Annotated in this window: 39 protein-coding genes, 2 tRNA genes, 1 other RNA gene and 1 CRISPR repeat array (2 of these 43 only partly in view); of the genes, 20 read left to right on the forward strand and 22 right to left on the reverse strand. The window is 56.8% G+C overall.

What is annotated here, in order from left to right; genetic code table 11:
- Window positions 1-1,887 carry the 5' portion of a HEAT repeat domain-containing protein gene (locus tag NE637_RS00250; RefSeq protein ID WP_227118497.1) on the reverse strand. Its footprint begins 45 nt before the window's first position, so 1,887 of the gene's 1,932 nt are visible here — the first part of the coding sequence; the start codon lies at window positions 1,885-1,887; its stop codon lies off the left edge, out of view.
- A gap of 23 nt (window positions 1,888-1,910) precedes the next feature.
- Complete coding sequence (locus NE637_RS00255; RefSeq protein ID WP_192111585.1) at window positions 1,911-2,975, reverse strand: protein-glutamate methylesterase/protein-glutamine glutaminase; 1,065 nt, start codon at window positions 2,973-2,975, stop codon at window positions 1,911-1,913.
- 126 nt (window positions 2,976-3,101) lie between these two features.
- Here NE637_RS00255 and NE637_RS00260 point away from each other — a divergent pair.
- Window positions 3,102-3,179 (forward strand) — tRNA-Pro (locus NE637_RS00260).
- Window positions 3,180-4,032: 853 nt separating this feature from the next.
- Here NE637_RS00260 and NE637_RS00265 read toward each other — a convergent pair.
- From NE637_RS00265 to NE637_RS00290, 6 genes are all read right to left on the reverse strand, one after another.
- Entirely contained in the window at window positions 4,033-5,259 is a 1,227-nt protein-coding gene (locus tag NE637_RS00265) for an LL-diaminopimelate aminotransferase (RefSeq protein WP_227118498.1), read from the reverse strand.
- A 14-nt stretch (window positions 5,260-5,273) separates the two neighbouring features.
- The gene (gene dapF / locus NE637_RS00270; RefSeq protein WP_215648118.1) at window positions 5,274-6,131 is read right to left on the reverse strand and encodes a diaminopimelate epimerase; all 858 of its coding nucleotides are present in this window, start codon (window positions 6,129-6,131) and stop codon (window positions 5,274-5,276) included.
- A 325-nt stretch (window positions 6,132-6,456) separates the two neighbouring features.
- On the reverse strand, window positions 6,457-8,649 hold the full coding sequence (locus NE637_RS00275) for a glutamine synthetase III family protein (protein ID WP_192111587.1): 2,193 nt from the start codon (window positions 8,647-8,649) through the stop codon (window positions 6,457-6,459).
- A gap of 48 nt (window positions 8,650-8,697) precedes the next feature.
- Window positions 8,698-9,036: a P-II family nitrogen regulator gene (locus NE637_RS00280; protein WP_192111588.1), complete on the reverse strand. Its 339-nt coding sequence runs from the start codon at window positions 9,034-9,036 to the stop codon at window positions 8,698-8,700.
- Window positions 9,037-9,065: 29 nt separating this feature from the next.
- The gene (locus NE637_RS00285; protein ID WP_022658690.1) at window positions 9,066-10,274 is read right to left on the reverse strand and encodes an ammonium transporter; all 1,209 of its coding nucleotides are present in this window, start codon (window positions 10,272-10,274) and stop codon (window positions 9,066-9,068) included.
- Between the two features lie 542 nt (window positions 10,275-10,816).
- A complete protein-coding gene (locus tag NE637_RS00290) occupies window positions 10,817-12,424 on the reverse strand; it encodes a sigma-54 interaction domain-containing protein (protein WP_192111589.1) in 1,608 nt (535 codons plus the stop codon).
- Window positions 12,425-12,810: 386 nt separating this feature from the next.
- On the opposite strand from NE637_RS00290, the gene NE637_RS00295 reads away from it, so the two are divergent.
- From NE637_RS00295 to NE637_RS00360, 14 genes are all read left to right on the forward strand, one after another.
- Window positions 12,811-12,887: transfer RNA gene (locus NE637_RS00295), tRNA-Glu, on the forward strand.
- A gap of 210 nt (window positions 12,888-13,097) precedes the next feature.
- Window positions 13,098-15,569, forward strand: coding sequence for a CRISPR-associated helicase Cas3' (cas3, locus tag NE637_RS00300; RefSeq protein ID WP_227118499.1), 2,472 nt, complete (start codon window positions 13,098-13,100; stop codon window positions 15,567-15,569).
- 12 nt (window positions 15,570-15,581) lie between these two features.
- On the forward strand, window positions 15,582-16,373 hold the full coding sequence (gene cas5c / locus NE637_RS00305) for a type I-C CRISPR-associated protein Cas5c (RefSeq protein ID WP_227118500.1): 792 nt from the start codon (window positions 15,582-15,584) through the stop codon (window positions 16,371-16,373).
- A 5-nt stretch (window positions 16,374-16,378) separates the two neighbouring features.
- Window positions 16,379-18,397, forward strand: a complete 2,019-nt coding sequence (gene cas8c / locus NE637_RS00310) for a type I-C CRISPR-associated protein Cas8c/Csd1 (RefSeq protein WP_227118518.1) — start codon at window positions 16,379-16,381, stop codon at window positions 18,395-18,397.
- Window position 18,398: 1 nt separating this feature from the next.
- Window positions 18,399-19,250: a type I-C CRISPR-associated protein Cas7/Csd2 gene (cas7c, locus tag NE637_RS00315; RefSeq protein WP_227118501.1), complete on the forward strand. Its 852-nt coding sequence runs from the start codon at window positions 18,399-18,401 to the stop codon at window positions 19,248-19,250.
- The gene (gene cas4 / locus NE637_RS00320; RefSeq protein ID WP_227118502.1) at window positions 19,250-19,885 is read left to right on the forward strand and encodes a CRISPR-associated protein Cas4; all 636 of its coding nucleotides are present in this window, start codon (window positions 19,250-19,252) and stop codon (window positions 19,883-19,885) included. The genes cas7c and cas4 overlap by 1 nt, the downstream gene beginning before the upstream one ends.
- Complete coding sequence (gene cas1c / locus NE637_RS00325) at window positions 19,882-20,901, forward strand: type I-C CRISPR-associated endonuclease Cas1c (protein WP_227118503.1); 1,020 nt, start codon at window positions 19,882-19,884, stop codon at window positions 20,899-20,901. The genes cas4 and cas1c overlap by 4 nt, the downstream gene beginning before the upstream one ends.
- Before the next feature lie 4 nt (window positions 20,902-20,905).
- Window positions 20,906-21,196: a CRISPR-associated endonuclease Cas2 gene (gene cas2, locus NE637_RS00330; RefSeq protein ID WP_192111642.1), complete on the forward strand. Its 291-nt coding sequence runs from the start codon at window positions 20,906-20,908 to the stop codon at window positions 21,194-21,196.
- A 267-nt stretch (window positions 21,197-21,463) separates the two neighbouring features.
- A CRISPR array of direct repeats spans window positions 21,464-25,278; the repeat unit is 32 nt; unit sequence GTCGCTCCCCGTGCGGGAGCGTGGATTGAAGC.
- A 453-nt stretch (window positions 25,279-25,731) separates the two neighbouring features.
- Window positions 25,732-27,837 (forward strand): methyl-accepting chemotaxis protein, encoded by a 2,106-nt coding sequence (locus NE637_RS00335; RefSeq protein WP_227118504.1) that lies wholly within the window; start codon window positions 25,732-25,734, stop codon window positions 27,835-27,837.
- Between the two features lie 310 nt (window positions 27,838-28,147).
- A complete protein-coding gene (locus NE637_RS00340) occupies window positions 28,148-29,527 on the forward strand; it encodes an FAD-binding oxidoreductase (RefSeq protein ID WP_192111644.1) in 1,380 nt (459 codons plus the stop codon).
- Between the two features lies 1 nt (window position 29,528).
- Window positions 29,529-30,680 carry a (Fe-S)-binding protein gene (locus NE637_RS00345; protein WP_227118505.1) on the forward strand — a complete coding sequence of 384 codons (1,152 nt, stop codon included), beginning with the start codon at window positions 29,529-29,531 and terminating at the stop codon, window positions 30,678-30,680.
- Between the two features lie 250 nt (window positions 30,681-30,930).
- Window positions 30,931-32,037, forward strand: coding sequence for a transglutaminase-like cysteine peptidase (locus NE637_RS00350; protein ID WP_227118506.1), 1,107 nt, complete (start codon window positions 30,931-30,933; stop codon window positions 32,035-32,037).
- Between the two features lie 99 nt (window positions 32,038-32,136).
- On the forward strand, window positions 32,137-34,329 hold the full coding sequence (locus tag NE637_RS00355) for an HD domain-containing phosphohydrolase (protein ID WP_227118507.1): 2,193 nt from the start codon (window positions 32,137-32,139) through the stop codon (window positions 34,327-34,329).
- Complete coding sequence (locus NE637_RS00360) at window positions 34,274-35,368, forward strand: hypothetical protein (RefSeq protein ID WP_227118508.1); 1,095 nt, start codon at window positions 34,274-34,276, stop codon at window positions 35,366-35,368. Before NE637_RS00355 ends, NE637_RS00360 begins: the two co-directional genes overlap by 56 nt.
- A 200-nt stretch (window positions 35,369-35,568) precedes the next feature.
- On the opposite strand, the gene NE637_RS00365 is transcribed toward NE637_RS00360, so the two are convergent.
- The 14 genes from NE637_RS00365 to NE637_RS00430 form a co-directional block, all read right to left on the reverse strand.
- A complete protein-coding gene (locus NE637_RS00365; RefSeq protein ID WP_192111647.1) occupies window positions 35,569-37,371 on the reverse strand; it encodes a flagellar hook protein FlgE in 1,803 nt (600 codons plus the stop codon).
- Between the two features lie 83 nt (window positions 37,372-37,454).
- Window positions 37,455-38,210, reverse strand: coding sequence for a flagellar hook assembly protein FlgD (locus tag NE637_RS00370; protein WP_192111648.1), 756 nt, complete (start codon window positions 38,208-38,210; stop codon window positions 37,455-37,457).
- Window positions 38,211-38,234: 24 nt separating this feature from the next.
- The gene (locus NE637_RS00375) at window positions 38,235-40,265 is read right to left on the reverse strand and encodes a flagellar hook-length control protein FliK (RefSeq protein WP_227118509.1); all 2,031 of its coding nucleotides are present in this window, start codon (window positions 40,263-40,265) and stop codon (window positions 38,235-38,237) included.
- Between the two features lie 123 nt (window positions 40,266-40,388).
- On the reverse strand, window positions 40,389-41,804 hold the full coding sequence (locus NE637_RS00380; RefSeq protein WP_227118510.1) for a glycosyltransferase family 9 protein: 1,416 nt from the start codon (window positions 41,802-41,804) through the stop codon (window positions 40,389-40,391).
- A 2-nt stretch (window positions 41,805-41,806) separates the two neighbouring features.
- Window positions 41,807-43,585 carry a CgeB family protein gene (locus tag NE637_RS00385; RefSeq protein WP_227118511.1) on the reverse strand — a complete coding sequence of 593 codons (1,779 nt, stop codon included), beginning with the start codon at window positions 43,583-43,585 and terminating at the stop codon, window positions 41,807-41,809.
- A complete protein-coding gene (locus NE637_RS00390; protein ID WP_225529795.1) occupies window positions 43,582-44,715 on the reverse strand; it encodes a FapA family protein in 1,134 nt (377 codons plus the stop codon). Before NE637_RS00390 ends, NE637_RS00385 begins: the two co-directional genes overlap by 4 nt.
- A 41-nt stretch (window positions 44,716-44,756) precedes the next feature.
- Window positions 44,757-45,110 carry an STAS domain-containing protein gene (locus NE637_RS00395; RefSeq protein WP_192111651.1) on the reverse strand — a complete coding sequence of 118 codons (354 nt, stop codon included), beginning with the start codon at window positions 45,108-45,110 and terminating at the stop codon, window positions 44,757-44,759.
- Window positions 45,111-45,143: 33 nt separating this feature from the next.
- On the reverse strand, window positions 45,144-45,626 hold the full coding sequence (gene dtd / locus NE637_RS00400; RefSeq protein ID WP_192111652.1) for a D-aminoacyl-tRNA deacylase: 483 nt from the start codon (window positions 45,624-45,626) through the stop codon (window positions 45,144-45,146).
- Window positions 45,626-47,383 carry a long-chain-fatty-acid--CoA ligase gene (locus NE637_RS00405; protein ID WP_192111653.1) on the reverse strand — a complete coding sequence of 586 codons (1,758 nt, stop codon included), beginning with the start codon at window positions 47,381-47,383 and terminating at the stop codon, window positions 45,626-45,628. Before NE637_RS00405 ends, dtd begins: the two co-directional genes overlap by 1 nt.
- A gap of 48 nt (window positions 47,384-47,431) precedes the next feature.
- Window positions 47,432-48,643, reverse strand: coding sequence for a 2-C-methyl-D-erythritol 4-phosphate cytidylyltransferase (gene ispD / locus NE637_RS00410; protein ID WP_215648482.1), 1,212 nt, complete (start codon window positions 48,641-48,643; stop codon window positions 47,432-47,434).
- Window positions 48,644-48,660: 17 nt separating this feature from the next.
- An RNA gene (rnpB, locus tag NE637_RS00415) (RNase P RNA component class A) lies at window positions 48,661-49,023 on the reverse strand.
- Window positions 49,024-49,087: 64 nt separating this feature from the next.
- Window positions 49,088-49,864, reverse strand: coding sequence for a zinc ribbon domain-containing protein (locus NE637_RS00420; RefSeq protein WP_227118512.1), 777 nt, complete (start codon window positions 49,862-49,864; stop codon window positions 49,088-49,090).
- Window positions 49,865-49,883: 19 nt separating this feature from the next.
- On the reverse strand, window positions 49,884-50,675 hold the full coding sequence (locus tag NE637_RS00425) for a Nif3-like dinuclear metal center hexameric protein (protein WP_227118513.1): 792 nt from the start codon (window positions 50,673-50,675) through the stop codon (window positions 49,884-49,886).
- A 382-nt stretch (window positions 50,676-51,057) separates the two neighbouring features.
- Window positions 51,058-51,867: a phosphoribosylformylglycinamidine synthase subunit PurQ gene (locus NE637_RS00430; protein WP_227118514.1), complete on the reverse strand. Its 810-nt coding sequence runs from the start codon at window positions 51,865-51,867 to the stop codon at window positions 51,058-51,060.
- 274 nt (window positions 51,868-52,141) lie between these two features.
- On the opposite strand from NE637_RS00430, the gene pyrG reads away from it, so the two are divergent.
- From pyrG to NE637_RS00455, 5 genes are all read left to right on the forward strand, one after another.
- Window positions 52,142-53,785: a CTP synthase gene (gene pyrG / locus NE637_RS00435; RefSeq protein WP_192111658.1), complete on the forward strand. Its 1,644-nt coding sequence runs from the start codon at window positions 52,142-52,144 to the stop codon at window positions 53,783-53,785.
- 296 nt (window positions 53,786-54,081) lie between these two features.
- Window positions 54,082-55,506: an RNA polymerase factor sigma-54 gene (gene rpoN, locus NE637_RS00440; protein WP_227118515.1), complete on the forward strand. Its 1,425-nt coding sequence runs from the start codon at window positions 54,082-54,084 to the stop codon at window positions 55,504-55,506.
- Window positions 55,507-55,542: 36 nt separating this feature from the next.
- Entirely contained in the window at window positions 55,543-56,082 is a 540-nt protein-coding gene (gene hpf / locus NE637_RS00445; protein WP_022657416.1) for a ribosome hibernation-promoting factor, HPF/YfiA family, read from the forward strand.
- 186 nt (window positions 56,083-56,268) lie between these two features.
- On the forward strand, window positions 56,269-57,219 hold the full coding sequence (gene rapZ, locus NE637_RS00450; protein ID WP_227118516.1) for an RNase adapter RapZ: 951 nt from the start codon (window positions 56,269-56,271) through the stop codon (window positions 57,217-57,219).
- 33 nt (window positions 57,220-57,252) lie between these two features.
- Window positions 57,253-57,671, forward strand: the 5' portion of a protein-coding gene (locus NE637_RS00455; RefSeq protein ID WP_215648471.1) for a PTS sugar transporter subunit IIA. 22 nt of this gene lie beyond the right edge of the window; 419 of the gene's 441 nt are visible here — the first part of the coding sequence; it begins with the start codon at window positions 57,253-57,255; its stop codon lies beyond the right edge, outside the window.

The following is a 57,671-nucleotide window of genomic DNA, read 5'->3' on the forward strand; positions in this document are numbered from 1 at the left end:
ATGCTGGATATCTGGGTCTTCATGATTCATCAAACCCAGCAGTACGCTAAAGGCCACATTGCCGCCGATCTTGCCAAGAGCTTCAATAATCTTGAGGGCCACCATGGGGCTTGAACTCTCAAGCATTTGCGCCAGTTGAGGAACGGCATTGGCAACCTTGTGCATGCCCAGCGCGTCAACGGCGCGTATGCGAACCCATTCGTTTTCGTCATCAAGCCCATTGAGAATATAGGGCAGCACAGTTGGGGAAGCGATTTGCCCAAGCAGGTCAATCACTGCAAGGCGAACATCCTTGTCTTCATCTGAAAGGCGGGGCAACAGCAGGGGCAGGTATTCCTCGGCCTGTTCGCCAAGACCCAGGAAGGATTCCACCGCCACCTGCCGTGTGCGGGATGATTCATCTTCAAGCGCTGCCGTTAGTTCAGGCAGATTTTCCAGAATGCCGTAACGGCCAAGGGCGTACACGGCCATCATGCGCTGCATGGGGTCTTCGCTCTTGGCCCGCTCCTTAAAGCGTTCGTTCAGCTTGGGGCTGTGCAGGTTGATGCAGGCTTCCAGCGCCATTTCCTTAACGTCCACATAGCGGTGATCCAACTGGGCGAAAACAAGGTCTTCCACATCAGGGCAGGTGGGCTGGTTGCCAAAGAAGACCAGCGCGCTCTTGAGAACTTCTGCATCTTCTGAATCATTCATGATGGTTACAAAGAACGGGGAGTCGGCGCAATCGCCAAGCTGAGCCAGTTCCGCTGCTGCCATGCGCTGCAGTTCCGGGCTGGCATCCCAGAAAATATTTTTGAGATCAGGCACGCAACGGCGGTCTGCCATAAGATGACAGGCCTCCATTGCCAGCAGGATGCGCGATTCATCAACGCTGTTGAGAGCATCGCGCACGGAGTCATTGTAGCCAATGGCGGCAATGGCCTTGATGGCGGCTTCATACAGTTCATCCTGGCGTTCCCTGTCGAGGGTGGCGGCCATGTTGATGATGTCTTCGGTGCACGCATCCGAACCGATGGCGCTCAGGCCTTGCAGCGCGGCCAGCAGGATGTCTTCATCGTTGTCTGTAAGGGCGTCGAGCAGGTAGGAACGCAGCCTTTCCTGCGATTTGCCAGCCAGCAGTGACAAGCCGCGCCCGTTGAGAATCTGCACGATAGCTTTGACAATCTTGTGTCGCAGGGCTTCACGAACATTTTCAAGCGAACTGAAGAGCAGGGGAATGGACTTTACATCGCCCATATCGCCAAGGGCGTCCACAATGGCCGAACTCACAAGGGACGAGGCCTGGGAAAGCAGCTTCACAAGAGCGCTGGCGGCGGAGTAGTCCTTGATTTTCGCAAGGGCTTCCACCACGGCAAACTGTACCCATTCCTCATCGTGCATGGCCTGGCACAGTGAGTTGACGGCTTCGGGAAAAGCCAGTGTGCCAAGGCTCACAGCAGCCTGATAACGCACGTTCACTTCCGGGTCTTTGAGCAGGGCGCGGCAGAGCAGCAGGCAGGACTGATGCGTACGGCAGTATCCCAGAATATCTGTGATAAATATCCGCAAGTCTGCATCGTCGTGCTGCAGGTAGGGCTGAATGCTCTCAATGCTGTCCGAGCCAATTTCACGCAGAATGTCCATGGCCACGTTGCGCACGGGGGCTTCGTCGCTGCTCAGGAGCGGCAGCAGAGCCACGACCACCTGCGGCCCGCGAATTTTACGCAGGGCGTATTCCGCTGCTTCCTGTACGCCCACACTTGGGCTTTTGATGTGTTCGCAGAGCATGGGAACGGCATCCTGGAGGCCCTGATCGCCAGCGCTGAATGCCGCGTCGCGAATCGCGTCATTATCGCCCGACTTCAGGGCTTCAAGAATTGCTTTGTGCTGTGGATTTTCCATGTTCATAGTCATGTCCTGCTACGGTGGGGTCAGCCTCTGACCGTTGTTATGATGGCGTTGGCAATATCGTCCACATCGAGAATGAGGTTGGCGAGCTTGTTGTCTACAATCGCCTTGGGCATACCGTAAACGACACAGGAGGCCTCATTTTGCGCTATAAGGCAGCCGCCCTTCTCTTTAAGAACCTTGGACCCTTCGCATCCGTCTGAACCCATTCCGGTGAGAATCACGCCAAGTGTGCGTCTTCCCATTGCTTTGCCCGCAGTTTCAAAAAGCACGTTTGCCGAAGGTTTGTAAAGGGCATCGCGCGGTTCTTCTGCAACAAAGATTTCTGGCAGCGGGCCGCGCATGCGAATACCCAGATGCTTGCCGCCAGGGCAGACATACGCATGACCTGTTTTGAATTTGTCGCCGTCCTGGGCTTCGGTAACGCCGATCTGGCAAACACTGTCGAGGCGCTTGGCAAAAGGATTTGTAAAAGCCGCCGGCATATGCTGCGCAATAAGTATGCAGGCCGGAAGATCGGCAGGCAGCGCCGAAAGAATCTTTTGCACCACTGGCGGCCCGCCAGTAGATACGCCGATTACAACCAGATCGCGCGGCCCGGTGCAGGGCGTTTGCACATAATCCGCAGGTTGCGAAGGCTGAGGGCGTGGAACTGGAACCTGAATCTGGTTGATGCGCCTGTACTTGAGTTTGATGATGGTTTTACGCCGTGCAATGGCCCGCACCTTGCGCTGCAGTTCCGCTCCAAAACACTCCCGGTCGCAGCTCATGGTTTTAGGAATAAAATCAAGAGCGCCGTACTCTAGTGCCTTTAATGTGCTTTCTGCGCCGCTCTGTGTGAGAGAGCTGACCATCAGCACGGGAATCGGAGTTTTTTTCATCAACTGCTGCAAAACTCCAAGGCCATCAAGCCTTGGAAGGTCAACATCAAGCGTCATTACGTCAGGATCAAGTTCTTCGGCTTTTTCCAGGGCCTCCTGACCGTTGCGGGCTGTGCCCACAACCTTGATTTCAGAATCCTGCTCAAGAAGTGAAGTAATGGTGTTGCGCATAAAGGTTGAATCATCAACCACGAGGACACTGATCATAGGATAAGCTCACTCCAAAAAATTCTCTCTCTATCTAGTTTTTGTATGCTACGTCAGGCATTATTTTTTTACAAATAAAAAATTACTTGCCAAACTACTCAGTCTCGCTTATGTTCCCTCTCTCAACGGGATGTGGCTCAGCTTGGCTAGAGCGCAGCGTTCGGGACGCTGAGGCCGCGCGTTCAAATCGCGCCATCCCGACCAGCAAAATCAAGGGTTTACGGTAACCACCGTAAGCCCTTTTTTTGTTTATCTTCTGCATTTTCATGGCGATGCCTCTTTGGCTTTTAAGCTTTTTGGGGGATTTTCTGGGCATCTGTCGGCCCTGTCCATATGGATCGGCCGTCGAGAGGAGAAGGTTGGCGCCAGCAACATGCTCATAAAATCGGTTTGTCGCCCATTATGCCCGCGCTGGCATTGCTGCTGGTAGAAATTATCGTGGTTGCGGCGAAAAACTACATTGAAAGGCCATTCTGGTGAGCCTGCCCGGCTTAACAGCTTTGGCAACTTTGGTTTTTAGCAAATATACCCGTAAAGATAGTGTATAAAACGCGATAAAAAGTCTGATGAAAATTACAAACAACTTATCAAGCAAAGAAATTTTGTAAATATGAATTTATATTTGTGCAAGATGCGGTAATTTTTTCTATTAAATATTAAAAACAATATTGTAATAAATTTATAATAGAATATTTATTGTTTAAAATAATAAAAAATAACAAAATAAGAATTTAAATAATAAAAAATTATACGTAATTTTATGCAAAACTTAATTTATTTTATTGTTTAAAATTTAATAAATACATTTGATAAATTTTGTTTATTATATTTTAGTAGTGAGAATTTGTACTTGTTAGATAGTAATTTCTGATATCACTCAGGTAAGGTTGTTGCAATGCTTTATGGGGTATGCTCTCCATAATAACAAAGCCCGTTTCCGAAGGGATGCTCATCACATCCCCCAAGAAACGGGCTTTCTGTTATTTTACGGCACCCGAGTTAGACCTGCGGATGCTTGATTTTGTTGCTCTAGAGGCGCGCTGAACGCGCCATGCGCCTAGCTCAGTGAGGCAAGGCGCTTGATGGCTTCTTCCGTATCGGCAGGGGAGCCAAAGGCCGTGAGGCGCACGTAGCCTTCGCCAGAAGCGCCAAAGCCAGCGCCGGGCGTGCACACAAGGGCCGTGTTGTTCAGCACGTGGTCAAAGAATCCCCAGGAGGTCATGCCGTCAGGCACGCTCACCCAGATGTAGGGAGCATTGACGCCGCCGTAGACGGAAAGTCCCATGCCGGTTACTGCTTTGCGCAGGCTTTCTGCATTGCGCTGGTAGCCGTGGATAACGTCCATGACCTGCGCCCGGCCTTCCGGGCTGTAGGTGGCGGCAGCGGCACGCTGCACAATGTAGGGGCAGCCGTTGTACTTGGTGCACTGGCGGCGGTTCCAGAGGCCGTTGAGCGCAACCTTGCCGCCCTTGCCATCGCTGACCTGGAGCGCCTTGGGCACAACAGTGTAGGCGCAACGCAGGCCGGTGAAGCCGGCGGTTTTGGAGAAACTGCGGAATTCCACGGCCACTTCCTGCGCGCCTTCAAGCTCGTAGATGCTGTGGGGAACAGAGCTGTCGGTGATGTATGCCTCGTAGGCGGAGTCATACAGAATGACGCAGCCTTCGCGGCGGGCGTAGTCCACCCAACCCTGAAGCGCCTGACGCGAAAGCACAGTGCCTGTGGGGTTGTTGGGGTAGCACAGATAGATGATATCGGGCCGGGTTTTGGGAAAGTCCGGCACAAAGTCGTTTTCCTTGAGGCAGGGCAGGTACACGAGCCTGTCCCACTGCTTGCCGTCAAATTCGCCGGAACGGCCCGCCATGGCGTTGGAATCCACATAGACGGGGTAGACTGGGTCTGTCACAGCCACAATGCTGTCAGCGGCAAAAAGTTCCTGAAAATTGCCCACGTCCGACTTGGCGCCGTCGCTGACGAACACTTCATCGGCGCTCAGGTCAACGCCGCGCGCCTTGTAGTCGTGTTCCGCGATGATTTCGCGCAAAAAGGCATAGCCCTGTTCCGGGCCGTACCCGTGAAACGTGGCGGCATCGCCCATATCGTCAGCAGCCTTGTGCAGCGCCGCAACAACGGCAGGGGCAAGGGGACGGGTCACATCGCCAATGCCCAGGCTGATGACGCGCTTTTCGGGGTTGGCTTCCTTGAAGGAGGCGACCTTGCGGGCTATTTCCGCAAAAAGATAGTTGCTTTGCAGCTTGAGAAAATTGCTGTTTACGCTGGTCATCACATTCCTCTGAATCAGATGTGGTAAGTGCCGGTGAAGACGGTGACGGCTCCGCCGGTCATGTAGACATGGTTGGAAATTTCGTCCCAATGGATGTGCAGGGTGCCGCCTTTGAGTTCCACGTCAAGCTCGCGCCCGGTAAGGTTGTTGAGCACGCAGGCGACCGCAACGGCGCATGCGCCGGTGCCGCAGGCAAGGGTTTCGCCCGCGCCGCGTTCCCACACGCGCATTCTCACCTTGGTGGAGGAGATCACTTCCACAAATTCGGTGTTGGTGCGCTGCGGAAACAGCCTGTGGTGCTCAAAGCTGGGGCCGATCTTGGGCAGATCAAGGTCGTCTATGCCTTTCATGAACACAACCGCATGCGGGTTGCCCATGGAAACAGCGGTAATATCGTAGCCAGCGCCGTCAACCTCGACCGGGCGGGCCACAAAGCGCTGGGCGCTTGTGTCGCCCTCGACCAGCACGGGAATGTTGGCCGGGGTCAGCACGGGTTCGCCCATATCAACCGTAGCGCCGCAAACCTCGCCGCCTTCAAACAGCAGGCGGACGATTTTTTCACCGGCGCGGGTTTCAACTCGGATAACATCCTTGGAAAGAATGCCGTGTTCGTGAACATATTTGCCCACGCAGCGGATGGCATTGCCGCACATTTCTGCCTCGGAACCATCAGAATTGAACATGCGCATGCGCACGTCTGAAGTGCCGGAAGGCAGAATCAGTACAAGACCGTCAGACCCGACACCGAAATGGCGGTCGCTGATCTGTCGGGCAAGGTCGTTGGGGTTCTCGACACGTTCTTCAAAGCCATTCACATAGACATAATCGTTGCCGATGCCCTGCATTTTAGTAAAGCGCAGTGTTGCAGCCATATATACTCCTTATCATACGGGGGGCCGAAACAGGCTGCCCATAATTATCTTGGCAGTATCACAAATAAGTATTTATTCTGATTCAAGGCAAAAGTAAACACAGTGCGGCGCACCTGCCGCGAATCCAACGTGCGGCGGCGGTTTAAGGCGCAAAAAAAGCGGAGAGCCGCCAGACTCTCCGCTTGATGACCACTGGCCTTCGCCGTCCGTTGCGGCGAACGGCGAGGCCTGTGGCTCCCTGCGGCAGAACCGCAGGGGCCGGAGGCAAGGGGACCATCTTCCCCCCCGGGATGAGACCCCCTGCCCCCAACTATTTCTTAACGACCTAGTGAGCCCAGAGCAGTTCCGCGTACTTGGGCAGAACCCACAGGCTGTCCTCAACCAGGCGCTCAAGAGCGTCGGCATGGGTGCGGCATTCGGCCATGGCGGGCAAGATGCCGTCACGAGCGGCCTTGGCCTGTTCCAGCGCGCCTTCGGTGCACTGGGCTTTTTCCACGGCCTTTTCCAGCACCGTCACACCCTTCTGGAGTGCAACAATGTGGCCGCGCAGTTCGTTAAAGTATTCCTCTTCGCTTGCAGCGCCCTTGTCGCCAAGCACGGCGCGGGTCTTGATAACCGCATCGGCGGCCCTGGTCTGGGCTTCCATGCTGGGCGGCAGCACGGAAGAGCGGATCATGTCGGCCAGCAGGTTGCCTTCGATGCACACGGTCTTGCTGTAGTTTTCCAGCAGGATGTCCTGACGGGAGAGAATTTCACGCTCGGTCAGGATGCCGTGCCGCAGGAAGACGTTCATGACGTCGGGATCGCTGTAGTGCTCAAGAGCGGTAACGGTGTTGTTGTAGTTGGGCAGGCCGCGGCGGGCGGCTTCTTCAGCCCAGGATTCAGCATAACCATTGCCGTTAAAGACGATGGGCATGTGTTCCTTGAACAGGCGGGGCAGCAGAGACTGCAGGGCCGTGTTCAGATCGGTGCCGGCAGAAACCGAAGCTTCAAGTTCGGTGGCAATGTCGTCCAGGGCGCTGGCAACAGCCGCGTTCAGGGCGATATTGACCGGAGCCACGGACTGCGAGGAGCCCACGGCGCGGAATTCAAACTTGTTGCCGGTGAAGGCAAAGGGGCTTGTGCGGTTACGGTCGGAAAGATCCACGGGCAGCGGAGGCAGGGTGGAAACGCCCACTTCCATGACCGCGCTCTTCTTGTTCTTGGAACCCTTGCCGTTGACGATGGTGTCAAGCACGTCGGTAAGCTGTTCGCCAAGGTAGACGGACAGAATGGCCGGCGGGGCTTCGTTGGCGCCAAGGCGGTGGTCGTTGCCAGCGCCCACGGTGCCGAGGCGCAGGGCCGCGCTGTGCATGTGCACGGCGCGCAGCACGGCGGCCAGGAACACCAGGAACTGGGCGTTGTCCACAGGCGTGGAGCCGGGGTTGAGCAGGTTCGTGCCATCAGAATCGCTGATGGACCAGTTGTTGTGCTTGCCGCTGCCGTTCACGCCCGCAAAGGGCTTTTCGTGCACCAGGCACACAAAACCGTGCTTGCCAGCCATGTGACGCATCATGTTCATGCAGAGCATGTTGTGGTCGCAGGCGATGTTGGCTTCTTCGTACACTGGGGCGATTTCAAACTGGCCGGGGGCCACTTCGTTGTGGCGGGTCTTGGCCGGAATGCCCAGCGAACGCAGCTCGTTTTCCAGATCCTGCATGAAGCTCATCACGCGGGGAGGAATGGAGCCGAAGTAGTGGTCTTCCATTTCCTGACCCTTGGGCGAGGTGGCGCCGATCAGGGTGCGGCCAGCCATCAGGAGGTCAGGACGCAGGGCGGCCAGGTTTTTGTCCACCAGGAAGTATTCCTGCTCGGGGCCAACGTTGGCGCGCACATAGCTGGCCGTGGTGTTGCCGAAGAGCTTGAGAATACGCATGGCCTGACGCGACAGGGCCGATATGGAGCGAATGAGCGGGATCTTGCGGTCAAGAGCTTCGCCCGAGTATGAGTAAAAGTACGTCGGAATGTGCAGGGTGGCCCCGTAAGGAGCGGGGATGATGAACACCGGCACGGAGGGATCCCACGCGGTATAGCCGCGGGCTTCAAACGTGGAGCGGATGCCGCCGGAAGGGAAGGAGGAGGCGTCCGGCTCACCGCTGATCAGCATCTTGCCAGAGAATTCGCTGATAACCTGGCCATCAATGGTGGGCGACAGAAAGGCGTCATGCTTTTCGGCAGTGAGGCCAGTCATGGGATGGAACCAGTGCGTGTAGTGCGTGGCGCCGTTCTCGATGGCCCAATCCTTCATGGCGTTGGCGACGACATCAGCGATTTCGGGATTCAGGCGTTCGCCGTCGCGGATGGTCTTGGCCAGCTTCTTGAACACATCCTTGGGAAGGCGCTTGCGCATGGTGGCTAGACCAAACACGTAGCGGCCAAAGATGTCTTCCGCGCTGCGGCCTACTTCATCAGCGCTGGTGGGGATGACCGGTGCAGTGTTCACTGCTTTGAACAAAGCCTTTTTACGGGGGGAACTCATACCCTCGTCTCCTTTCTCAAGTTGTTGCTAGTATCAGGCACAGCCCGATTACAGGGCCTCATCGCCGCGCTCACCAGTGCGGATGCGGATGGCATCCATCACATCACTGATGAAAATTTTTCCGTCGCCAACCTGTCCTGTGCGGGAGATGGACACCACAGCATTCAGAACAGTTTCCAGCATGTCGTCGTGCAGCACGACCTCGACCTTGATCTTGGGCAGGCAGTCCACCTGCATGGTGGTGCCGCGGTACACTTCAGTGTGCCCACGCTGGCGACCAAAGCCCTTGATTTCAACATAGTTCAAGCCGTGGATGCCCATGTCGGTAAGCGTGTCCTTAACCTTGTCAAACATGCTGGGCCGGATGATGATTTCAAGCTTTTTCATAGGTCGTTCCTTTGCTGTTTCCCGTTGGACTACAAGGAGTAGCCGCGTTCGTTGTGCTCGCTCAAATCGAGGCCGGTGAATTCCTCTTCAGGCGTAACCCGCAGGCCGACAACCGCGTCAACCACATAGAGGATTATCCGGGAAACTATGTAGCAATAACCCCAGGTAGCCACAATGGACACGATCTGGATCCAGGCCTGCTCAGGATTGCCGTAGAACAGACCGTCAGCGTTGTTGATGGCCGCGCAGGCGAACAGGCCGGTGGCAAGCGCACCCCAGGTGCCGCCAACGCCGTGAATGCCGACCACGTCAAGGGCGTCGTCATAACCGAACTTGTTCTTCAGGAGCACGCCGCCGTAGCAGATGATGCCGCCAACAAAACCGATCAGCATGGCGGGCAGCACTTCAACAAAGCCCGCGCCGGGAGTGATGGCCACGAGGCCCGCCAGTGCGCCGGAGATAGCGCCAAGGCTTGTGGGCTTGCCGGTACGAATCCATTCAACGAGCATCCAGCCAAGAATACCGCAGGCGGAAGCCATGTGGGTGGTTACAAGGGCCTGACCAGCAAGAGGACCGGAAACCAGAGCGCTGCCAGCATTGAAGCCGAACCAGCCGAACCACAGCAGGCCGCCGCCAAGCAGGGTAAGGGGCAGGTTGTTGGGTGTGGCATGCGAGCTGCCAGTGGAAAGCCGCGGTCCAAGAGCCTGGGCACAGGCAAGAGCCGCCGCGCCGGAAGACATGTGCACAACTGCGCCGCCAGCAAAGTCCAGAGCGCCCATCTTGCTCATCCAGCCACCGCCCCAGACCCAGTGGGCCATGGGCGAGTAGACGAAGAGCAACCACAAGCCAGAGAAAACAAGCATGGCGGAGAAGCGGATGCGCTCAGCGTAGGCACCGGAAATAAGGGCCACGGTAAGAGCAGCAAACATGCACTGATACCCCATAAAGACCGTGTGGGGCAGTTGGGTGGCGGCAGGAGCCGATTCGCCGCCCACGCCTTTGAGGAAGAGGTAGGAAAGATCGCCGATTATACCGCCCACATCTTCGCCAAAGGCCAGTGTGTAACCCACAACGGCCCATAATACAGAGATGAGAGCCAGCGCGCCGTAGCTGTGCATGTGGGTGGACAGGATATTGCGGGAGCGAACCAGGCCACCGTAGAAGAGGGCCAGCGCCGGGGTCATCAGCATGACCATGGAGGCGCAGATCAGAATAAATGCAGTATCCGAGGCGTTCATACGGACATCCTTCAGCGTAGTTCGGACCGGCGAGGGAGGCAGTGTGCCGCACAGTGCAGCAGGCTGGTTTCCGTCGTTCCGTTCCGCGTTTAATAGAACCTCATCCTCGTGGGCTGGCGCCATGCCCACACTGCGGCACAATGCCGCAGCAATACCCTGCTTAGGCATGAAGTGTGCCAAATGTGTTTCGCTGTGTGGCTAAATCTTGTAACAATATGATTTTATAAATATTTTTATTTTTTCAGGCAGACAGGAAGAATTGCAGGAGGTTGGCGTCGTTGTAATATTTCTACGATGATGTAGAAAAAAAGAAGCCCCCCGGAGTGCCGTTTCGTGGCACTTGGGGGGCTTTCTAAATAGATGTTTTATTTTAGCGTATTATGTGAAAAAAATAGAAAATTGCAAAAATGTAGAAATTATTGGTACATCTTTGTAATGACTGTGTTGTGCTTAGGTAACATACTAAAAATTATTACAAAAAATTCATTTTTGGGGCAAATTTATGCCTTTTTGCAAAATACCGTTTTGTAGAAACTTCATATCTACTCGGTTTCATCCTTACGGTACACGGGGCGAAAAGCCTTGTAGGTGATGCCGTACTTTTTCATGCGCAGGGCCATGATCCTTTCCGTCAATCCAAGGCTTGCAGCAGCTTTGCCCATCTGGCCCTGGCTGAACTCAAGCGCTTCGGTGATTGATGCGCGTTCCAGCTCGTCCAGTTGCTCCTGCAAGCTGCCGGAAAGCCCCTGGCGGATCAGCCCTGGCGTGAGGCCGGAACTGGCCGCAACGCGGCTGCCGTGCAGGGCAGGAGGCAAGTGCTGGGGCAGAACAAGGCCTTCGCGGCCCAGCAGCAACACTGCGCGCTCCATGACGTTTTCAAGCTCGCGGATGTTGCCCGGCCAGGTGTAGCGTTGCAGCATATCCATAACAGAAAGGGAGAGGCGCACGTTGTTGCGCCCGTTTGCCAGCGCGTATTTTTTGATAAAGTGGTTTGCCAGCGGCAGAATATCCTCTGGTCGGAAACTCAGGGGCGGCAGGAAAATGGGGAAGACATTGAGGCGGTAGAACAGATCGCGGCGGAAGGTTTCTTCCTCCACCATTTTTTCCAGGTCACGGTTGGTGGCGGTGATAAAACGCACATCCACATAATGCGTTTCCATGCCGCCAAGGCGTTCAAAGGCCCTTTCCTGCAACACGCGCAGCAGTTTTGCCTGGGTCATGAGCGAAAGCTCACCCACTTCGTCCAAAAACAGCGTGCCGCCGTTGGCAAGCTCAAAGCGTCCCTTGCGCGTAGCGTTTGCGCCGGTGAAGGCCCCGCGTTCATGGCCGAACAGTTCGCTTTCAATGAGGTTTTCTGGCAATGCGGCGCAGTTGAGCGAAATAAAGGGCTTGTTGGCGCGCGTGCTGCCCGAATGGATGGAGCGTGCTGCCAGTTCTTTGCCCGTGCCGGATTCGCCCTGTAGAAAAACGGTGGTGCTGGAGGGGGCCACCTGCGCAATCTGCGCGTAGACCTTTTGCATCACTTCAGAATTGCCCACAAAGCCGCGCGGCCTCAAGGGCGAGGAGGCTTCTTCATCCATGCGGCCCTGCGATTCAAGGGCGGCGTGACCAAGCAGGGTTGATATAATGGTAAGCAGGCGCATTTCGTCTTCAAGCGTGGCATCGTCCACCAGCAGATGGTCAACCGACAGCGCGCCCACAACCTGATCGTTGAGGCGGATAGGCACGCAGATGAAGGAAATGCCCTCCTTGCCCAGATCGCGCGAACGGGTGCGATTCAGAAACAGCGGTTCTTCTGATACATTAGATATGTACATGGAGCGCCCGGTTTCAATAACACGCCCGGTGATGCCCTCGCCGCGCACGTAACGGCCCCGGCGGGCTTCGGCGGGTTTGAGGCCGTAGGCTGCCTCAATACGGATTTCGCCGCTGTTGGGCGAAATAAGCGTGATCGCGCCGCGCATCATGTGCAGATGCTCTGCCATAAGCTGGAGCGCCTTGTTCAGGGCAACCCCCACATCCGTGGCAGAGTTGACCACATTGGAAAGATCCAACAAAAGGCGCAGCTGCTCTTCGCGGTGGCTGTCTGCGTTGGCGGGAGAGCGCGACACGGTGCCGGGACGGGGGGATGTATTGCTGGATTTTTGCATGCCGTGCTTATACCCCAGGCCGGGGCAAACATGCAATCCGTCAGCGGGTTACGGGCCGCAAGAAAGGGCTGCCGGGGAAGGGCACTTGCGCAAGCGGGCTGAGGGCAGACTTGGATATAGTGGGGGAGTGGAAGGATGGGCTTTGCGGGCAAGAGGAGCAGATCAGATAACGGTCTAACTGATTTGGCGGCGCAATAGGCTACGATATCAGCAAACGCCCCTGGTTCATGTGATAGCAGCCAACTGATTAGTGGCGCAATAGGATTAGGGAACTCCCAGCTCTGAATATGACCATTGGGAAGCCCCTGACCGCTGAATTTTATGCCAATTTTAAAAAGTCGCTTGACACCTGCCCCCTATTGCCGTAGATACACCCTTCACAGCGCGTCCCCATCGTCTAGCCGGCCCAGGACAACGGCCTTTCACGCCGTCGACAGGGGTTCAAATCCCCTTGGGGACGCCAATTAAGAAAGCAAGCTCTTACGAGAAATCGTAGGAGCTTTTTTCGTTTTTGAATTATTGTCAGTCTTGGGCGCGCGGACGGCTGTGCATCAGTTGAAGCAACACAACAATAGTAATAGTATGCTATATAAAAAGAAGGTACTAAATTTTTAAAGAAAATCTTCGAATTGTGACCAAAAGGGCCATTATGTCAAACTTGCCGGATAGCTGCGTGGCTCATGTCTATTGCCCCGAGAATGGGGCACCTTTCCGCGTACAGCCCCTTTCTGAACATTTGCACAACGTCGCTGACCTGGCATCATCAGCGGCAGCCAAGGTCGGCTTGCCCCTGACAGGCCATCTGGTTGGCCTGCTGCATGATTTTGGCAAGTATTCAAAAGAATTCCAGAATTATATCCTTTCCGCTGCTGGCTGCATTACTCCTGGTGAACCGGGCTACACCGATCCCATAGCTTGCAAAGGGAAGATCAATCATGCTTTTGCTGGAGGGCAGCACCTATGGGAGCGCCTGCAAGGCAATGATTTGAAAAAAGCGATTGCCCGGATGCTTGCATTGTGCATTCTGTCCCACCATTCAGGGCTAAAAGATTGCATATCCCAGGACGGCAAGGATGCATTTACACAGAATTACATGGCCCGTCCGGAGGAAAAAACACACCGTAAGCAGTGCGATGAGCGCTGCGATCAAGCATTCCTTGAAGAAATAGAAAATGAAATCTCGAATGCACTTTTATTGGAAGTGCGAGCAGTTATGATGAAGCTGCGTGATCGAGTCATGAACAAGCAGCCAGCAAGTGCCGATATAAATGACCAACGAGACTGCGCAAATAGTCGTGATTTTCAGCTTGGATTGCTGGCGCGTTTTTTATTCAGCTGCCTGATTGATGCGGATCGTACTGACAGTGCAGATTTTGAAGATCAAAAAGGGGCGGAAATTCGGCGCAGCGGGGTCAGGCGTCCTTGGAGTGCCCTGGTGCAGCGTTTTGAAGCAGCCTTGGCCCAAAAGACCCCGCAACACGCCATCGACCACATCCGGGGTGATATTTCTGCCCATTGCGCCCAGCGTGCCCAGGATGCGCCGGGTATGTTTACTCTCACTGTACCCACTGGCGGGGGCAAGACGCTGGCCAGCCTTCGTTTTGCCCTGCTGCACGCGCAAAAGCACCAGATGGACAGAGTCATCTATGTTATTCCTTATACATCCATTATTGACCAAAACGCCGATGTAGCCCGAAAAATTCTTGAGCAGGGTGAGGCCCCTGGATCCATAGTGCTTGAGCATCATTCCAGTTTTATGCCCGATGAAGATTCTAACGCTGAAGAAGTCGCCAGCCGGTGGGAAAAACTGTCTGAAAACTGGGATGCCCCCGTGATCTTCACCACCATGGTGCAGTTTCTTGAGAGCCTGTTTGGCGCAGGCACAAGCTCCGCCCGCCGCATGCATAATCTTGCACGTAGCGTGATAGTGTTTGATGAAGTGCAGACTGTCCCTGTGCGCTGCTTGCGTATGTTTTGCAACGCTGTGGATTTTTTGACCGGGCAATGTGGTTCTACCGCAGTGCTTTGCACTGCCACGCAGCCGAGGCTGGGCAATCTGCCGCATCCGCTGCGCGGCAGCCTTGATATACAGCCCGGCATGGAAATCGTGCCAGATGTGCCAGACCTGTTCACACGCCTCAAGCGCACGACATTTTTTGACCACTGCCATACCGCCATGGGGGCAGAAGATGTGGCCGCGCTGGCGCAAGAAGAGCAACAATCCCACGGCTCATGCCTGGTGGTTTGCAATACCAAGCGAATGGCAGAAAAGATTTATGCGTTTTGCGACAAACAGGAAGGTATAAACTTCTACTACCTTAGCACCAACCTCTGCCCGGCGCACCGCATGGAAAAGCTTGAAGCCATGCGAGCCGATTTGAAAAACGGGCGTCCTGTACTTTGCGTAAGCACGCAACTCATTGAGTGTGGCGTGGATATCAGTTTTCGATCTGTTATTCGCATGGCCGCTGGTCTGGATTCCATCCTTCAGGCGGCAGGGCGCTGCAACCGACATGGGGAAAATGAGCCGGGCAGGGTGCATGTGGTACTGGTGCAGGCGGATGCAGAAAATCTGGACTGGCTGAAAGACATTAAAGATGGTCGGGATATCTTTCTTGATACAGTGCGCCTAAAGTATGCACAAGAACTTCTGGAATCTGGCTACGATTTCACCATGCCGCAGTTGGTTGCAACATATTTTGACCATTATTTTCATCGTAAGGGCGCCGTGCTTTCTTATGCGGCAGGCGATTGCAATTCCTTGCTTGATATGCTGGGCAGTAATCGAGGTGCTGGCAATAACAATCTATTCCCCATACTGGGGCAATCATTCAGCGCCGCAGCAAAAATTTTCAAGTCCATCGACTCAACATCAAAAAGTATTTTGGTGCCTTATAAAGATGGAGAGGGCATCATTGCCGCACTTTGTTCATCAGATTTGCTGTATAAAAAATATGAGCTTTTACGTAAGGCTCAGCGTTTTTCCGTAAACATTTTTCCACATACAGAACGCGAGCTTATACAGAAAAATGCCTTGTATCCCATTCAGGATAGTGGCATGTTTGCTCTGAAACCCAATTTTTACTGTAATGAACAGGGCGTTAGCGCGCAATCAGGGCAAAAACTGCGTCTTTGTAATTACTGATAGGAGGATTGAGTGAATAACGACATATCCTTTATTGTTTATGGGCGTTATGCCCTGTTTTCTGATCCTGTAACTCGAGTCGGCGGCGAAAAATGTTCTTACCACATTCCCACTTATGAAGCCCTTAAGGGTATAGCTAAATCAATATATTGGAAGCCAACGCTGATTTGGGTGATTGACAAGGTACGCATTCTGCATCCCTTTCGCACGCAAACCAAGGGCGTAAAACCAATCAGGCCCACCACAGGCGGCAATGATCTTTCCATCTACACCTATCTGGCTGATGTTGCCTATCAGGTAAAGGCCCGTTTTGTATGGAACGAGCACAGGCCGGAACTGAAGCAAGACCAGATTGAAGGCAAGCACTACGAAATAGCCAAGCGTATGCTGGCGCGCGGTGGCCGACAGGATATCTTTTTGGGTACGCGCGACTGTCAGGGGTATGTGGAACCTTGCAGATTTGGTGAAGGCCCCGGTGCGTATGATGACCTGGAAGAGCTGGCCTTTGGCCTCATGTTTCACGGGTTTGATTATCCTGATGAAACCGGAAACTCCAGTTTTGGCGCACGGTTCTGGAAGCCTGTAATGCGCAAGGGGATAATTGAATTCCCCTCGCCGGATGATGCCTCGCTGCTGCGCAAAGAAATCCGCCCCATGAAGCCCAAGGCGTTCCACCCCGGCAAAAACTACGCTGGTTGTGATGAAGAAGCGCTATCTCTCCTTTTGCAGGAGCCCGAAACCGTGGCATACCCCGATGCCCGCAGCCTGCTTTCTGACGGCGGCCCGCAAGGGGGTGCGTTGTGAGCTGGATGCAAAAGCTTTTTGAAACGTATGAAGCCTGCTCCCAAAATCCCGCCTTTGTGGACCCCCCACAGGCGGAGAATGGTGGCAAAGAAGCCCCGGCGCTTATGCCCGTGAGCCATACCAGCCAACAGGCGCATATTCATGTTGTCATTGACGGGGCGGGTAATTTTGTGAGGGCAGAGCTGTTGCCGTTGAAAATGCAGTTTATTATCCCGGCAACCGAAGATTCCGCAGGTCGTACCAGCGGTGATTCCCCGCATCCTCTGGATGATAAAATCCATTATTGCGCCAAAGACTACTCTGGCGGCAAAAAGAATCTTTATAGCTTGTATGCTTCGCAATTGCAGGCATGGTGCGATTCTTCCCATAGTCATCCAAAAGCCAGGGCCGTATACGCCTATGTTTCGCAAGGGCATCTTGTGGATGACCTGTTGAAATGTGGAATTTTGCGCGGCGAATCAGCCAGCTCCTTGCAAACGGAACCAACCGAGGCAGACAAAGAGAGCGGCGCAGACAGCATCTTTAACAGGTTGCAGCCCAAAAAAATTGGCAACGCCACGGTGCGCGACCAGGGGGACGCCCTGGTGGTATGGAGCGTGGTAAACCTGCCTGATGACATGGAACCGCGCACATGGAAGGACACCAGCCTGCAACAGGCATGGATGGCCTACGATGCAGCCATGATGGAGCAAAAAGGCCTTTGCATAGTGCAAGGGGTGGAATGCGCTGTTGCCGCAAAGCATCCGCGCAATATCCGCCGCCCAGGTGATGGTGCAAAGCTTATTTCCTCCAATGATTCAGCAAATTTTACCTACCGTGGGCGCTTTCTGGAGCCGGAGCAGGCCTGCACCGTCGGCTATGAGGTGAGTCACAAGGCGCATAATGCGTTGCGCTGGCTCATAGCGCGGCAAGGCTACCGCAACGGGGATCAGGCTGTTGTGGCCTGGGCTGTGAGCGGCGCGCCTGTGCCTAATCCTTGTGAAGATTTGTTTGATCTGAGTGCCGGCGACTTCTTGCTTGATGACGCGCCAGAGGTGCAGGCAGAGAAGGACGCCGCCCAGCCTCCTTTTGTTCCTCCCGTAAATATGGGGCTGGCCTTTGCAAAAAGGCTGAACAAAGCCCTCGTGGGATACAAGGCTGATCTCAAGGAAACTGACGGCGTCGCCATCATGGCTATGGATGCGGCCAGCCCTGGGCGGCTTTCTGTTACGTTCTATCGCGAGCAGATGCTTAAGGACTACCTGTACAATCTGGAAAGATGGCAGGAAGAATGCGCATGGGTCCTGCCCGTGCGCATAGACGAAGCGCGTGAGGGCCAGAGCAAACCCAAAACGCGCACTGTTTACGCGCCCCTTGCCCCTACGCCAGAAACCATTGCCCGCGTTGCATACGGCAGGCGTATTGACGACAAGCTGCTCAAGGCAACTGTAGAGCGGTTGTTGCCATGCGTTGTTGATAGGGCAACCTTGCCGCGCGATATTGTTGAGAGTTGCGTGCGCCGTGCCTGCAATCGCGCGGCGCATGAGGCATGGGAGTGGGCTGAAGTGCTGGGCGTTGCCTGCGCCATGTACAGGGGCTATTTCGCCAGACACATAAAAGAAGGGGAATACAGCATGGCACTTGATGAAACGCGTAAATCCCGTGACTACCTCTTTGGGCGGCTTCTGGCGGTTGCGGAATATATTGAACGTTCTGCTTTGAATTGCGCGGGAGAAAAACGCCCCACCAATGCCGAGCGGTTGATGCAGCGCTTTGCCGACCATCCTTTTGCCACATGGAAACAGCTTGAGCTTCAGTTGCAGCCGTATATACAGCGGCTGAAGAGCAGTTCCCATGCCGGGCTGCTTAAACGGCCCCAAAAGGCCTGGAAAGAAATTTACGATAAATTTGACCCCGAAAAATTTACTTCTTCAGACAAGCTCAGTGGCGAATTTCTGCTGGGCTACCATTGTCAGATGTCAGCCTTGTACGCCACGGCTGATAAAGAAAGCACCACTGAAGCCAATGACCAGCAAGGAGCGTAACATGAGTCTGCAACACAAGATCGACTTCGCCGTTATTCTCACCGTAGATCACGCCAACCCTAACGGCGATCCGCTCAACGGCAACCGTCCCCGTACCGATTATGATGGCTATGGGGAAATCAGCGATGTTTGCCTTAAGCGCAAGATCCGTGATCGGCTCATGGAGCAGAAGGGGACGCAAGTTTTTGTGCAGTCAGACGACCGCAAGCTGGACAACATGGCCTCGCTCAAGGAAAGGGCCGAATCTGCGGAGCACGGCCTTGGCAAGGATGCTTTTAATCCCAAAAAATGCAGCAAGGAAGAAACCGCCCGAAAGGCTTGCGCCAAGTGGTTTGACGTGCGCGCTTTTGGGCAGCTTTTTGCTTTTGGCAAAGATGGCGATGCGGCGGGGGTTTCCATTGCAGTGCGCGGCCCGGTGAGCATTCACTCGGCCTTCAGCGTGGAGCCTGTCAGCGTTGCAAGTATTCAGATCACCAAAAGCGTCAGCGGCGAGGGCGATGGCAGCAAGCGCGGTTCGGACACCATGGGCATGAAGCACCGCGTGGATAAAGGCGTATATGTTTTTTACGGCAGCATGAATCCTCAGCTTGCCGAACGCACCGGCTTTAGCGACGAAGACGCTGCCGTGCTCAAGGCCATCTTGCCCAGGCTGTTTGAAAATGACGCTTCGTCTGCCCGTCCGGAGGGCAGCATGGCAGTCAGTCAGGTGTTCTGGTGGCAACACAACTGCGCTTCCGGGCAGTATTCATCCGCAAAAGTGCATAAAAGCCTCACGGTTAACCCCGATGGCAGCTATACGCTCAACAGCGAAGCTACTCCGGGGTTGAAGGCTGAAACCATTCCAGGCTTCTAATGCACCCCCCAGCCGATTCCATCCCCATATCGGCTTTGCAGCATTATCTGTTCTGCCCCCGGCAGTGTGCGCTCATCCATCTGGAACAGCTCTGGACGGAAAACGTGTACACTGCCGAGGGCCGTCAGCTGCACGAAAAAGCCCACAGCAACGCATCTGAAAGTCGCGGCGACTGCAAAACTGTTTCAGGGTTGCTGCTCTGTTCGCGCGCTCTTGGCCTGACAGGGCAGGCAGACGTTGTGGAGTTTCATCGGCACGGCAATGTCTGGCAGCCGTACCCTGTCGAATATAAGCGGGGCCGCCCCAAAAGCATGGCGGCAGACCGCATTCAGCTTTGCGCGCAGGCTCTCTGCCTGGAAGAAATGTTGCATGTTTCCATTTCTGAAGGGGCGCTCTTTTACGGCAAAACCCGGCGGCGGCAGGTTGTGGAGCTCACCGATGCCCTGAGGGAAGAAACCCGCACCACCATCGGTGCCGTGCAGGATTTGCTGAACAAGGGGCTTACTCCGCCGCCTCCATCCCTCGAAATTGCCAATACCATCTGCCCGGCGTGCTCCCTATGTGATGTCTGCCTGCCCCTTGCTCCGCAGACCTCTGCTGCGCGCTATCTGCAATCCGTGCTGGAGAGCATATGAAACCGCTGCTCAATACGCTGTTTGTTACAACTCAAGAAAGTTATCTGGCCAAGGATGGCGAATGCGTGGCTGTGTATCAGGGGGATGCGCTTAAAGGAAAAATCCCCATTCACACGCTTGGCGGCCTTGTACTGTTTGGGCAGATTTCATGCAGCCCCTTTTTGCTGGGTCACTGCGCGGAAAACGGTGTAACAGTGTCGTGGTTGACCCAATATGGGCGGTTTCTGGCATCCATGCACGGGCCCGTGAGCGGCAATGTGTTGCTGCGGCGTGAGCAATACCGCCGTGCGGATGATGATGCGGCTTCTGCCGCCATTGCCGCCGCCATAGTAATCGGCAAAATCGCCAATTGCCGCACGGTGCTGATGCGTGCAGCGCGCGAGAGGCCGACTGCAAGCCTTGATGCAGCAGTGGCCCGTCTGGCCCAATGCCTTGCCCGCCTGCGCGAGCCTTTGCCGCTCAATATGGTGCGCGGCGTTGAAGGTGAGGCGGCGCAAGTGTATTTTGGCGTATTTGCCAACCTTATTCAGGCAAAAGACGCCGCCTTCCGCTTTGATGGCCGCAACCGCCGACCACCCCTTGATGCTGTTAACTGCCTTCTTTCTTTTCTATATACACTTCTGGCGCACGATGTTCGCGGGGCGCTCGAAAGTTGCGGGCTTGATCCTGCCGTGGGCTTTTTGCACCGTGACAGACCCGGACGCCCCAGCCTGGCTCTGGACATCATGGAAGAGTTTCGTCCTTATCTGGCAGACAGGCTGGCCTGCACCCTTATCAACCGGGGGCAGGTGAGGGCCAAGGGCTTTCGTAAAACAGAATCTGGCGCTGTGATAATGGACGATGCCACCCGCAAGGATGTGATCTCTGCATGGCAGGAGCGAAAACAGGAAACTGTGGAGCATCCATTTTTGCAGGAAAAAATGGCGGCGGGCCTCTTGTATCACTGCCAGGCGCGTTTGCTCGCCCGATATTTGCGCGGCGATCTGGATGCATACCCTCCCTTTGTGATTCGGTGATGCCATGCTCGTTCTCGTAAGCTATGATGTAAACACGCAAGATTCAGCCGGAAAACGCCGCTTGCGCCAAATAGCCCGCCATTGCGAAAACTGGGGGCAACGGGTGCAGTTTTCAGTTTTTGAATGCGTGGTTGACCCCGCCCAATGGGTCGCCCTGCGCAATAATTTGCTGGAATGTATGGATGAAGAAAAAGATAGCCTGCGTTTTTACTTTTTGGGTGCCAACTGGAAGAATCGTGTTGAACATGTTGGGGCCAAACCGTCCTATGACCCTCAAGGGACGCTGATTCTGTAAATCGACAGCATTATTACATGCGGACGGCTGAGAGAGTCAGCAGATATCAGACTGGCTGAAGGGGACTCTGTGAGCTGCTGGCAATAGCCCGCGAGAACCAGAAGCGCACAGCATTTTTCTGGGAGGTTCTCGATTTTTTAACAATATGATTTTATTACGGTAATTTTTTAAAGCAGATTTGTTTATTGCATAAATTGATCGAGATACGTGGCCTGCTCGAAAAATGCCCTGAATATCATTGCGGGGCAAAGGTAAAAAAGGGCCACAGTCGCTCCCCGTGCGGGAGCGTGGATTGAAGCATGTAAATTGACGGGGAGGATTGTAAACCGTGGCGGTCGCTCCCCGTGCGGGAGCGTGGATTGAAGCTGGCCCCTGCTGACCTTGCGGACGGATCCGCACCGTCGCTCCCCGTGCGGGAGCGTGGATTGAAGCGTGAGGGCGTGGAGTCGGCGCCAAACCTTTTGCCAAGTCGCTCCCCGTGCGGGAGCGTGGATTGAAGCAGGGCGAGAGATGATGAGGATGGTGTGAAATTTGGTCGCTCCCCGTGCGGGAGCGTGGATTGAAGCGTGAAGCTGATCTGCCCGGTTGTCAGCATGGTGGGTCGCTCCCCGTGCGGGAGCGTGGATTGAAGCTTCCAGAAAAACGATGGGAAAACCCTCGTCGCGGGTCGCTCCCCGTGCGGGAGCGTGGATTGAAGCTGCGCCCATCACATCCTCCTACACAGCCAGATGAGTCGCTCCCCGTGCGGGAGCGTGGATTGAAGCCCAATCCCTGCGAACCCCGCCGCAGCCCTTCTGGAGTCGCTCCCCGTGCGGGAGCGTGGATTGAAGCGGCATTAGGTTAGGCGCATGTTCTATGCCCTGCCGTCGCTCCCCGTGCGGGAGCGTGGATTGAAGCCCCCCTGCCAGCGACCATATTCCCAACGCTGGGAAGTCGCTCCCCGTGCGGGAGCGTGGATTGAAGCGTTGGCAACGGCGAGTGGGTGAGCATGGCGACAGGTCGCTCCCCGTGCGGGAGCGTGGATTGAAGCCGCGCCGTCAGGATGCGCGGAAAAACCGAAGTTGGTCGCTCCCCGTGCGGGAGCGTGGATTGAAGCAATGCTTCTAGCAAGTCTGGAGCTGCGGATATCAAGTCGCTCCCCGTGCGGGAGCGTGGATTGAAGCAGGCGCGTGAATTCCAGCGCAGCCCCGAAGCGGAGTCGCTCCCCGTGCGGGAGCGTGGATTGAAGCTTCTTGGGTGAACACCACGGACGGGCGTTATTACAGTCGCTCCCCGTGCGGGAGCGTGGATTGAAGCTTTTGGGTATGCTCCCGCAGACTATTCAGAGCAGTCGCTCCCCGTGCGGGAGCGTGGATTGAAGCTCCCGGGGCGGCATAGCTTACGGACGAAGCCGCGCGTCGCTCCCCGTGCGGGAGCGTGGATTGAAGCTCTTCGGCGTAGCCGTCCGCCTTGATGGTGGTTGTCGCTCCCCGTGCGGGAGCGTGGATTGAAGCGCTGTGCCCGGTGTATGGCGTCTATCTGCTCCTGTCGCTCCCCGTGCGGGAGCGTGGATTGAAGCCTGTCAGGTTTTTGATGGTATTGCGCGTGACGGGTCGCTCCCCGTGCGGGAGCGTGGATTGAAGCCCGCTGGTCGTGATTCGGACGAAGAAAACCAGTTGTCGCTCCCCGTGCGGGAGCGTGGATTGAAGCAGCGCCAGGAGCGTGCGTTCCTGACCGCACAGCGCGTCGCTCCCCGTGCGGGAGCGTGGATTGAAGCAAGGTACTGGTACCAGGTGGGCGACATGAGAATGGTCGCTCCCCGTGCGGGAGCGTGGATTGAAGCAGCGCGCTTGGCATTGTTAAAGCGGTCAACGCTCCGTCGCTCCCCGTGCGGGAGCGTGGATTGAAGCTTGCAAGGGCATTAGCCATATCGCGCCAGCCAGCCGTCGCTCCCCGTGCGGGAGCGTGGATTGAAGCATGGTGGCTATAAGAAACTGCGCTGACCATGCCGGTCGCTCCCCGTGCGGGAGCGTGGATTGAAGCAGCTGAGTTATTCTGACCTCCAAGCACGCACCCACGTCGCTCCCCGTGCGGGAGCGTGGATTGAAGCATGGCTGGCAACCGCGTGGGCAAGACTGAGGGCGCGTCGCTCCCCGTGCGGGAGCGTGGATTGAAGCACATCCTGAAAATTGTTAAACCGCTCACGCCCGGCGTCGCTCCCCGTGCGGGAGCGTGGATTGAAGCTTGCCGATGCCTTTGCTGAAACAGAACTCAGCCTGTCGCTCCCCGTGCGGGAGCGTGGATTGAAGCGACTACATGGTTGACGAACTATACGGCCATGATCGGTCGCTCCCCGTGCGGGAGCGTGGATTGAAGCGGGTATTACCCCAAGCTTAATTGCAAGCAGGGTAAAGTCGCTCCCCGTGCGGGAGCGTGGATTGAAGCAGTCAGCCTGTCCAGCGCGCCAGCAGTTGAGCGAAGTCGCTCCCCGTGCGGGAGCGTGGATTGAAGCGGGTTGTCGTGTGCGGCGACCGTGGGCCTCATGCTGTCGCTCCCCGTGCGGGAGCGTGGATTGAAGCAGCATACACCCCAGCGGCAACTGAAATTGTTACGTCGCTCCCCGTGCGGGAGCGTGGATTGAAGCAAGGGATTGATCGTCATAATCAAGCCACTCCCTGTCGCTCCCCGTGCGGGAGCGTGGATTGAAGCAGGCAGGTTGGCCGGAAGGTTCGCTACGCGGTAACGTCGCTCCCCGTGCGGGAGCGTGGATTGAAGCCAAGTGCGGGCGCAAGATCATCTACACGCGCGCAGGTCGCTCCCCGTGCGGGAGCGTGGATTGAAGCCAAGGTGGGCGGCTTCTCGTGGGCCTGCCCCGGCAGGTCGCTCCCCGTGCGGGAGCGTGGATTGAAGCTCGCTCAAGACCGGGGCGCGCTCAACTGAGATAGTCGCTCCCCGTGCGGGAGCGTGGATTGAAGCAGGCCGATAGAGGTAGGGCTTGACTTGCCGTCCTTGTCGCTCCCCGTGCGGGAGCGTGGATTGAAGCAAAATAAGCTTGCCTGGGATTGTGTCAATTTGCGTCGCTCTCCGTGCGGGAGCGTGGATTGAAGCAGGAAGCGAAGCAAAGCCTCCAGAACCAGTTTGAAGTCGCTCCCCGTGCGGGAGCGTGGATTGAAGCTTGTTACTTATACCACCTTTGCGAGCAGCGTATTAGTCGCTCCTCGTGCGGGAGCGTGGATTGAAGCAACCCTGGCCAGCCACCCACTTACGGCATGCTGCGGTCGCTCCCCGTGCGGGAGCGTGGATTGAAGCCACCCAAGCCCGGCACGGTGCAGATATCCTCAATGTCGCTCCCCGTGCGGGAGCGTGGATTGAAGCAGAGTATAATGACAGCTATTAGCACAAAAGTCGAGGGTCGCTCCCCGTGCGGGAGCGTGGATTGAAGCGCCCTACCTGTTTGAGCGCGTTAAGGGAATTAGCGTCGCTCCCCGTGCGGGAGCGTGGATTGAAGCAGCGCGTATTCCCTGCCAACTCCAAATGTGGAATGTCGCTCCCCGTGCGGGAGCGTGGATTGAAGCACACCGGAGGGGATAGGCTTCGCTCGCCAAGAGGGGGCGCTCCCCGTGCAGGAGCGTGGATTGAAGCCCTGCCGTGCTCCTCTACCGCAGGGCTGAGCCGGGTCGCTCCCCGTGCGGGAGCGTGGATTGAAGCGCCTTAATCCGTCAATTCGGACTCACCTATCCCCGTCGCTCCCCGTGCGGGAGCGTGGATTGAAGCAATGCGATAACGGAATCCGTCCATGATCTTGATCGTCGCTCCCCGTGCGGGAGCGTGGATTGAAGCTTTCCGCGTCCCTGAAAAAGCTGGCGCTGGCATGTCGCTCCCCGTGCGGGAGCGTGGATTGAAGCAATTCGCCAAGATGCTTTCCGGCCTGACCAACTCGTCGCTCCCCGTGCGGGAGCGTGGATTGAAGCTGTTTATCAGCCGTGAGGTTAAGGACGAAACTGTGTCGCTCCCCGTGCGGGAGCGTGGATTGAAGCTTGACGACGACATGGCCCATCAGCCGGTGGAAACGTCGCTCCCCGTGCGGGAGCGTGGATTGAAGCGGGCCACGGTGGGAACGCGACGAGTTCGGGCATGTCGCTCCCCGCGCGGGAGCGACTTATGTGGATTGATATTATCATGAGCACAGCCCATACATGCCGCAGCAACTGGAACCATCTGTTCTGATTTATCTATTGCTTTGTTTTAAAGATGTCTTGCGTAAAATATATAACCTGTTTTGCAGGTTAGTTATAAATATTATGCTGATATTAATCCAATTTCGATTACTTGATTTTTATCCTCGTCACCATAATCCTTTCCCGCCGTCTTCCGATTAATACAGAAGCGGTATCTCTGCATTTTGCCCCCTCAATATTCTCCATTGAAGGGGTTGATCTTGCAGGCAAAAATTTTATATGAGCAAAAGTGTCCCGGAACTGTATGATGGCTGCAACAATAGCAACGTATCTGGTGGATACTGTAAGCAGAATTCTACACTTGCAAAAGGGCTTGTTATGAACAGATCCATATCGCTCAAGCTGATGCTTGGCATTGCGGCAATCATCATCATACCTATGGGCATACTATTTGCCCTTACATCGCGTGGCATTGCAACGCTTTCAGAAGAAAGCTTTGCCAAGTCCGCCATTGGCGAACTGCGGCAGGTCAGCAATGTTGTCACAGCCATGTTTGATGAATACAAGCTCAACGTTGGCATGCTGGCTGTTGATCCCCTTATGGCGCAATTACCGCAGATGACCACAAGTCATGTAACAGCAACGGAACCCACACCGTCCAGCCCCGATGCAGGCGATACTGCTGGCAAGGCGCTGGATGCCGTGTTTCGTCTGTACCGGGAGACGCACCCTTCATATACCAATGTTTACGCGGGCAATATGGAAGGCGCATTTGTGCTCAACAGCCCCGTGAGCGGCAAAACCCAGCCATCTGGCTACGATCCGCGCAAACGCCCCTGGTGGGGCATGGCCGTGTCTGACCCGGCCAAGAGCTACATCACCAGCGCCTATAAGAGCACCGATGGTCAGCCCATGGTCAGCGCCTGCCGCGCCGTGCGCGATAGCAGCGGCAAAGTTACAGGTGTTGCGGCCATAGATATTACTCTGGGCACCCTCACAGACCTCATCAAAAACGTGCATATTGGCCGCACGGGTTTTGTTATTCTGGTGCAGGATGACGGCGTGGTTATATCCGACCCCAAAAACCCGCAGCACAATTTTCAGAAAATAGACGGCATTGGCAACGATGCCCTGGCTGCCCTGTTCAAGTCCGGTGCGGCTACGGGCGAGGCTGTCTTTAGCGGCAAGCAGTATGAAGCTGTGGTGTACAATTCGCCGGAACTCAAGTGGAAGTTTATTGGCCTCATTGAAAAAAGCGAACTCATGGAGCCTGTCAACGCCGCTGTGTGGCAGTTTGCTACCGGTATGCTGGCAAGCCTGATTGGCATTTGCATAGGTATCTGGGTGCTGGCCGGGCGGCTCATTATTACGCCTTTGAAGACCGTGGGCGTTTTCCTCAAAGATATTTCCGCTGGTGTGTACGGCAGTCTCGCCAATCGCCGTGTTGACGAAATAGGCGTGATTTTTGAGTCCCTCAATTCCATGAGCGCTACCCTTAAATCCAATATTTCGGAGATTGAGGCCAAAACTGTTGAAGCGCAGCAACAGGCCGACGCAGCAAACGCCGCTACGCGCGAGGCCGAGGCCGCCCGCCTGCACGCCGAGCGCGCCAAGGCCGAGGGCATGCTTGAAGCCGCGCGCCAGCTCGAACATATGGTGCAGATGCTCCATCAGGAAGTGAGCACACTCGCGAGCAGTTCAGAAGATATCCGCGAGGCCACGCTCGTGCAGCGGCAGCGCATCCACGAAACCGCCACGGCTATGGAAGAAATGAACTCCACTGTGCTGGAGGTTGCCAAAAACGCCTCGCATGCCGCCGCCCAGGGTACGGATGCGAGGGACAAGGCCAATCAGGGCGCAGAGGTCGTGGGGCGGTCGCTTGAGGCCATGCGCGCCTCGGAGCAGAAGGCTCTTGAACTGCGCGAAGCTATGGGCGATCTGGATAAACAGGCTCACGGCATCGGCGCGATCATGACCACCATTGAAGACATAGCCGATCAAACAAATCTGTTGGCCCTGAATGCGGCCATTGAGGCCGCCCGCGCGGGCGAGGCGGGCAGAGGCTTTGCCGTTGTGGCCGATGAAGTGCGCAAACTGGCAGAAAAGACCATGCACGCCACCAAGGAAGTGAGCGACTCAATCCTCTCCATCCAGCGGGTAGCAGGAATCAACGTGCAATCTGTGGAAGAAGCCGTGCAGGGTCTTGACCATGCCTCATCGCTGGCTGGCGAGTCCGGCGCGGCGCTGGGCGACATTGTTACCAGCACAAACCAGTCGGCAGGGCAGATTCAGTCCATTGCCACTGCGGCAGAGCAGCAGGCCGCCACATCTGAAGAAATCAACAAGTCCATTGACGAAATCAACGCCATCGCCGGTCAGACGGACGAGCGCGCCGAAGCCTCTCTCCAGGCCACCCGACGGCTGGAAGATCTGGCTCTGTCGCTTTCCGGTCTTATCAAGGAGCTGAAAGATCAGTCGTCATAGGCTGGCAGAGTTCAATGACCTGAGAAGGAAAACGGCAACCGTTCTGCGGTTGCCGTTTTTCGTGCGGGAGTGACATCATTTTCGACCTGCGCTATGTTGTCGCACTGGTCAGCGTCAGCGAATTTGCCGTCAATAGCCTGTAATCAGAGGCTTTTCTTCTGCCAAATGACGCTATCGCTACAGAGCGTGCATGACAGATTGCGCCCTTTGCGGCAGGCAGGGGGAAAGCATATCTGGATTTTCGTGTATCCCTTTCGGCGGCCCGCCGAATGAATGTTGCTGCGCAGCAATAACCGCACTGGAGTATGCCATGACAGGGGAATTTCTGACCTCGCTCACCCCTGAGCACAAGAAGTTTCTTGTGAATCTGTTCAAGGACGGCGTGTCCTTTGACCCCAAGGTGCTGCGCGTTTACGCATCGGATGCCAGTCTGCTCACGGGTACGGTGCTGGCCATGGTTCGGCCCGAAAGTGCCGGGCAGTTGTGCGAATTTATGCGCTGGGCAGATGCGGAGCATGTGGCCGTGCACCCGCGCGGGCGCGGCACCAGCCTTTCCGGCGGCTGCGTGCCCACGGTTCCCGGCATTGTGGTTTCCATGCTGGGCATGGATAAAATCATCGAGATCAATAAGGAAGATTTTGTTGCCGTGGTGGAACCGGGCGTTAATACGGCTCTGCTTCAGGCAGAGTGCGAAAAGCTGGGCATGTTTTACCCGCCGGATCCGGCCAGCGGCAAGGCAACCAGCGTTGGCGGCAATGTCATCACCTGCGCCGGGGGGCTGCGCGCTGTAAAATACGGCGTTACCCGCGATTACGTGCTTGGCCTGGAGGCCGTGTTGCCCGGCGGCGAACTGGTAAAGTTCGGTGGCCGCTCCCACAAGGATGTCATAGGCCTTGATCTCGGGCGGCTCTTTGTGGGCAGCGAGGGCACGCTTGGCATTGTGACCAGGCTCATTCTCAAGCTTTTGCCCCGGCCCGAGGCTTCAGCATCGGTGCTTGTGGGCTATCCTTCGCTGGATGCCGCCCTGGCCTCCATGGGCAAGGTTTTTGCCGCAGGTATTCTGCCCTGCGCGGTGGAATTCATGAATGAAACCGTGCTGGAAATCCTTGCCAGAACCGGCGATGTGCCGTGGCCGGACAGCGTTAAATCGTTGCTGCTGTTTCAGGTGGACGGCAGCAAGGAGACTGTGCCGCTTGAGAATGCCCGCCTTGCCAACCAGCTTGATGACGCCCTGTGGCGTATGGAGGGCGTTGGCAAGCAAGAGGAAGACAAGCTGTGGGCCTACAGGCGCAGGGTTTCGGCTGCCTCCTATGTGCTCGGCCCAGACCGCATCGGCGGCGACATGGCCGTGCCGCGCGGTTCCATTCTTAAGGCCGTGCGCAAATTTGAAGAAATTGCCGCCAGCAACGGCAAGCGCCTCATCGCCTTTGGGCATGCTGGCGACGGCAACATCCACGCCAATCTGCATTATGATGCCTCTGACGCCGACGATGCCCGCCGCACACAGAAAACCCATCACGAACTGGATGCGGCAGCCCTTGAATGTGGCGGCAGCCTTTCTGGCGAGCACGGCGGCGGATGCCTGAAAGAAGTTGGCAAACAGCTCGGGCAGAAGGAGCACGCCCTCATGCTGCGCGTGCGCCGTGTCTTTGATCCCAGCGGTATTCTCAATCCCGGCAAGGGGTACTGAAATGAAACGCGGCTGTACGCAATGCGGCGAATGCCTGAACGTCTGCCCTGTGTACGCGCTCTACAAGCGCGAGGAATACGCGCCCAAGGGCAAACGCCTGCTTCTGGAACAGATTGATCCCGAGTTCGGCGGCAGCCCGGATTCGTCCCTGCCCTGGGAGGATATCCGCGAACTGGCGCGCCTCTGCGCCGGGTGCGAGCGGTGTCAGCAGGCCTGCGCGCGCAAGCTTTCCACAAGCGACCTGCTGGCCGAGGCGCGGGCACGTAATCCTCACTGGACGCAAACTCTCTGGGATGTGTGGATTCGTCGAGCAGGCCCACTGTGGCCCATGGCGGGAAAAATCGCCATGCTTGCCCCAGATTCCGTTATTCCCGGCGTGTTGCGGTCTTCTGTGGAAACCGCCCGCGCACTGGTTGATCTGGAGCCTTGCGAACCGTGGATGACCCTGCGGCCTACCCGGAAGGTCAGCGGCGTGAGAGTGGCCCTGTTCAGCGGCTGTACGGCAAAAAATGCGCGTCCCCGCTGGATATCCAATGCCCGGCAACTGCTGGCAGGCTGGGGCTACGACCTTGTGGACATTGCGGATTTTGCCTGCTGCGGCGGTACGTTGCACCATGCCGGGCAGTTGGGGGCCCTGGCAGAAGTGCGCGAGCGCAATCTTGAGCTTTGGCGCAAGGCTGGCAAGCCTGTAATGGCGAGCTTTTGCGCTTCGTGCAAGCACAGTCTTGATAGCTACACCGCCGTTTTATCGGCGGAGGAGGGCAAGGAGTGGAAGCAGAAATGCGTTGGACTTTCCTCCCTGCTTGTGGAACCGCAGATCAACCCCACAGGCAAGGCCCCGGCAGCGGTGGGCTATCACCATCCCTGCCACTGGGGTACTGCTGATCCTGATTTGCCCTTGCTCACGGCTGGGCTGCCAGGCTTGAAAAAAGGCACTGGCCTGTGCTGCGGCATGGGCGGCATACTGAAAATGTCCAACCCCGATCTTTCAGCAGACATGGCGCGCAAATGCCTGGAGGGCTTTGCTCCTGAAATCCGGCATATTGTCACCGGGTGCAGCGGCTGCGTCATGCAGCTTGCCGCTGCGGGGGGCAAGGATATGCAGGTGCGCCACTGGCTTGATGTGGCTGCACTGGCAAACTCCCGCACCTAGGCGCATCCAGCCCCATACTGACTCTTGCAGCAGTGTCTGTGAAGTTTTGCAGCTTGCGGGCATAGTTGCCTCTCTCTGGTAGGTGTGCGCCGCGATGTCCTGCAATGCTTTATTGAGGAATGGTGCACGGCACCAGGTTGAACTGGGTCATAGGCACCCGAAAAATAAGCCGAAACGCCTCTGACCACTGGACGCTCCATGGGCGGCAGTATAGTATGCGGCAACATGTACACCTGTAATCGATGAGCCTATGCCCAAACTTCGATACTCCAAATTTGCTCTGGTCGCGGCCCTCTCCGGGGGAATGGCGGCCCTTTTGGCGTGTCTGCTGTTCTGGGGAAATGGCTGGAACCCCGCCCTGGCTGGTTCGCTCAATCTGCAACCACGCGCAGCCATTGGCAATGCCGAAGTTTCCGAGCCGCCAGCAGTGTCTTCCGCCGCTGCGGAAAACAATGCAGTACCGGCTGTTGCAGCACCCGATCCGACGAGTCCGGGGGCTGAACAGAACGGCAGCAATGAGGCAAACTCTGCTTTGCCCACTGCTGATCAGCAGCCAGCGCAGCAGTTAGAGCTGCAATCGGGCCCCCAGACAATCCAGCAGGCAGGCGCTGATTCCATCGTTCAACCTCTGACGGACGCTGATAGCGCAGAGCAGCCCCCATCCCCGGAATCATCCCAACAAACTGGAAAACCTGATTCTTCCGCCGCACCCAATGCCCCCGCCAAGGTCGCGGTACCGGATGCCGCAAAAGGCGCGGCGCAATCCGCAGCACAGCCTGCAACACCTGCGCACGATTCCAAGGTGCAGCTTTTTGGCACTGTGGAGTTCAAGCGCCCTTTATCTACTCTGCCGGGCTGGCTTGATCTGCTCAAGCGCAACCAGATGGATCCCATATTCATACCTGGCAAGGTGTTCAAAAAGGGCGTTACATGGGACACGTTCAAATCAAAAGCTCCGCTGAACAACAAGATGGAACTGCTGCGCTACGTGAATTCTTTCTGGAATACGTGGCCCTATGTGGAAGATATCGTCAACTGGCGGCAGGAAGACTATTGGGAAATTCCGGCGGAGTTTCTGAAAAAGTCTGGCGACTGCGAAGACTATTCCATTATCAAGTATTTTACTCTTAAGGAATTGGGCATTCCGCCCGAAAACATGCGTGTTGTGGTTGTGCGCGACACAATCAGAAATTTTGCCCATGCTGTTCTGGTCGTATACCTGAACGCCGATGCCTTTATTCTGGATAATCTCAGTAATTCAGTGCTTTCGCACACCAAGGTGCGGCAATACAGCCCGCAGTATTCGGTCAATGAGTTCGGTCGGTGGGCCCATATGAAGGGCCGCAAAATAGACTAAAGCCGCCGCAGGCATGCAGCGCGCAGCCCGCACCCTTGGTGTGGGCGGGTTTTCACCGCAAACGGTACGTTAATGCGCAATGTACTATAGGATAAGCCTATGAAAACGCAGGAACTTAATGAGCAGTCCGTTGCTGGTCGCTATCGTCTGAAAAAAGCCGCGGTGGCTGCTGTCAGCCTGTCGCTTTTTGCTGTGGCTGCGGCTGTGGCTTACGGCCTCTGCACCTTGCAGCTCAAGAACGTTACGCAGGATATTCTGAATAACCAGCGTGAAATGCAGCAATCGTGGGTGGATAAATCGCTGGAATCCATCCGCGCGTGGCATGCAACCGTTGTTGAGCAGGCGCGGCTGGTGAGCAGCGCGGAGATGTTCCGCCTGTTTGCCGTGGATGTGCGCAACCTTGGCTCCGATGGCGAGTCGCGCCTTTCCGCGCCTGATGCCATGGAAAACGGCGATGAATCGCTGCGCAATCTTGCCGAACAGATGGGCTATATGCAGGATCTGCTGCGGGACTTTGCACGCGGCAAAAACTGGGTTTCTGCAAGGATTGTTTCGCCCAAGGGCAATCCCTTTGTGGTGAGCAAAGGGGATGCACCCCTTGGCGAGGCCCAGGTGGCCCTTGTGACCCGCGCCGTGGACAGGAAAACTGTTGTTTTTGGTCCTGTGCGCGCCCTTGGCGACACAATGGTTATTGATCTGGCCGATCCCATGTACGAAGTGCTGGGCCGGGGCGAAAGCGTCCCCGTTGCCGTGCTTTTTGCCACTCTTCCTGTGGACAGGGTGCTGACGGCATTTCTTGCCCAGCGACAGGATCAGTACGGCGGACTGCTGCCGCGCATTTTGCAGGCCGGCGGCAGCGGCACAGAGGCCGTGCTGCTGCGCGATGCCAAACCTGCGCTTGAGCCAGTGCAGCACATGACGCCACTGGCTGACGGCCTTGGCTTCAAGCGTCGGCAGGGGCTTGTGGGCGGCGGGGAGGCCTATTCCCTCGGCAGCTACATGAACAGTCTGGGCTGGCTTGTGACCATTGAAGCTCCGGCAGATATGGTTGATGCGCTGGTGGAAAGCCAGGCAAAGCAGATATACGGTCTGGGCATTCTTGGCAGCCTTGGCACGGCGCTTTTGCTGGCCTTTATCTGGGCTTCGCTGGTGAGCCGCTCGCACAGGGCCACTGCCCAGCATTTCAAGCATCTGTACACGCTTATCCGCCAGCAGAAGATCATGCTCGACAGCGTCAACGCCTCGTTGCAGGCCGGGCTTATGCTCATGGACAAAAATGGGCGCTTGCAGATGTGCAACCCGGCCTTCTGCCAGATGGCGGGCAAGGACGAGGAAGCCCTCAAGGGAATCCCCGTGGGCGAGGCCCTGCCGGAAGATGCCGCCCTTCGGCTTATGGAGGGCATGGCCCAGGTAAGCGCCAGCGGCAAGGAAGGCAGCATAGAGATTTCTGTTCCCCAACCCGGGGATGTGCGCCTTTTCCGCGTGACCCTGTTCCCCTTTGAAGATCACGACAATTCCGGGGAAGAAGGCAAGGGCGGCTGCGTGGGTATTTTCCAGGATATTACGGAATTCCGCCGCCGCGCTGAGGCCGCGCGTGAACGTCAGGCCAACAGCATTGCCGCCCTTGTGCGGGCCATTGAAAGTGTGGACGTGAACCTCATCGGGCACTCCATGAAGATGGAGCATGTGGCAGACCTGCTCTCCGGCGCCATGAGCCTGCCCGACAAGGACAGGGAAACCCTGCGGCTTGCGGCCCGCCTTTCGCAGGTGGGCAAGATTTTTGTGCCGCGCGAGCTGCTCACCAAGAAGGGCAAGCTCACCCCCGAGGAACAGGCCGAGGTTATGCGCGCGCCGGAGTATGCCTATGGCATCCTGCGCGACATGCAGTTCAACCTGCCAGTGCCGGACGCCGTCTTCCAGATGGGCGAACGTATGGACGGTTCAGGCCTGCCCCAGCATCTGGCCGGGGAGGCCATCAATCACAATGCGCGCATTCTGGCCGTGGTCAACGCCTTCTGCGCCATGGTCAGCCCACGTTCCTACCGCGCGGGCATGCAGCCCGAAGAAGCCGTTGCCCTGCTCATGAAGGACAAGGGCTTTGACAGCCAGATTGTCAGCGCGCTTGCCAATGTTGCTGCGGCAGATTTGCAACAGGCCATTGCCACCGCCGATGCGGCCAGCAAAAAATCTGCTCATGCCGCAGAATCCGGTGTAATGGAAGGGCAGGACGGGCAAAGTGAGCAGGAAAAATCCGCTGGCTCACGGTCAGAAAATTCTGCCGCCGCCGAATAGAGAGCAGGGCGACATGACGGGCGCAGTGCAACAGTTGACGGTGCAGCAGGACGGCTCTGAAAAGATAGACGTGGCGATGAACATTTTCGCCAAGCCGTATCAGACAGCGCTCTCTGTCCTGTCACTGTTCAAGCACAGCGGCAGGCATGTTGGCAATGTCTGGTTGCAGTTTGAGCCTTATGGTTCGCAGTATGATATTGTCAGCCCCTATGCGCTGGTGCAGTATCTGGGCAGCCTGATAGGGGAGAGGTGCCGGGTTTTTCAGCCCGACTACTGGCTTGATCTCAATGCCGCAGACCCATCACGCTTTGCCGATGATGCCTACCGCTACGGCATCCGCTACCAGTACGCCTTTGAGCACAGCACGAGCCGCAGGCTGTTTCTTATGCACAACGATGTGCTTGTGCTCAAGGATGTGCTTGGCTATCTGGGCGGCCTCATGGGGGATGCCGTTGCTGTGGGCCATCTTGGTCAGTGCTGGAACTGCCCGGCCCGTGTGGCGGAACTGACGCGCGAGGTCATGGGCTGCGAACCGTGCGGGCCTGAGCGACACTTGGATTTTCGGCCTGATTACAGTCAGTTGCAGCAGCTTTATGCGCTGGCCCACCAGAGGAAAATTTTTGCAAGGCCGTATGACCGTGGCTTTGCTGGCATTTTTGATGCACAGCCCTGGCCCCTGCCGGAATGCCGCGTTAATGAATGGGCCTGCCTGCTTGATCTGGAAAAAACGCGGCCCCTGTGCGTGCCGCATGGCCCGGTGTTGCCGCCCGGAGCATACAGGCAGTGCGGGCCTGTATGCCTTGATATTGGCGTGGAGTGGTTCCGGGGGATGCATGCTCGCGGCATGACCGCCCGGCATGCCGATCTTTCACGCCACCTCAAGCATTGGGTAGGTACGGGCAAGGTGACGGCCCGCCTTTATGCTCTGGCAGAAGAAAATGCCCTCAAGATATTGCTGACAACCTTTCCCGATTACTGCGACTGGCTGCGCGGCACCATCGGCAACAAGCCGCTCGGCGTGAGCGATAGAGCCCGATAGTTCTTTCTTCATTTGTGGAATCCCTTGCCTCTCCCTTTCTGATTTTACTTTCAAGCTGACACAGCAGGCTTGTTTGGAACGCGAAAAGGCGTCGACCAAATGGCCGACGCCCGACACGGGAAAGAAAGGTTTGCAGCGCTATCCCCAACGCTGGGAGGGCCTTGCGGCCCCCCGGCCCTCTTTCTACTGCAATCTCTATTTTACCGCTTCATGCCAATAACGGTTTCCAGCATGTTGTCCACCGTGGTGATGGTCTTTGAGTTGGCCTGGAAGCCGCGCTGTGTAGCAATCATCTGCACAAATTCGCGCGACATGTCCACGTTGGACTGTTCAATGTTGTAGGCCTTGATGCTGCCAAAGCCATTGTCGCCTGCTACGCCCTGCCTGGCAAATCCAGATTCTTTTGTTTCAGAGTAAAGGTTGTTTCCTTCTCTGTACAAACCCTGCAGGTTGTCAAAGTCATACATGGAAATCTGGTACAGAGCCAAGGTTTCATTGTTGTCATACTTGCCGTAAATTATGCCGTTCGCATCAATGTTGAAGTTGTTGAGTACGCCTGATGCATACCCGTCAGCCTTTGATGCCTGTACAAGTGAACTACCGCTTGTCACGATGGATGCGCCGTTTCTGCGCACGGTTGTAGACATGGTGCACGGGGCGGTATTGTAGTCAATGGTGCCCTGAGTGGCAGGCGCAACTGGGGGAACAACTTTTAAATCATCCAAAGAGTTGGTGGAGTTGTTCCACGGTGTGGTACTTGTATCCCTCAGGCCCAGATCCAACTCAATGATACTTTTCTCAGCGAGGCTGTGATTGCTGCCGCCGTAGGATGAAACCTCGGATACGCTGTTGCTGAGGGCCGAGCCTGAGAAGTTGGCGTTGAACACAGGCAGGCCATTGTTGGAAACCTTGGTCGGTTGCCATGAAGTGGAAAGCGTAGGGTTAAGAGCGCACTGCATATCAGCGGTAGCGGTATCCTGAGCGCCATACGTATAGGCAGTCTGGTTGACAATCTGACCACTGACGTTGAAGACCAACTGCCCGGTCATGAGCATACCGGCCTTTTTGGTGCCCTGAAATGTCTGACTGTCTGCCGGAAGAATCGGATTGCCAGAAGAATCGTACGTCACCGGCGTGGTGCCGCCATATGTCCGGTTGTCTTCTGACGGAGGAATCGTCACAATGTATTCGTACACTGTGTAGCCGGAAGGCAGGTTATTAATTTTGTATGAGCTGTTGCTGGTGTCAACCTTGTCGTAGTAGACTGTGAGCTGGTGCTTTGTGCCACCCTCGTCATAGACGGTAATGGGGGAACTGGCTGCATATGCTGTGTCGGCAAGCGGCGTCTTCGTATTGGTGCCGTCCCACTGGTCGAACAGCGCTGTCATGGGGCTTGTAGTACTGGTCGTTTTGTCCATGCCGACGTCGTTCGACAACTGCATGGTGAAAGAAACACTCTGCGTGAGCTTGGGAGGAAGGTTCCAGCTGTCAAGCACGATATCCTTGGGCGAACCAGTACCTTTGTATGCAGTTGTTGAGGCTGAGCTGCTGCTGGTAGTTGTAGAACCAGAGTTGAAAACAACAGAAGAACTGTCATTGTCAACTTTCCAGCCCTGAAGAATCAAGCCCTGAGGATTTTGCAACTCGCGCTTGTTGTTGAAATAGAAATCGCCGGCACGGGTGTAGTACGCCTGCTCGCTGTCTTGCTTGCGGACTTTGAAGTACCCGTTGCCAGAAATAGCAAGATCTGATCCTGAATTGGTGGATTCAAGGGAACCCTGCGAGTAGTCGCCGAGCACCGCGTAGGTGCTGACGCCCTGGCCAATCTGGGTGGTGCCGCTTACGCTGCCGCTGTCGGTGTAGAGATAGTCGCTGAAGTCCGCGCGTTGGCCTTTGTAGGCCAGGGTGCTGACGTTGGCGATATTGTTGCCGACGACGTTCATTTTGTTCCCGTGCGCCATAAGGCCGGAAACGCTTGCCCACATGCTGGATGAGAGACTCATATCTTCCTCCGTGTCTAGGGATAGGGGGATATTTTTCCGGGTATGCAGTTTTGGGCTGCCTGCCCGCAATTTAACTATTCTGTTTAACTGCCAGATGAACTCGATGAACCGGAAGAATCCGATGAAGCAGCGGTGGTGGTCGCTTGCGTGACCTGCCGCACTTTTGAAAGCTCCATCAACTGGCCGCCATCAAGACCCAGATACACTGTGCCATTGTTGTTGACCACGCCTGTAACCTTGGCATCCACCACCTGGTCGGCAAGAACTGCTTCGCCGCTGGCGTTGAGCAGGGACAAATTGACCGTGTACACGCCATCCGGGGCAACTGTTCCGTTGCCGTTTTTGCCGCTCCAGTTGAACTCGTAGGTGGTTCCGGCTGCCTTGGGAGCCACAGTTTCGGTGTAGATGACGTTGTTTTCGGCATCCCGCACCGTAATGGTGCCGCTGGCAACGGCATCGTTGGGCGCATAGCGGAACTTGGTTATGGACGTCGTCTTTGTGGTTGCGTCCGTCACCTTGCCTATACTGTTGCCAGAGACGGTCACTTGCTTGCCGATGTACGACGTGGCGTTGATCATCTGCTGGTTGTTGGTGGCGTCAGTCAGCGACCCCATACTCGTATTCAGGTTGATGAGCTGTTCAAGGCTGGAGAACTGCGCCATCTGGGAGACAAATTCCTTGTCGTCCATAGGGTTCAGCGGATCCTGATACTTGAACTGCGTCACCAGAAGCAGCATAAAGGCGTTTTTGTCGAGGTTCGCGCCATTTTTCTGCTTGCCAACAACAGCATTGAACTCGTTGTTAGCCTGGGTGATTGCTGATGATACGCTGCTGGCCATACTTCATTCTCCTCACGGCCCGGTTCAGGCAACCACGTTGAGGTTGCTGGTGGTATATCTTGCCGTGTTGCCAAGAGAATGCACAGGCTGTTCCAAAGTTGAAATATCCATGTTTAAGCTGGAATTTCGAACTGTTGCAAGATTCTTCAGCCGGGAAAGTTCTTCCCTGCGGGCATCTTCTTCCTGCCGGGAATTGTGCTGGTTGAAATCCTGCCAGGATGCGCTGTTCTGCTCCTGCCGCGTTTCCTGCCGCACTTCAAGCTTGTCTACCTTGAGGCCCTGCTGCTCAAGATTCATGCGGATTGCATCGACCTGACGGCTGATCATGTCATTGGTTTCCGACTTTTCAGAACGGATCACCGCGCTGACCTCGCCATTGCGTACCGAAAGGGAAACAGTGATGGACCCCAGCTCCTGCGGGTTAAGTTGCAGGTCAAGCCGGGTGCCGCCGCCCTTGACGGTTGAAAGCATGCCCTGTTCAACCTGCTGCGCCACCTGCCGCCCGATGGGGGCAACGGCTGAGGGATCCTGCACGTCAGACGTGTTCTGGGCTGCATGGGCAGCTTGCATGGCCTGCGCTGCCGCGTAGGCGGGAGTGGAGCCGCGCCCTGTAACAGCAGCGGATTGCGTGTCTACCTTGCCCAGCAGATCGCCCCAGGCAGACTTGCCCTTTTGATCCTTGTCAGATTCGCTCTGTCCGGAATTACCGTCAGCATTCTTCTGACCCTTGTCGTCCAGAACAGCGGCCTGCTGAGTGGCAGACTGCGCGTGAATCTGATTGGCTGCGGGAGTTTTGTCCGATTGCGAAGATGGCAGCACATTGTTTTGCGCAGTTGTCTTACCAGTTTGCACGTCTGCCTGCGAACTTGCGCGGGAAGCTGCCTGCGACCCAGACTGCTGCGTTGTCTGCGTGTTTGACTGCTTCGCGGCTGTGGTGTCGGCAGTTCTTTCCGCGGGCATGCGCTGGGTCACTGTGGCCTTGTTTTCGGCTGTAGTGCGTTCCCCCTCATGCTTTGCGGCGGTCGCATCCTTGCCGATGGCTTCGCTCTGCGCAGCAATCTTGATATCGCCCGGCTCGGCCTTCTGGCCTGCTTCAAGGGTTTCACCAAGAATGTTGCTGCTTTTTTTCTGAACGGTTTTGTCTATAAGAGTCTTGCTCTGTTGCACCGTGCGGTCGCGCAGCGAACTGGCCTGCTTTTCTTGTTCCGTGCGCGCCCGTGCCTTGCTGATAATGGGCTGCAACGTGGTTTTGAGGGCAGTATCAAGAGTTTTTTGCGCAGCGGCCTGCGTGGTGAAAAAATCTGTCACCGGAGCCATAAGCGTGCCGAACTGTTCGTTCAGGCAGGTGATGGAGGCGCTGTTGCCAAAGCTGTTAGCCAGGGTTTGCAGGTTGGCAGTGCCAAGCCCAAGGCCGCGTCCAAGCGAGATGGCCTCACCCTGGCTAACTTCAAGGGTGCCCGCCGGGTCAAGCTTGTTCACAAAGGACGATATGGTGTTGAATGCCTGCTGTGTGTTGCCCTGCAACATCATGGCCTGAACATTGGTATCCAGAACGCCGGTTGGGTCGATCTTTTTAAGCAGCGAGGTGATGTTGGCCTTGTCCTCATCAGTGAGAACAGGGATGTCGCCGCCGCCCTTAACGCTGGCAGTTATCTGCGCGAGGGTTGCGCCGTCAGGCATTTCTGCCAGGGCCGCAAGCTTGGCAAGGCTTTCAGGCGCAGCGCCAGCCTTGATGAGCTTGCTGTGCATATCCTGCACTTCCTGCTTGGTAAAACAGACTTCGTTCAGCGTGTAGGTGACGCCGTTGCTGGTGTTGCGCGAATAAGGGCTTTGCACCTGCGCGGCTGCTCTGGCAGTGGGCGTAAAAGGAGTACTGGGCTTGGATTCTGGCTTGCCCTCAAAAACGGCGGCAGATGCGTCAGCCTCTTCAACGGCCTTCAGACTGGAGTTGAGGGCGTCCATAAAGGAAGACGTCCGCTCGTCATTGGGGCGGTTGTTGTTGGCGGCGTTCCAAAGCGTTTGGTTGGTGCTTACGCTTGTGGGAATAATCTGCATGGTTCACTCCTTGCGCCTTGAGCTATACAAGGAGTGTTCCAAAACTGTTGGTGTAATTAATTCAATGTGTTAAGTAAATGAGAATTGCGGGAAAAGGGCAATACTTGCCGAATATGGAGCATGCTAGGAGGCAGGATTGGCAAAAACAGGAGCCAGGGCGGCAAGCCTGTGCACTGCTGTGCGCCAGCCCTGCTCGCTGAAGCCTTCATTCTGCAAAAACATGTGCAGGTGCCCGGTGAACAGGCGAATCATGCCGGGCTGGACGCGCCAGAAATCATCGGGCAGGGGAGTGCGCTTTTTCAGGTGATCACTGCACAAGGCGCAAAGGTGGGCAAGGCGGGCGGCAAGGCGCCCAGCAAGTGCGGGATGTTTCGCGTGGAGGTTTGTCAGGCGCTGGCGCAGCAGGGTTTGCTGGCCTGGATCATACAGAAAAAGAAAGGCAGCCTGCCATACATCTTCGAGCTGGGGGCGACAGGAATTGCCGCGTGGCTCAGGGTAAGGTTTCAAGGTATGCAGGCCAAGAGCGTCACGCCCGGTTCGGTAAAGCGTAAGACCATTGTCTGGGGCCTTGCAGCAGGGCTTGCCGGTGGCAAGCTCCTGATGAATTTGCAGCGCAAGCTGGGCTACAGAAGCGGGCATGAAGGCCTGTTTGCAAAAAAGACGGCTGCGTCTGCACTGCCAGCAGCCTACGCAGCTCATGGCTGCGCGCAGTACCCACTGTCCGGGTGCAGATGGGCCTGTCTCGCGGGCGTGTACCGGCCCCATCGAGAGATTGAGCACTGGTACGCCAAGGTAATCGGCAAGGTGCATGGGGCCTGTGTCAGGCGTTATGCACAGGTCAAGCGTGCCCATGAGGGCCGCAACCTCGCGCAGGGCAAGCTTGCCGCACAGGTTTGCCTGCGCAAGGCCGGAACGGTGCGCCACTTCATCGCCCAGTTCCTGCTCGGCCTTGCCGCCCAGAAAAACCGGGGCCAGATCTGCCGCCGCAAGGCGCATGGCAAGCCGTGCCCAAAAAGCCGCATCCGGCCTTTTGGCTGCTTCGCTGGCCCCAAGCACCAAACCAACGCGGCGTGTTCCCGCTGGTTTGGGGCGCGAATGCCCCACAGCGGCAAGGTTGGGAGCGGGGGAAAGATCCAGCAGGTGCAGGTCGGCCCAGTGAAAGGCATTGGCGTGGTTATTCTGCGTCAGGGCCGCGCGGTACAATTGCCAGAAGCCCAGAACGCGTAATCCATCGCTGTCGGCCACAGGCCCAAGCTTGAGGGGAGGCTCAAGCCGCGCCATAAGCTGGGCCGCCACCGGGCTGCTGCTAAGATTGATCGCCGCCGCGTATGTTTGGCGGGCAAGCTCCTGGCAGTGTGAAGGGGGAAAAAATACTGCATCCGGCGCAAGCGGCATGAGCTGCTGAAAGAAAGCCGGTTCTGCCACAACCCACAGGGGATTGTGGGGCCAAAGCTGGCGCAGGCGGATAAGCAGGGGAAAGGTGAGGATCAGGTCACCCATGCGGTGCAGTTGCAGCACCAGAATCGGATCAGCAGACATTATCAGCCCCGGACGGCCTGACGGGCCGCAGGTGTGCCGTAAACCTCGCGCATGCGTTCCAGCATGGTCTGCAGTCTGTGTTGCCACGTGTGGCAGGCAAGCACACGCTGCCGGGCCGCCTGCGTAATGCGGCGGCGCTCTGTTGGGCGGGCGAGGTAGTGGCGGGCCAGTTCAGGGGCTTCATCCGGCTCATGGTAGCAGACGATTTCGTGCGGCTCAAAAAGCTGCTCCATCTGCTCGCGCCAGTCGGTAAGCACAAAACTGCCTGCGGCGGGCACGTCAAATACCCTCTGGTTGACCGCGCCCTTCATCTGCTTGCTGGTGCAGTTGAAGTTGATGGCTGAGTGCCCGTAAAAGAGGGGCAGTTCCGTGTAATAGCTCAGTGCGTCCAGATAGCGGGGTTGCAGCGGCTCGTGGCGAAATTCCACCTTCTGCCAGCCTGCATCGCCCACAATAAGCGGGCGCAGCGGCAGCAGACGCCGCACGCAGCCATTGCGGTACAAACGGGTGGCCTGCCAGGTGACAGCAGTTTCATAGGCCAGCTTGGCTTCGTTGTCCGGCAGGGCCTGATAGTGCGCATAGGCTTCTGGCTGGCAGTCGCGCAGAAAACCAGCAACCGAGCGGTGGTGGCTGTCCATGAACTCCTGGGCCACGGCGTAAAAGGAGAGCAGCAGCGGGCGTGGAAAATGCCCGTTTTTCAGCCTGCCGCCAACCTTGTAGACCATGGAATTGCCTACAAAGGAGATGTCTGCCTTCCATGCGGCTGGTGCGGATGCCCCCTTGGAGGGGTGAAAGCGATCTGGATCTGTGCCCAGAGGCAGGTAGAACACATGATCAAAACCCGCCGCGCGCAGGGATGAAATATTGTCGGAATCCCAGGTGAACAGGGTCGTCCAGGGGCTGACGCAACGGGAATACAGATGGATAATGAGGTGGGGATTGTCCACAAACCATGAAGCCAGGGGCAACTGCAAACGGGCCAGCAGGTCCATGAGCACACCCTCTACGTCCACGCCCATATGGTTGAGCGTAATGCAGCAGTCTGGCCTGAAAGCAACCACGGCTTCCAGCAGTTGCTGCACAAAATCCGCGCGGGCCAAGGCTTCGTCGCGGATGACCACCAGCTTGTACTCAATGCCAAGCTTGCGGCATGCGCCCTCGATTTCACCCATGAGGAAATACTTGCTGGTCAGCAGCAGTACGCGGGGGGTTGCATCGGCAAAGCGCGGCCCTGCAGCGCGGCTCCAGAAGTCAAACCTGGCGCTGGCGAGCAGATCTTTTTGCAGGGAACCATAATAATCGCGGTCAAGGCGCAGATAAAAGGGGAGGGCCAGAGGCAGAAGACGCAGGCCGCCGTGGAGCATCTGCCAGTGGGTCAACTCTGTAAGGGCATCCTGATGGCTCTGGCTGGTGATGAGCGTGATGCGCTCACGCTGGTTGGTCGGCAGGCTTTGCAGCACACCTGTGATGGCCTGAAGCCCGGCTTCCTTTTCCACCACGGCCACAGGCCCGTCAACGCACTGCAACACCTGGCGCAGTGCATGCCCAAGGCCGCAGCCAAGCAGAACTGGCAGACAATCGCGCTGCAATTCCTGCATCTGCCCGGTTACAACCGCGGTTTCACGTTCAGCGCCGCCAGGGCGCAGCATGTGAAAAACACGCTCGCCCAGCCTGACTTCAATATCGTCTGGTATCCCGGATTGTTGCGCGGTCTGGCCCTGATGTACGGAATGCTCGGAATACACCGCCGTAAAATGCGGCGTTTCAGTCTGCTTCATCATTTGGGACTCATCTGCGAGGGCTGCATGGGTTCCGCAATGATTTCATTGTCCACCAGGCGGAACAGCGTGCACTGGTATATGCGTTCAACAACCATAAACGCCCGTCCGATGGAGATTTCCACACCGGGGTATACGGTGCCCTGGCAGAGCAGACGGCAGTTCTGCATGTAGTTTTCGTCCTGGGCCAGTCTGCTCCACAGTTCGTCGCGTCGGTTGATGAGTTGCCTGCGCTGTAGCCGCAGGGCTTGCAGCTTGCGGGACGCATCGTTGGTTTCGGGCGGCAGATGTCCGGCGATGGCATTGAGATGGGTGATGGTTTGCGACAACTGAGCGATAATTTTGTCGATTTTTTCCAGCTGGCGGATGCTCAGGGGGTCGTACCCCAGATAAACCTTGGTGGCCAGGGCCGCCTTGTTGCCAAGCTGTCCGCCCACGTAAACGCTGCCGTAGGCGTTAGTCGTGCCGCCGTAGAGCTTGTCGCGCACAACCATGTTGCTGCCCGCGTATATCGTGCTGTACAGACAGGTTTTTTCAATAACCATGTTGCCGCGCGCGCGGGCGTCCACGCTTTCCAGAAAGGGAGTCATGAGCTTGTCGCCGGCATCAACCTTGCTGTGCTTGCCTGCGCCGCCCCGCACCCCGCCATCAATCATGAGATCACGGCGGGCTCGCACCACGCCGCCTTCAACCATGCCCATGATGCGCACATTGTTGCCCTGAACGGAAAACCCGGCGCGCACGGAACCGTGCACAGCCATATCGCCCACAAAAAAGATGTTGCCGGTCTGAAAGCTCACGTCCTGACGCACGTTGAGCAGGGTCTTTACGGTAATTTTGCCGTTAAGGTAAAAAACATAGCCCTTGGCGGCGGCAAGCAGATAGTTGGGATAGCGCGGATCTACGCGGGTGTTGCCACCCATGGGGAAGGCGTCATTTTCAAGTATGAAGCGCTGGTCAACCTTGGGCCCGGCTGCGTCCAGAGGTACAAGCTCAGCCAGTACCTGCCCGGCGATAACATTCTGGACGTAGCCCAGACTGTATACATCGGACTTCCCATTATCTCCACTCGGTTTGAGATTGAGATAATCGAAATCGGGATTGAAGTAATGCCTCAGATAGTATTGCACCATGCACCATCCGTCGGGCTGAAGGGCAAAACCCCGTGATATTGTTACTCAGCAGTATCGGGAATATAGCCTTTCAGTTCATCTTCGCTCTCGAATGTTGGGAAAAATCCCTCAATCTCGGCTTTGCGCAGCAATTCGGCCACGTGCGGCGCGGGCATCAGCAGAACAAGCCTGCGCCCCCGCCCCCGGCCCTTGGTGCTGGCGCTTACCAGCACTCCCAGCCCGGAAGTATCCACTTTTTCAACGTGGCTCAAATCAAGCACCACCTGGCGAATATTAGGCGCCAGCAGATGCTCTTCAAGCAGCTTGCTGAACTCGGCCACATCGGGCAGCAGAAGATTTCCAGAAAAACGCAATACCGTGACGTTGGTGTGCGATTCCGCCTTCAGCTCAAACATGGCTGTATTTCCTCCGTAAGGCAACAGGTCGCTTCAACGGGAAAACAGGTTGGCAGAGTCCAGAGATATGGTCACAGGCCCCCAGTTGCACAGGCGCACATCCATGTCCGCTCCGAAGATGCCTGACGATACGCTGACGGCGCAAGTTTCGTCAACCATTTGAACGAAATCCGTAAACATGTCTTTGGCCCAGGCTGGGTCGCCTGCATCAGTAAAGGAAGGCCTGCGGCCCTTATGGCAATCGGCGTAAAGGGTGAACTGCGGCACCAATAATATCTGACCACCGATTTCGTCCAATGAAAGGTGGAACTTATGGGCATTCTCTCCTGTGCCGGGAAAGATGCGCAACCCCACAAGCTTGCGGGCCATGCCCGTAAAAGCCGGGGAAGAGCGAAATTCTGGCCCATCCTCCTGCCCAAAGGCAACAAGGGCCATAATGCCCGTGTTGATGGCCGCCACAAGACGGCCATCAACACTAACAGAAGCTTCTTTAACCCTTTGCGCGATAATTCGCATCAGGCATGGCCCACTTGTTCATCTTCGCCGCTGGCGGCAGGAGCACTGGCGGCAGCGCGCCGGTTTTTCCTGTTGGCCATCTTTTGCTCTTCTTCTTCGCGCAGAGCCCGGCGCAGAACCTTGCCCACAATGGTTTTGGGCAGTTCATCGCGAAATTCCACAAGGCGCGGCACCTTGTAGCCAGCCAGTTTCTGGCGGCACCAGGCGATAACGTCGGCCTTGGTCAGTTCTTCGTCAGGGCGGCGCACCACAAAGGCCTTGAGTATCTCGCCGCGCATCTCGTCGGTAATGCCGACAGTGACGGCTTCAAGCACCTTGGGGTGTTCCAGCAACACTTCGTCCACTTCGCGGGGGTACACGTTGTAGCCGCCCACAATGACCATGTCTTTTTTACGGTCAACAATATAAAAATAACCGTCTTCATCCATGGTGGCAAGGTCGCCTGTATACAGCCAGCCGTTGCGCAGGGCGCTGGCGCTTTCGTCAGGCCTGCGCCAGTAGCCGTGCATGACCTGCGGCCCCTGCACGATCAGCTCGCCCATCTTGCCGGGGGGCAGGGTAAGGGAGCCGCCTTCCATATCCACAATGCGGGCATCCGTGCCGGGCACGGGCATGCCGATGGAATTGGGGCGTTGCCCCTCCTGACCAAGCGGATTGCAGTGGGTGATGGGCGAGGCTTCCGTAAGGCCGTAGCCCTCCAGAATGGCCGCGCCGGTGGTTTCCTGAAATTTGCGGAATATTTCGCGCGGCAGCGGCGCTGAGCCTGAAACGCAGATTTTGATGCTGCGCAGGTCAAACTCCGCCAGATTCTTCTGTTGCAGCAGCGAAATATAGACCGAGGGCGCGCCGGGAAAGACCGTAGGCTTGTACTTGGCGATAAGGCGCAGCACATCCTGCGGCACATAGCGCGGCAGGGGCAGGGTGGTGGCCGCCAGAGCGATGGGAATAATCAGGCCTGTGGTGAGGCCGTACACGTGGAAGAAGGGCAGCAGGGAAATGAAGGTGTGCTTGTCCTCCGCCTTGACGTGGATGATGTCCAGCACCTGACGGCAGTTGGTGCCTACGTTGCTATGCGTCAGGGTAACGCCCTTGGGCAGGCCCGTTGTGCCGCCGGTATACTGCAACATGATGGGGTCGCGCAGCGGGTCGGCAATGGGGGCGGAATAACGCTCCGCGCCCTTGCAGAAGTGTTTCCACTCATGAACGTTCTTGCCGTCGTAGGGCACGGGTTCCTTGGCGCTGCGGCTCTTTTTGAGGCGGTAGAGCCAGTTGAGCGGGAAGGAAAGCGCATCCGCAGCGCCGGTAACGATGAAGTTTTTCAGAGGCAGGCGGTCGCGCAGGGCGGAAACGCGGGGCCAGAGCAGATCGAGCAGCACCATGTGTTCTGCGCCCGAATCCTGCATGTTGGCCATGATTTCCTTTTCCATATACAGGGGGTTGGTCATGACCACCACGCCCCCGGCCTTGATGATACCCCAGAAGGCCACCACGGTCTGCGGCATGTTGGGCATCATCAGGGCAACGCGGTGCCCTGTCTTTACGCCGATGCGGCGCAGCGCCCCTGCAAAACGCTCCGCCTGCTCGCGCAACTGCTTGTAGGTGATGCGCGTATTCTGGAAAATGACGGCCAGTCGATTGGGATATTTGTCTGCGGCCTCATCCAGCAAGGCATAGAGCGGCTTGTTCCACACCTCGGAAGTGCGCGGAACGAAGGAGTCGTAGTGGGCAAACCAGGGCCTGCTGAGTTCTGTGTTCATGTCCTTCCTTATGGTGTCGAATCGTTATGGCAGGGGAGGCGGAGCTAATCAGCGCCCCCGCGCGGTCACAACTGCATATGCCTTGATGCCTTCGGAGCGCCCGGTAAAGCCCAGGTGTTCCTCTGTGGTAGCCTTGAGGTTCACGCATGATGCGGGCAACCCCATGAGCCGGGCGACGTTTTTTCTGATTTCTTCGCGGTAGGGCGCGAGCTTGGGAACCTGCGCCACTATGGTCATATCCACGTGACAGGGCGTACAGCCCGCCTCGCGCACCATGTCCAGAACCTGATGCAGCAGAATGGCGGATGAAATGCCGTCAAAACGGGGATCCTTGTCTGAAAAATGCTGACCAATGTCGCCAAGGCAGGCGCAGCCAAGCAGAGCGTCGGACAGGGCATGCAGAAGCACATCGCCGTCAGAGTGGGCCAGTACTTCTGGCGCGTTAGGAATGCTCACGCCGCCAAGACGCATGGGGCGGCCCTGACCGTAACGGTGAACATCGTAGCCCATGCCCGTGCGGATAGAAGGAAGGGGATTTTCGTCTTGCAGCAGGTCCAAATCTTCAGGACGGGTAATCTTCACGTTGGCAGCCTCGCCTTGTATGACGCGTACCTCAAGGCCAAGGGCCTCCAGAAGCGATGCATCGTCGGTTACGGCAAGCCCCGCCTCAACCGCGTGGGCGTGGGCCGAGAGCAGCGCTTCAAGCTGAAAGCCCTGCGGGGTCTGCACAGCCGCAAGCCCGTCGCGCGGCAGGGTGGCCGTTACGCGGCCATTTTCCACCGTCTTGATGGTGTCGGTAACTGATATGGCGGGGATAACGCCAGCCGCGCCTTCTGCAAGCGCCTCGCAGACGCGGCGCACAAGCGTCGGGGAAAGAAAGGGGCGGGCGGCATCGTGCACCAGCACGCAGGCAGGGCGCAGGGGCAGGGCGGCCAGACCAAGGCGCACGGAATCCTGGCGCAAAGGCCCGCCGCAGGCTGTAACCCACGGCAGCCCGAGATCATCGTGCCTGTGCAGGTCGGCCAACAGTTCGTTGGCTTCGGTAAGCTGGCTGGGAGGAAAAACAAAGACAATTCCGGCCACACAGGCGCTGCGGCTCATGGCGCGGGCGGCATGCCAGAAAAGCGGCGCGCCCTGCCAGGGCAAAAACTGTTTTGCCGTGCCGCCAGTGGCATCGGCCATACGCGTACCCTGTCCGGCAGCCAGTATGAGCGCCCAGGGTTTTGCCGCAACAGATGATGTGCCGGAACTTTCTGACATTACATACCTTGTTAACAAGTGGGAGTCGGACGATAAGCCGGGTTCTGTCATGCGGTTGCCCGCACCAGACCGTCATTCCTCTAGGAGCGCAGTTACCTGCGCCCTCAAGCAACCTACCCGGAAGGCAATGGTCGGGCCGACCACCTTCCCTATTTGGTCTTGCTCCAAACGGGGTATGCCGAGCATGCCGCGTCACCGCGGCATCTGGTGGGCTCTTACCCCACCGTTTCACCCTTACCCCGCCGCGAGGCGGGGCGGTTTGCTTTCTGTGGCGCTGTCCGAGGGTCGCCCCTCCTGGGTGTTACCCAGCGTTCTGCCCTGTGGAGCCCGGACTTTCCTCCCCGGGCCTTGCGGCCCGCAGCGACGGTCTGTCCGACTCCCACTTGCTGATCTGGTTCTCCGGCGCGGTCTGCGGAACATGCCGCACCGGAGAAAGGATTGTTTTTAGTCGGTAATGGTCACCGGTTTCTGGACGCACTGCGGGGCATCTTCAACAGAAAAATGCTCGCACCAGAAAATGAGGCGCTGGCAGTTGGGGCAGCTCAGAATCTGCTGGCCGCGCTGCAATTCAATGAAAGACTGCGGCGGCACGGCAATGTGGCAGCCGGAGCAGATGCCTTCTTTCACGGCAACAATGACGGGGTGCTCAAGACGCCTGCGGATGAATTCGTAACGCATGAACACGGGCTGGGGAATATTTTTGCTGGCGGCGGCGCGCTTTTCGTTCAGGCCTTCAAGAGCGGCGTTGCCCTTTTGCAGCTTTTCTTCAAGGCCATCGCGCTTGACTTCAAGCTCGGCCTTGATGGCGGTGTAGGTCAGGTCGATTTCGGCCAGCGCATCGTTCTGGTACTGCAGTTCCTCAAGAAGGGTCATTTTTTCTTCTTCGCGGGAACGGTTGACCTTTTCCATGCTGTCCATTTCGCGCATCATGGCGTGGTATTCACGCTGATTGCCCACCTGCATGAGCTTGTTCTTGCTTTTTTTGATGCGCGCGGAGTCGTCATCAATTTCGAGCGAGAGGCGCTTTTGCTGATCCTGAAGGTGCGAAAGCTTGTCCAGAATGTAGTTGCGCTGGGTTTCGATGGCGGCAAAGCGCTGCTCAAGGGAATCAAGCTCGCTCGGGGCGCTGCTCAGGTCCTGCTTGACGGCGTGGATGGCGTCATCGACCTTCTGCAACTCAACAAGCTGCTTGATCTGGTCAAAATATACGGCATTGCTCATGAGAGTCCTCCTGATAAAATCATGACAGGGCAACAGGGCGGAAGGGCGAGGCGGAAGGCACAAAAAACACTTCCGTCTCTGGCAGGCGCTGTTGCAGCAACCGGCTCATGCGCAGCATCATTTCTTCCTCAAGGCTGTGGTGGCCCACATCCAGAAGGCAGATTTCCGCGGCAAGCGCCGTGTGGTATTTGACATCACCGGTTATGAAAAGCTGCGCATCGGCAGCTTGCGCCGCGCCAAGCAGCGATGAACCCGAACCCGTGCAGTAGGCCACGCGGGTAACTGTTTGCGGCTCCGGCCCGCTCACTGTGGCTGTGGCAAGGGGGGCGTTGCGGGCAACGATGCCTGCAATCTGCGCCACGGTCATGGCCCTGGGCAGATCGCCCGCAAGGCCGAAGCCCAGCGGCAGATCATTGCCCACAGCCGGGGCCACAGGCTCCAGCACAGCAAGATTGCGAAGCTCAAGCGCTCGGGCCAGCCAGCCTGCCGGGCCGTAAGCGTTGACATCCAGCGAGGTATGGGCCGCGTACAGCGGCACATCGGCCTGAAACAGCAGGCGCAGCACCTCGTGGTAGTCGTCAAGCCTGTTGGGCAACACGGCCTTGAGCAGCAGCGGGTGATGGCTGAGCACAAATTGCGCGCCCTTTTCCAGCGCTGTACGCACGGATGCGGGCGTTGGGTCGAGGCAGACGGCAAGCCTGGCAACATCCTGCCTGTGCGCCGCCACCTGTTGGCCCGAAACATCCCAGCCGGCAGCAGCGGCCAGAGGTGCAATTTCCTCTATCGCCTTAATAATTTCAATATGTTGCATAGATATCACCCACCATAAAAAAAGGCACTTTCTTGCTGGTGCAGAGAAAGCGCCTCGTTGAATACGGCGTAAAAAAATGTGCAACGTGTTGTGGCAATGTTGTTTCGCACCTTGTCTGACGCGTGCGCGCAGGAAAATCCAAAGGGGGTTCAGCTCTTCGGAATCAGAGAACCTATCCAAGCCCGGGTGCTTTGTCAATAAACATTACGCGGAAGCTGTCTGCCGCAAGGCCGCGCCGTGCCGCAAAATGTATACAGAAAGGGGAGGCTTCGTAAAGCCTCCCCCAAAATAATCATGGCGAGAATAATATGGCGGCAAAGTGAGCCGGACTGTACGGAGCATTATATACGCCCGCCAGCCTCGGGTGTTGCCTGTACCCTCTCTATTGACCGCGCAGGTAGCGCACGGCGTTCACAAAAATGAGCGTGCCGGGGGCGTCCAGTTCGCCGCGCGTCCAGCCGGGGTGGTTGGTCACGTGGTGGAAGGCCTCGGGGTGGGGCATAAGGCCCAGCACCCGGCCCGTGGGGTCGGTCAGGCCCGCAATGGCAAGGGTGGAGCCATTGGGGTTGAGCGGATATTCCTGCGTAGGCTTGCCAGTTGCGGGGTCGGCGTACTGCAGGGCGATGAGGTTTTCTTCCTCCAGGCGGCGCAGGCAGTCCGCATCGCGGGCAACGAGCTTGCCTTCGCCGTGGCGCACTGGCATGGAGAGCAGGGGCAGGTTTTTGGTGAACACGCAGGGGCTTGCCGCATTGGGCAGCAGATGCACCCAGCGGTCTTCAAACCGGGCGGAATCATTGTTGCCCAGCGAAACCTGGCGCTCAAAGCGCTGGCCGCCAAGGGCAGGCAGCACGCCCAGCTTGACCAGCAACTGAAAACCGTTGCAGATGCCCAAAATCAGCTTGCCCTCATCCAAAAACTCGCGCAAGCTCTGCAACAGGGCCGCGCCCGCGTCGTCCTTGAGGTAACGCCAGCGCATGGCCGCAGCCTGGGCCGCGCCGAGATCGTCGCCATCCAGAAACCCGCCGGGGAAAATCAAAAAGTGATAGTCGGCAAGGCGAACCTTGGCCGCCACCAGATCGGAAAAATGCACCACATCGGCCTTGTCGGCACCGGCCAGACGGGCCGTGTGGGCTGTTTCCATGTGCGAATTTGTACCGTAGCCGGTGATGACCAGTGTGTTGACCGTACCCATGCGGGGGAAGCCTCCTTGGCTTTGCAACGCAGATAATTCCGGCCAAGCCCTAAGGCGTGGGCCGGACGTGCTTTTGCCTTGGAAACCTTGGCAGACCCGCGCCGGGCACAACAGATGACCGGCGCGCGGGCCGCTTGTGGTGGGCACGCACGCTGAAAAGGGAATAACACATTACTTAGCTTGTTTTACTTAGTCAATGCTAGCCAAAAAATTCAATTTGGGTTAAGACTGTTTGGTTGAACTATTCAACATACCCAAGTACAGGTGGAAGTGCATGAAAACTAAATACATTTTTGTGACGGGCGGCGTTCTGTCGTCGTTAGGCAAGGGCCTCGCGGCTGCGTCTTTGGGCGCGCTGCTGCAAACGCGCGGGCTTACGGTAACCATCCAGAAGCTTGATCCTTACATCAATGTTGACCCCGGCACCATGAACCCGTTCCAGCACGGCGAGGTATTTGTTACCGATGACGGCGCGGAAACGGATCTGGATCTCGGGCACTACGAACGTTACCTTAACGTGCCCATGTCGCGGAAGAACAACACCACTTCCGGCGCCATTTACAACCACGTCATCGCCAAGGAACGTCACGGCGATTACCTGGGCGCCACTGTGCAGGTGATCCCGCACATTACTGATGAAATCAAGAGCGTGGTGCTTTCCCTTTCTGAAGGCGAGGACGCGCCCGATGTCGCCATTATCGAAATCGGCGGCACCGTGGGCGACATTGAAGGCCTGCCCTTTCTTGAGGCCATCCGTCAGTTGCGTTCCGACCTTGGACGCGACAACTGCCTGAACATTCACCTTACCCTGGTTCCCTACCTGCGCAGCGCTGGCGAGCACAAGACCAAGCCCACCCAGCACAGCGTCAAGGAACTGCTCTCCATCGGCATTCAGCCCGATATCATTCTGTGCCGCTGCGAGCAGAGCATCCCCGAAGAACTGCGCCGCAAGATCGCCCTGTTCTGCAATGTGGATCAGGACGCCGTGTTTTCTTCGGTGGATGTGAACAATATTTATGAAGTGCCGCTCAAGTTCTATGAGGAAGGCTTTGACCAGAAGGTGGCCATCATGCTGCGCCTGCCCGCGCGCAATGCCCACCTTGAAGCCTGGGAAAAGCTCGTGAGCGACTGCGCCAACCCCAAGGGCAAGGTCACCATTGCCATTGTGGGCAAGTACGTTGACCTCAAGGAAGCTTACAAGAGCCTGCACGAAGCCCTCATTCACGGCGGCGTCGCCAACCGCGTTGAAGTGGAACTGCGCTACGTCAATTCCGAGAATGTGGACGAAAGCAATTGCGCGGAATCCTTCAAGGGCTGTCACGGCATTCTTGTGCCCGGCGGCTTTGGCTACCGCGGCGTGGAAGGCAAGATTGCCGCCATCCGCTATGCGCGTGAAAACAACATTCCCTTCTTCGGCATCTGCCTTGGCATGCAGTGCGCGGTTATCGAATTTGCCCGCCACGTGGCAAACCTTGATGACGCCAACTCGGAAGAATTCAACCCGCTTTCTGACCACAAGGTTATCTACCTCATGACCGAATGGTTCGACTTCCGCACCAAGAACGTTGAAAAACGCGACGCGGGCAGCGACAAGGGCGGCACCATGCGTCTTGGCTCCTACCCCTGCAAGGTGCAGCCCGATACCAAGGCCTTTGTGGCCTACAAAAAGGGCATGGTTGATGAACGTCACCGCCACCGCTACGAATTCAACAATGCCTTCAAGGAAATGCTTGGCGAAAAGGGCATGGTTTTCAGCGGCACCGCCCCTGACGATTCGCTTGTGGAAATTATTGAACTGAAGAACCACCCCTGGTTCCTTGGCTGTCAGTTCCACCCCGAATTCAAATCCCGGCCCATGAACGCGCATCCGCTGTTCCGTGAATTTATCGGAGCGGCTAAAAAGTTCGCCAAGGTGTAATTTCGCGGCGTTAACGCAGCGAGGCTTGTTGGTTTTCACCAAGCTTGGGTATCGCAAAATCGCGCAAAAAGGGGAGGGCATTGCCTTCCCCTTTTTTTGTGCGCAGATTATTTCCAACGGCGCAAATGCTGCGCCAAATCTGGATTTTTGGCGCTGGCAGCCCTTGCCGCTGGCTGGGGATGCCGTGAACCTGATCTTGCAACTGTTAGCTATTGCATAATTTTTGCAGATGTGGCACAGTACTTGTAAACAGATAATTCTATAGTCCTATGGCTAGTTAAGGCAAAAGAGCACACATGGCACTGGAACTACGGCAGCAACTCAAGCTGTCACAGCAACTGGTAATGACCCCGCAATTGCAGCAGGCAATCAAGCTGCTGCAGCTCTCACGCGTGGAACTTCTGGAAACTGTGCAGCAGGAACTGCTTGAAAACCCCTTTCTCGAAGAATCTTCACTTACTGACGATTCCTCCCTGGAGCAGCACGAGGAAAGCCGCGAAGCGCCCAAGGAGGAAGTGTACGACAGGGAACTGGCCAAGGATGCCGACTGGGAAGATTACCTCGGCGAGTTTGCCAGCACCCCCCGCCTTTCGCAGTCGCGCGAATATGAACTTGCCGAAGAAATTTCGCCTCTTGAAGCCCGCTATGCGGCCAAGCCCACCCTTGAGGGACATCTGTTCTGGCAGTTGCGCCTTTCTTCGCTGACAGAAGAGCAGAAGGCCATTGGCGAGGTCATTATCGGCAATCTCTCCTCAGCCGGGTATCTGCAAGCCAGCATTGAAGAAGTGGCCGAAATAGCCGAGGTTGCGCCCGAGGCCGTGCTGCCCGTGCTTGAAAGGGTGCAGCTTTTTGACCCCATCGGCGTTGCCGCGCGTGACGCGCGCGAATGCCTGATGGTGCAGATCAAGAACCTCAATTACGCCCGCGACCCCATCCTCGTGGAGCTGGTAGAATCGCACCTCGAAGACCTCGAGGCCAAGCGCTACAAGCCCCTGCTGCGCAAGTTCAAGCTCGATATGGAAGAGCTCAAGGAGTATCTGGATATCATCCAGAGCCTTGACCCATTGCCCGGCGCAAGTTTTGGCGGCGGCGAGCCAACCTACGTAAGCCCCGATGTATTTGTGTACAAGATGGGCGACGAATTTGTGATTTTGCTCAACGATGACGGCCTGCCCCAGTTGCAGCTTTCGGCCATGAGCCAGATGAACATTGGCGGCTCGGAGAAGGAAAAGGACTATTGCGCAGAAAAAATCCGCTCCGCCTCATGGCTTATCAAGAGTCTGTATCAGCGCCAGCGCACGCTTTACAAGGTTATGGAAAGCATTGTGCGCCATCAGCAGCCGTTTTTTGAAGACGGCGTGACCAAGCTCGCGCCGCTCATTCTCAAGGATATTGCTGACGACATCAGCATGCACGAATCAACGGTGAGCCGCATTACCACCAACAAGTATGTGGCAACGCCCCACGGCATCTTTGAATTGAAGTTTTTCTTTAACAGCGGCCTTGAACTCGATGACGGAAGTCAGGTAGGCTCAGAAAGCGTCAAGGCTCTGATCAAGAAATTCATCTCTGAGGAAGATACCCGATCCCCCCTCAGCGATGAGCGTATCGGCGAAATGCTCAAGGAACGCCTCAAGGTCAATATTGCGCGGCGTACGGTGGCAAAATACCGCACGGCGCTTGATATTCCATCTTCGTCAAGGCGCAAGGAGCATTTCTGATTCCCCGTCGAGTGGCTCAATACTTAGGAGGAACTTATGAACATCTCATTTGCATTCAAGAATTTTGAAGCCTCCGAACATCTGAAGAAGTATGCCCGTCGCCGCATGGAAAAGCTGGGACGGTTTTTTGGCAAGGCCTCTGGCCTTGAAGTTGCCGTTGTGCTGACAGTCGACAAGTTCCGTCATCGCTGCGAAGTGACCGTTACGGGCGAAGGCCTGCACATCAATGCCACGGAACAGACCTCGGATATGTACGCCGCCATTGACCTTGTGACAGACAAGGTCGAATCGCAGATCAAGCGTCAGGTGGCCCGCGTAAAGGCCCAGCGGCGGCACGCCCGCAATACGGATGTGGACGTGTTTACCTACAACCTCGATGCCGAAGCCGACGTGCAGCAGCCCGTTGACGGCACCGACCGCCTCGCCACCAAGCCCCTGCATCTGGATGAAGCGCTCATGCAGCTTGATTCCATCGGCAGCGAGTTTCTGGTGTTCTTTAATGCAGAAAACAACCGCATCAATGTGGTATATCGCACCAAGGTGAGCGGCTATGCCCTCATTGACCCCGTGTTGTAAGCGTTCATAATGAGGGGGCGGGCTGGCAACGGCCCGCCCCCGTTTCAGGCGCACCCCCCTGCCGGTTGCCGCGCAATGGCCTTTACACGGGCTTGAGCGCGGCGCGGATTTGGCAACGTCCGTCAGAAGCCTGTGGCGCACAACCCCGGCTGCAAACGGCGATCTGACCCCGAAGAGGCGAATGTCATGAAGGATTCCGCGCAGATACCCCCCACAGATTCCACCCTTGACGCAAAGCCTGATGCTGACGCGCCCGTTTCCGGCGTGGATGTGCAGGTGTGCATTGTCACGGGCCTTTCCGGCGCTGGCAAAAGCACGGCGCTCAAGGTTTTTGAAGACATGGGCCACTTTGTGGTCGACGGGCTGCCCGTGAGCCTTGTCATGGAAATGGTGGACATGATGTCGCGCCCCTCCATGAGTCACTTCAAGGGCATTGCTCTGGGCATGGATCTGCGCCAGAGCAATTTTGTGGAAGACATCAACGACTGCCTGAGCATGCTTGCGGGCAAAAACATCCGCCCCATGCTGCTTTTTCTTGAGGCCAACAATCAGGAACTCATTCGCCGCTATGCCTCGACCCGCCGCCCGCATCCGCTGGAACGCGAGGGCATGGGCCTTGAGGCGGCGCTGCTGGCAGAGCGCAGCAGCCTGCGCCCTCTGCGTGAAATGGCTGATCTGGTCATCGACACCTCGCGTTTTTCCATCCATGACCTGCGGCGCGCCATCCAGAAGCGCTGGAGCGGCAACAAGGGCAAGCTGCGGGCCATCAGGGTCAACGTGATTTCTTTTGGCTTCAAATACGGTGTACCGCGCGAGGCTGATCTGGTTTTTGACCTGCGTTTTCTGGCAAATCCCTATTTTGTGGACGAGCTGCGCCCCATGAGCGGCAAGGACAAACCCGTTGCCGACTATGTGTTCAATTCGCCCCACGCCCGCGAATACCGCGACAAGCTGGTTGATCTGCTGTTTTTCATGCTGCCGCTCATGGAGGCCGAAGGCCGCTACCGCATAACCGTGGCCGTGGGCTGTACCGGCGGCCGCCACCGCTCGGTGGCAATGGCCGAAGAAATTTTACAGGCGCTGCGGCAGGCTGATTATCCGGCTTTTCTGGAGCATCGGCACCTTGAACTTGGCTAAAAAAGCTGGCACGTTCTGTTGCGTGAGGTTGTCATGACGGACGAAAACAAGAAGACTCAGGTTGGAATCATTCTGGTTTCGCATGCCGACTATGGTTCGGCCATGCTGCGCACCGCCGAATTCATACTCGGGCAGCAGAGCGATTGCAGCTCCATCAGTGTTGACGTGGCGCACGAGGTTTCCGAAACCGTTCGCCGCCTTACAGACGCAACCCAGCGGCTCGACAAGGGCGCGGGCGTCATTATTCTTACCGATATGTTTGGCGGCACGCCCACCAATCTTGCGCTTTCGCTGCTGGCAACCCATAAGGTTGAGGTTGTTACCGGCGTGAACCTGCCCATGCTGCTCAAGGTGTTTACCTCGCGCGACAAGGAGCTTGAAGAAGTGGCCCGCATAGCTGGCGAGGCAGGCGCAAAAGGCATTGTGGTTGCGGGCAGCATGCTGCGCAACAA

This window comes from Desulfovibrio desulfuricans, from assembly GCF_024460775.1.
In the GTDB taxonomy this organism is placed as follows: Bacteria; Desulfobacterota; Desulfovibrionia; order Desulfovibrionales; family Desulfovibrionaceae; genus Desulfovibrio; species Desulfovibrio desulfuricans_E.

What these genes read in the sequence shown, in the direction of transcription:
- NE637_RS00255 (WP_192111585.1), bottom strand. Translation starts at nt 2,975, where the DNA reads ATGATCAGTGTCCTCGTGGTTGATGATTCAACCTTTATGCGCAACACC.
- NE637_RS00265 (WP_227118498.1), bottom strand. Translation starts at nt 5,259, where the DNA reads ATGACCAGCGTAAACAGCAATTTTCTCAAGCTGCAAAGCAACTATCTT.
- dapF (WP_215648118.1), bottom strand. Translation starts at nt 6,131, where the DNA reads ATGGCTGCAACACTGCGCTTTACTAAAATGCAGGGCATCGGCAACGAT.
- NE637_RS00275 (WP_192111587.1), bottom strand. Translation starts at nt 8,649, where the DNA reads ATGAGTTCCCCCCGTAAAAAGGCTTTGTTCAAAGCAGTGAACACTGCA.
- NE637_RS00280 (WP_192111588.1), bottom strand. Translation starts at nt 9,036, where the DNA reads ATGAAAAAGCTTGAAATCATCATCCGGCCCAGCATGTTTGACAAGGTT.
- NE637_RS00285 (WP_022658690.1), bottom strand. Translation starts at nt 10,274, where the DNA reads ATGAACGCCTCGGATACTGCATTTATTCTGATCTGCGCCTCCATGGTC.
- NE637_RS00290 (WP_192111589.1), bottom strand. Translation starts at nt 12,424, where the DNA reads ATGCAAAAATCCAGCAATACATCCCCCCGTCCCGGCACCGTGTCGCGC.
- cas8c (WP_227118518.1), top strand. Translation starts at nt 16,379, where the DNA reads ATGCAAAAGCTTTTTGAAACGTATGAAGCCTGCTCCCAAAATCCCGCC.
- cas7c (WP_227118501.1), top strand. Translation starts at nt 18,399, where the DNA reads ATGAGTCTGCAACACAAGATCGACTTCGCCGTTATTCTCACCGTAGAT.
- cas4 (WP_227118502.1), top strand. Translation starts at nt 19,250, where the DNA reads ATGCACCCCCCAGCCGATTCCATCCCCATATCGGCTTTGCAGCATTAT.
- cas1c (WP_227118503.1), top strand. Translation starts at nt 19,882, where the DNA reads ATGAAACCGCTGCTCAATACGCTGTTTGTTACAACTCAAGAAAGTTAT.
- cas2 (WP_192111642.1), top strand. Translation starts at nt 20,906, where the DNA reads ATGCTCGTTCTCGTAAGCTATGATGTAAACACGCAAGATTCAGCCGGA.
- NE637_RS00335 (WP_227118504.1), top strand. Translation starts at nt 25,732, where the DNA reads ATGAACAGATCCATATCGCTCAAGCTGATGCTTGGCATTGCGGCAATC.
- NE637_RS00340 (WP_192111644.1), top strand. Translation starts at nt 28,148, where the DNA reads ATGACAGGGGAATTTCTGACCTCGCTCACCCCTGAGCACAAGAAGTTT.
- NE637_RS00345 (WP_227118505.1), top strand. Translation starts at nt 29,529, where the DNA reads ATGAAACGCGGCTGTACGCAATGCGGCGAATGCCTGAACGTCTGCCCT.
- NE637_RS00350 (WP_227118506.1), top strand. Translation starts at nt 30,931, where the DNA reads ATGCCCAAACTTCGATACTCCAAATTTGCTCTGGTCGCGGCCCTCTCC.
- NE637_RS00355 (WP_227118507.1), top strand. Translation starts at nt 32,137, where the DNA reads ATGAAAACGCAGGAACTTAATGAGCAGTCCGTTGCTGGTCGCTATCGT.
- NE637_RS00365 (WP_192111647.1), bottom strand. Translation starts at nt 37,371, where the DNA reads ATGAGTCTCTCATCCAGCATGTGGGCAAGCGTTTCCGGCCTTATGGCG.
- NE637_RS00370 (WP_192111648.1), bottom strand. Translation starts at nt 38,210, where the DNA reads ATGGCCAGCAGCGTATCATCAGCAATCACCCAGGCTAACAACGAGTTC.
- NE637_RS00375 (WP_227118509.1), bottom strand. Translation starts at nt 40,265, where the DNA reads ATGCAGATTATTCCCACAAGCGTAAGCACCAACCAAACGCTTTGGAAC.
- NE637_RS00380 (WP_227118510.1), bottom strand. Translation starts at nt 41,804, where the DNA reads ATGTCTGCTGATCCGATTCTGGTGCTGCAACTGCACCGCATGGGTGAC.
- NE637_RS00385 (WP_227118511.1), bottom strand. Translation starts at nt 43,585, where the DNA reads ATGATGAAGCAGACTGAAACGCCGCATTTTACGGCGGTGTATTCCGAG.
- NE637_RS00390 (WP_225529795.1), bottom strand. Translation starts at nt 44,715, where the DNA reads ATGGTGCAATACTATCTGAGGCATTACTTCAATCCCGATTTCGATTAT.
- NE637_RS00395 (WP_192111651.1), bottom strand. Translation starts at nt 45,110, where the DNA reads ATGTTTGAGCTGAAGGCGGAATCGCACACCAACGTCACGGTATTGCGT.
- dtd (WP_192111652.1), bottom strand. Translation starts at nt 45,626, where the DNA reads ATGCGAATTATCGCGCAAAGGGTTAAAGAAGCTTCTGTTAGTGTTGAT.
- NE637_RS00405 (WP_192111653.1), bottom strand. Translation starts at nt 47,383, where the DNA reads ATGAACACAGAACTCAGCAGGCCCTGGTTTGCCCACTACGACTCCTTC.
- ispD (WP_215648482.1), bottom strand. Translation starts at nt 48,643, where the DNA reads ATGTCAGAAAGTTCCGGCACATCATCTGTTGCGGCAAAACCCTGGGCG.
- NE637_RS00420 (WP_227118512.1), bottom strand. Translation starts at nt 49,864, where the DNA reads ATGAGCAATGCCGTATATTTTGACCAGATCAAGCAGCTTGTTGAGTTG.
- NE637_RS00425 (WP_227118513.1), bottom strand. Translation starts at nt 50,675, where the DNA reads ATGCAACATATTGAAATTATTAAGGCGATAGAGGAAATTGCACCTCTG.
- NE637_RS00430 (WP_227118514.1), bottom strand. Translation starts at nt 51,867, where the DNA reads ATGGGTACGGTCAACACACTGGTCATCACCGGCTACGGTACAAATTCG.
- pyrG (WP_192111658.1), top strand. Translation starts at nt 52,142, where the DNA reads ATGAAAACTAAATACATTTTTGTGACGGGCGGCGTTCTGTCGTCGTTA.
- rpoN (WP_227118515.1), top strand. Translation starts at nt 54,082, where the DNA reads ATGGCACTGGAACTACGGCAGCAACTCAAGCTGTCACAGCAACTGGTA.
- hpf (WP_022657416.1), top strand. Translation starts at nt 55,543, where the DNA reads ATGAACATCTCATTTGCATTCAAGAATTTTGAAGCCTCCGAACATCTG.
- rapZ (WP_227118516.1), top strand. Translation starts at nt 56,269, where the DNA reads ATGAAGGATTCCGCGCAGATACCCCCCACAGATTCCACCCTTGACGCA.